Source organism: Candidatus Formimonas warabiya, from assembly GCF_002777255.1.
Classification (GTDB): domain Bacteria; phylum Bacillota; class Dehalobacteriia; order Dehalobacteriales; family Dehalobacteriaceae; genus Formimonas; species Formimonas warabiya.
Window position 1 is genome coordinate 2,941,099 of the sequence record NZ_CP017634.1, and the last position, 57,396, is coordinate 2,998,494.

A 57,396-nucleotide genomic window follows, 5' to 3' on the forward strand; every position below is an offset into this window, starting at 1 on the left:
TTACCCCCGGACCGTTTGGCTCAAAATAAGTCGCCAATCTTTGGGGCGATAGGTTTTTTAAGACATCTCCCATGTATTCCCCGGCCTTTGCCTTTTGCAGCATTTCATCATCAATGTCGGTAGCATCAATATGAAAAGGTTTACTGGGAAAACTGCTTTGCATGATGATGGACATAGAATAAGGCTCGGCACCATTGGAACAGGCGGCACTCCATATTTTTACCGTACCAGTCTTTTGCACCATTCCGGGCAGAATGTTGGTTTCTAAATACCGAAAAAGATCCGGATTCCGTAAAAATTCTGTCACATTAATGGTGAGATACTTGATAAACTGATCTTTCACAGCCGTATTTTGCTTTAATAATTGGAGAAATTGTTCATGCCCGGAGCACTTGCACCGTTCAATAAAATGTTCGATTCTGCGCTGCATTTGCGTGGTTTTATAGCCGCCCAAATCAATCCCCACAGATGTTTTCAGCCTTTGGGTGAAGGCGTGATAAGCCATGGGGTCTCCTTTGCCGGAAGACGAAAATGAACTTTCCGACTTGTTCTCACATCCAAAACTGTTCTTGTCCAACGTCTTAATCACCACACTCTCCTCTACCCTAAATAATTTCCTCTTGTTTCAGATGTCCCCTCAGATTAAGTATTAGCTCTATTTCACCCGTAGTTTTACCAAAGCTTCGCGCCATATCGGTGATGGATTGTCCTGCGTCAAAAGCCTGGTAAATATCGCTATATTTAGGGGAATCCTGATCCAAATTTTTTTCTGCGTCCCGCATCTCCCGTAACTCCAATTGACGGTATATCTCATCCAGCTCTTGTTCGAAATGAGTTCCCTCTTCAGTCTCGTATTCTTCGCTAATCTCCCCTTTTTTTTCCTTTTGATGGGATATCTCTACTGGATCCGGGGTTGCCCCCGAATCAGGCTGAGACCAAGGAAATTTACTTAAGCAATAAATCAACCCGATAAACAATAAAGCCATCATTACCGATAAACCGAATAAAAGATGAATTAAATTAGGCATAGCCCATTTCCTCCAACAATGATCGCACCCGCAGGATAGCTCTTCCATGGAGCTGGCAAACACGGGATTCAGAAATATTGAGCACCTTTCCAATTTCCTTTAAAGTCAATTTTTCATGATAATAAAGAGATAATACCAATTTATCTTTTTCGTTCAGCCTTTCCAAGGCGTTCCTTAGCACTGTTTTCAGTTCACAATCCTCCATTATTTTAACCGGATCTGGGGAATCAGAGGAGACGATCACTTCATCCAAAGACACACAGGCAATATTGCTGATATCAACGAGTGCTTCATGATATTCCTCTAAAGACATCCCCGCGGCAGAGGCGACCGCCTGTTCCGTTAGTGTCTCTCCGAATTGCTCCAGCTTCTGACAGGTATCCATGAGGGCCTGGATTTTTCGGAACACGGATCGAGGCAGCCAATTCGCTTTTCTGACCTGATCCAATACCGCTCCTTTAATCCGGTAAGTGGCATAGGTTTCGAATTTGGCCCCATTTTCCGGATTGTATTTGTCCACGGCTTCCATGAGGCCAATCAGGCCACAGCTTAATAAATCTTCCTCATCTAAAGAGCGGGGAATTTTCACATTAATCCGCTGCACAATATATTTCACCAAAGGGATATAGTGAAGAATCAACTCTTGTCTTAAGTTTTCATCCCGATTCTGCAAAAACCTCTCCCATAAGTCCGAAACCATGCGATTACTCTCCTGCTTTTTCAATTAATCTTCTGCGCGCTTGTATTTTAAAGAGATAACTAATCAGGTTGTCTTGAGCTTTACGGGAAATATTGACGAATTTCAGGCCGGAATAATAAATATACGTATCATCATAGCGCTGTTCTCTGTTCGTCCACATCACTTTTGTGAGAAATTTCTGGGGCTCCGCGCCCTCAAATTTAATCAATAATGTCAATTGCTGGCCATTTTTTAACGGTTCAAAGCTACTGATCTTCACACCGCTGCCACTGATATTCACGGTTTTCGCCTTAACCTTCTTTGGGAGGGTTTTTTCCTTACTCGTGGGGGATGGAGAAGGCATTTCCTCCCAACATTCCGCATCCAGGATGATACCCAGTCGAAACAAACTCCTGCGCTGGCCCACCCGGATATCCTTGGGCAGGGATATTTCGTAGAAGGGTATGGTTCCTGGGTGAGAACCCACCACTTGCGCATCGAATTCAAACTGTCCTTCTCCTGAGGCAAACCGGACATTGACTAAGGTACCCGGTGCAAGGACCAAAGGGCGACGGGCCAGGAGCGGAACATCAATATATAGACTGTTGTTATTTAATTGTTGCACGGCTGAAACGTAGAACTCCCGGTCCCCGTTCTTTTTTATTTCTATTTTCTGCTTCACACCAAGGCACTCATTTAGCTGCATCTTTCGGCCTCCTAGCCAAATAAATGAATTAATTTCTTAATCAATTTACTAACACCATCAACCTTTTCTTCCTTCACATTCAAAAGGGAAGAGGCAATCTCCCGAATATTTTGGGCGGCAGTGCTGTTGGGATAGGACAGCACAAAGGGTTGTTGATTTTTTACTGCTTTTGCCACGTATTGATCCTCATAAATACACCCTAAATGATTAATATTCACCTGAAGAAATTTTCCCGTCACCATATCCATTTTTCTTCTCGTCTGGTTGGCTTCTGAACTGCTTACCGCTCTATTCACAATCAAATGCACGGAGGAATGGATCTTAAAAACCGCCAGAATTTTAATCATACTGTACGCATCCGTTAAAGAAGTCGGTTCAGGAGTAGCCACCACGATCACTTCCTGGGCGGCAGCAATAAAGCCTAATACGCTTTTGGAAATACCGGCCCCCGTATCAATAAAGAAATAATCATATCCCTCCACATATTTGTTCAGGCTGTCGCTGATTCTTTCGATTTGATTTTGCTCCAGATGAGCGATATCTCGAAAGCCCGTGCCGCCGGGAATCAGCTTCACGTCAAAGGGTCCGTCTACCGCGATTTGGGCAATGGTTTTTTCGCCGGTGAAAACATCGTAGATACTGGAATCCGGGACCATGCCCAGCAAGACCTCTGTGTTTGCTAATCCAATATCCGCATCAAGGATGACTACTTTTTTACCCATTTTTCCTAACTGTACGGCCAGATTAACGACCACATTGGTCTTCCCCACCCCGCCTTTACCTGAGGTAACGGCAATCGTCCGCGGTCCTTTAATCACAGACTCAGATGTCTTGTAATGATACTGAGCCATGTCTCTTAATCTTTCTGCCTGGTCCATCACTCATCTCCCCCCCCAACACCATTCCTGCTAATTTTCCCGGGTGCATCAATTCAATATCATCAGGCACGTTTTGCCCGCTGGTAATATAATCAACCGGTATTTTCAGTTTTATCGTCAAATTCAAGATGCTCCCTAAACTGCTTGTTTCGTCGGTTTTGGTAAAAATGAAACGGGAGAATCTGAGCCGTGCGAAGTTCTCTACATTTTTGATCAAATCGCTCTCTTTTGTGGTACAGCTCAGGACCAAGAATACTTCTGCCTCAGGAATCTTGTCTAAAAAGCCTTTCAATACATTTAACTGCATGGCGTTCTTGTATGAACGCCCGGAGGTATCAATCAGAATCACATCTTTATCGCTATTCCGGTCTACTGCCTCCCTAAGTTCTGCCGGCGTCATCACTACCTCCACCGGAACCTCAATAATATCCCCATAGATCTTCAGCTGTTCCACTGCGCCAATACGATAGGTATCAATAGTAATAATGCCGATTTTTTTGTGGTGAAACAAAGCAAATTGGGCGCCCAGTTTGGCAATGGTCGTCGTCTTGCCTACTCCCGTCGGTCCAATAAAAGCAAAGATTCTTTTCCGGGGCCCGTCACGATAAATCTCGGTTAACAAAGAGTAAATCCTGGTGCGGATTTCCTCATAAATGGAGCTATCAATTTTCTCCTGGTCCTGAGACGAATCAACCTTGATCTCATGAAGCAATGCCGTAATTAGTTTGGCGTCAATCCCTGCTTCCAGAAGGCATTCCTCCCAGCGGGCCAAGTGGGCATCACTAAAACTGGTTTTCGCTCTGCCTTGTCCCAGGGAGAATTGTTTCAAGATCGTCTTGATTTCCGCCATTTCCCGTTTGATATCATCTTGTTTGGAGAAAATATCACTGGGACTGCGCTCGATTGCTCCCGTTCCTTTTTCCTTATCGATGGCTGCCGTAACCTCCCAGATCCTGGGTTTCATAAATCCGAGCCATCCTTTTTGCCTCACCTTTCTGGAACTGACAATCACCGCTTCCAAGCCTAAATCCTGTTTGATGATCCGGATGGCTTCGCTCATACTATCGACCAAATATTTCTTTATTTTCAACCCATCTTCACCACCCCAACAGATTCAATTTCTGTATCGGACACCAATTCACTGATGGACATAATATTCAGTTGCGGCAGATACTTCTCCACTAAACGCCTGAAAGGCAGTCTCACCTTAGCGGAGCATAAAAGCACCGGCTGCATACCTTGAAAGGATAATTGATCCCATATCGTGGTCAGCTGCCCAATGATGTTTTGGGCTTTTCCCGGTTCCAACACGGGATATCCCCCTTCTTGAACCATTTGGATGGAATCGGCAATTAATTGCTCCAGCTTTGGCTCCAAGGTAATCACAGAGATCTTGCCGTCCTGGTTGGCAAATAATTGGCAGATCGTCCTTCCTAAAGCAATTCTCACGTATTGGGTCAGGTAATCCGCATCCCGGCTGTTTCTTACCCCATCCGACAATGCTTCCAGGATCGTCACCAGGTCCCGGATAGGGATCCGCTCCCGCAACAAATTCTGCAGCACCCTTTGGATCTCTCCCAGAGACAAGGTATCCGGAATCAACTCTTCCACCACTGCCGGGTCGTTTTCCTTCACCATATCCAGTAATTCTTTTACATCCTGCCGCCCCAACAACTCATAGGCATGGGCTTTAATAAACTCCGTGAGATGCGTAATCATCACGGTGGCAGCATCTACCACGGTAAAGCCCTGAATTTCGGCGGGAATTTTTTGCTCGCTTTTGATCCAAAGGGCAGGCAAGCCAAAGGTAGGTTCCTTGGTGGGAATTCCTTCCATGCGGCGCCCGGTATTTTCGGCATCCATAGCCAAATAATAATTGGGCATAATCTCCCCCTGGGCCAGCCCCACTCCTTTGATCTTAAACACATACTTACTTGGATCCAATTGCAGATTGTCCCTGATGCGAATGGGACGGACATAAATTCCTAACTCCGAGGCACACTGCCGGCGTACGGTGGCCAGTCGTTGCAGCAAGTCTCCTCCCTGGCTGGTGTCCGTTAAAGCGACCAGCTTATAGCCAATTTCAATTTCCAGGGGATCCACTTTAAAAAGCTTTTGCACATTTTCCGGCTGTCTTTGTTCTTCCTGACTGGTTTGGATTTTTTCTCTCTCCATTCTCTTTTGGTCCTTCTGTTCTTCTTGACGGAGCACCCAAAAGAGAAAGAAGGTGCCTGCGGCCATACTTAAAAACAAGAACCTGGGTAAAGCCGGCACTAAACTGAGAATGAAAAGGATCCCGGATGCCAAAGCGATCACCTTGGGAAAGGTGAGGATTTGGCCGGAAAAATCACGTCCGAAACTCTGACCCGACTTGCTTCGGGTCACCATGATACCGGTTCCCGTCGAAATCAAAAGAGCGGGTATTTGGCTAACCAAACCGTCTCCAATCGTTAATATGGTATAAGTTTGGGCGGCCTCGGTGAGACTCATGCCCATGCTGGTCTGGCCGATGATTAAGCCGCCGATAATATTAATAAATGTAATAATTACGCCTGCAATGGCATCCCCTTTGATAAATTTGGTTGCCCCATCCATAGAGCCAAAAAAATCGGCTTCCTTTTGCAATTTGGCCCGCCGTTCTCTTGCCTGGTCTTCCGTGATTAACCCGGCATTAAAATCAGCGTCAATGGCCATTTGTTTCCCTGGCATAGCGTCCAGGGTAAACCTGGCCGCCACCTCCGCAACCCGGCTGGATCCGTTGGTGATTACCACAAATTGCACCACCATAATAATGATAAAAACAACCAGACCAACCACATAATTTCCGCCCACCACAAAATCTCCAAAAGCAGAGATCACTTTACCTGCGTAAGCCTGGGACAAAACGGCCCGGGTAGAAGAAATGTTTAAGGCTAAACGGTACAGGGTGGTGATCAGCAGCAAGGAAGGAAACACCGAAAACTGCAAAGGTTCCTCTGTAAACAGCGTGATCAGAAAAATAATCATGGCCGACGTCATGCTGAAAACTAATAAAATATCCAGCATAAAGGTGGGAAGAGGAATAATAATCATTAAAACAATGCCGATAATGAAACCAGCCACTAATAAATCATAATTCCCTTTTACGATTTCCAAGGTTGATGCTCTTGACGCCAATTTCTCCCCTCCCAAACATGAGTCAAAGGCCGAAAGTCTAAAGTCCAAAGTCAGAAATTATTTCACACTCCGGAACGATTCTGTCTAAGTTCCGAAAGCCAAAGATCTTTAGCGGCCTTTAAGACACTTAACTAACTTTCGACTTTAGACTTTTGACTCATCGTTCAAAAACGTTTTTTATGCTTATGATAAACAACAGCTAAAATTTCTGCCACAGCCTGGTAAAGTTCATCCGGAATCGAATCTCCGATCTCCGTATGACGGTAAAGGAATTGCGCTACAGGCTTATTTTCCATCACAGGTACTTGATTTTCCCGGGCAACCTGCTTTATTTTTTCCGCCAAAAGGTCCGCTCCCTTGGCCACAACTACCGGCGCCGGCATTTCCTTCCGCACGTATTTAATCGCTACGGCAAAGTGGGTCGGATTTGTGACCACCACGGTAGCTTTTGGTACTTCCTGCATCATGCGCCGCATAGCCAGCTGTCTCTGTCTTGCCTTCAATTTTGATTTGATTTCCGGATTCCCCTCGGTCTGCTTGTACTCTTCTTTTATTTCCTCCTTCGTCATGCGCAGGTTTTTACGAAATTCATAACGCTGGTACAGCAAGTCAAAGATGCCAATGATCAGATAGGCAATCACTACGGCCACTGCTATGGAAAATAAAATTTGTCTGCCTTCCTGGACAATGGTCGGTATCTCCAGATTACTAAGCCCGAAAACGGTGATGATCTTCCTTTTTACTACTATAATCACCACAAAAGAAATAACAGCAATTTTCGCCAGGCTTTTTGCCAAATCCACCAATGTCCGTCTGGAAAATATCCTCTGCAGACCCTGAATAAAATTCAACTTGTCCCAAGACGGTTTCAAAGGTTCAACGGTAAACATAAAACCAACCTGGGCTAGATTTGTAGCCAAAGCAATGACCACAGCGGTAAGAAAAACCGGCCACATCATTTGGAAATACAAGATTACGGCATGGAATAAAACGTTCGGCAATTCTTCGGTCTTTGTCAATAATTGGTGACCAAAAAACTCTCCGCTGTACGAATAAAAATTTTGGAAAAACTGATCCTGAAAGATATATATCATTAGAACCATGGCGAAAAGATTGAAAGCGCCATTAAAATCAATACTTTTCGCCGTCTGTCCTTTTTTTCTCGCTTCTTCCCGCCTGCGTGGAGTAGCCTCTTCAGTCCTTTCTCCAGCGGCGGACGATCGTTCGGGAGCCATTTAACCTCCCCCCAGCAGCAGCAGAATCTGGTTGTCCATGGTCTGAAACAAATTGCCGATGATCGTAGCTAATACCGGAAGCAGCAGGACCAATGTCAAAATTCCCACACCTATTTTGAGGGGAAAGCCGATCATCAAAACATTGAATTGGGGCACGGTTTTAGAAATCAGCCCTAAGGAAATATCACTGATAATTAAAACAACGACTACCGGTAAAGCCATACGCACCGCATAGGTAAACATAAGAAAATATGTTTTCATGAGATTTAAGATAACCTGTCCCGTGATTAAAAGGCCTCCGGGTGCCAGCAGGTCAAAACTTTTCGCCAATGCGGAAATCAATAAATGGTGAATATCAAGAGAAAAAAACAACAACACGCCTATCAGGTATAAAAACTGACCGACCAAAGTGTTTTGCGTCCCGTTTGCCGGATCCACAATCATGGCCATGGCGAAACCGATTTGGATATCCATCAATTGCCCGGCCATGCGCACAGCGGCAAAAATGGAACTGGCCGCCATCCCCAGGACCAATCCAGTCAGTGTTTCACTAACTACATAGCCGGCAAACTGCACCGCATTATCCGGGACGAGCACATTCCCGGTTTGAATTTGAGGAAGCAAAACCAGGGCAAGAATCAGGGCGGCACCTATTTTTACGTTATTGGGTATGTTCCTCAGAGAAAAAACCGGTGAGGCAACAAGAAATGAGGCAACCCTGATTAAGACTAAGATAAAGACAAGCCAAAGCGTTAAGTCGATCAAAAACCTTTCTCCTTACCATACATAATTGGCCAGCTGACTAAAAATGTTCCCCGTAAATGAAACCAGCATGTCCATCATCCAGGACGCCGTGATTAATAACGTAATAATTATAGCCACTATTTTGGGCACAAACGTCAAAGTTTGCTCTTGAATCTGCGTGGCCGCCTGCACCACACTTATCGCCACGCCCACCAAAAGGCCCACCAGCAAAGCCGGGGCGGAAAGCAATAAAATAAGCAACAAAGCTTCCCGGGCTATTTTTAATATCATTAACTGCTCCATTTTAACTTCCATCCCTTTTTCATGGTCTACCGAACAGTGCCAATTTTCTTTAAAAGCTCTCCACCAATGACTTCACCACTAGGTACCACCCGTCCACCATCACAAAAAGCAAAATTTTAAAGGGAAGAGAAATCATTACCGGCGGCAGCATAAACATACCCATGGACATCAAAATACTGGCCACAACCATATCAATGATCAAAAAGGGAACGAAAAGCAAGAACCCCATCTGAAAGGCTGTTTTTAGTTCACTAATGACAAATGCCGGCAGCACGACACGAAAAGGAACAGCGTCTTGATTCTGCGGCCTTTCCTCTTTGGCAATGCTCAAAAACAAAGCCAAGTCTTTTTCTCTGGTTTCTTTGAGCATAAATTTTTTAATGGGAAGAGAACCAGCTTCCACAGCCTCTTCCTGACTGATTTGTTCCGCCAGGTAAGGCTTGACGGCCTGATCGTTTACCTGCTGTAATACCGGATTCATAATAAATACCGTTAAAATTAAGGCCAATCCAATAATAATTTGGTTGGGCGGTATTTGCTGGGTGCCCAGAGCAGACCGCACAAAAGAGAGTACAATCACAATTCTGGTAAAACAGGTCATCATGATTAAGAAACCAGGAGCCAGGGACAAGAGCGTCAAAATGACCAGGAGCTTCACACTGTCCATTACTTCTTGGGGTTGATCGGCCTGCTGAATGTTTAAATCAACGTTCGGAAAGGGGATCGGTTCTCCATAAGCCGGTACCACCAAAGCAAAGAATACTAAAATGATCAGTAAAATTATTTTTGCCCTATTTGTCATTTTCCTTTTTACCTTTCCCCCCATGAAGCTTCTCCGTTACGGTTCGGGAAAAGCCGGACAATTTTGCGGTCAATAAAGATTCAAAATCCCCCATTCTTTCTGTGCAGGGCTCCTGAACAGGATCAAAATGGTCCAGCCTGTCGAGTAAAACCAGATGATTCTGCTGGCTTCCCATTAAATAAAAGTTCCCCTGTACTTCCACAATATAGACCGCAGTATTTTTATCCAAGGCCAGCCTGTCTACCAACCGGATGATCCGGTTTTGTCCACAACGTTGCTGAAAAGACCTCAAATTATAGCGCAGCATCAGTGAGACTAAAATTAAAACAATGGGAAGCGCGATCAGCATCTTTAAAAATGTCCACCAAATCTGGTCCATTTAACCTTCCTCTCTCAAATTGGCCTTTTTAATACAGTTTATAAAATTTAATCTCACCCCAAAAACGTCATTGATCACCAATACTTCTCCCTGGGCAATTTTATGTTCATTCACATAAATGTCTGTCATTTCCCCGGCCAGCTTGTCTAGTTCCAGCACCGCTCCTTCTTTTAATGCCAAAAGATCCCGTATCGTGATCGTTGTTCTTCCCATTTCAGCGGAAATAGTAAGTTTTAAATCCCTGAGCTTGGAAAGGGAACTGCTTTTCTCTGCTACGGCCACCTTCTGTAAAGGAGAAAACTGCACCTTCTTTACCTTTTTCACGGCGTCTTTTTTTCCCAAAAAGAACGAGGATAAATCTTCTTCCGTGCTTAATAAGTCATCCATAGCTCCTCCCCTATTGGATCAGAAATTCTTCAAAATAGACGGATTTGGCTTTTCCCGTGGTCAACTCACCATTAATTCTGTTCAGTAATTGCTCTTTTAACTTGGCCGTACCTTCCTCGGTATCCAAATCATCCACTGATTTACTGCGTAATACTTCAATAATGGCATCCTTTAATTTGTAGTTTTTATCGGTGATTTCCTTGATAATTTTCTTGTTCTCAGGATATTCAATCACAACCGTAGTACTTAGATAATGGTCCCGATCGGCCAAATTCACCTGCACTTCATCAAAACTAAGGCTGGTTGTTTTTTCCTCCTTCGCTTGATGGGGTATTTTTCCCGCTAACCCTAAAACATTGAATTTTAATACGCCGAAAGCGCCTACTCCCACGGCAAGCAGGAAAACAATCAATGCGATGATCACCAGTTTTTTCTTGCTCTTTTTCTTTTGGGGCTCCTCAGCATTGTTTTCATTGTCCACGATCATATTTCGGTTATCTCTCCTTAAAGAATCCTTGGTCTTCCGCATCCGGCAGCTCAGGGCCCCCGGCTATTAGTCTCTTATAGGTCAGGAACTTCCCAATAACTTCAGACATGGTTTCACAAACCAAAATCTTATTCCCATTCGTAAGCGTCAATACTGTTTCAGGTATCGTCTCTACGCGTTCCAAAAGGTCAGGATTGAGAGCCACCTTTCTTTTATCCATAGTGGTTATTTGAATCATTCTTCCTTCCTCCTCCCTAAACCTTTTTGTCAAACAAATTGATTATCGTTTCAAGTTGATGAGCTCTTCCAGCATGGTATCCGATGTGGTAATTACCCGGGCATTGGCCTGGTAGGCCCGCTGGGTGACAATCATATCGGAGAATTCTGTGGTTAAATCCACATTGGATGCTTCCAGCCTATGAGATAGCACGGTACCCCGGCCACCGTTTCCTGCAATATCAATTCCAAAGTCCGTATCGGATGCGTCCGGATCAACCCTTGTACTCGCAGACTTTGAGTACAGGTTTCCCCCTTCCCGGATCAGACTTTCCGGATTTAAAATATAGGCAACCCCTAAATTTACCCCTGAACCGGAAACTGCATTCCCCTCCTCATCTAATGCAGTAAGCAGGCCCGAACTATCCACCGTAACACTGGAAATGGTGTCGGTAATCTGAATGGTCGAGCCGTCATTGCTGAGGACCCGATAACCATTTCTATTTACCAAATACCCGTCGCTATCAAATTCAAAAGCGCCGTCCCGGGTATAGTACACACGACCATTAATATCTTGCACCACAAAAAAACCATTACCATTTATCGCCAAATCCAAATCCCGTTCCGTCGTTTGGGAAATCCCTTGAGAAAAATTCGAGGCAATTCCTGAGACAGTGCTGCCCACACCGACTTGGGAGGCATTTGCCCCTAAGCTGGTGTCGCTGCTTGTTGTGGCATTGCTGATGGTCTGACTCATCAAATCTTCAAAAGCCACTTTTTGAGATTTGAAACCTGGCGTATTGACATTGGCAATATTGTTGGCAATGACGTCCAATGCCGTCTGATTATTTTTCATGCCACTGACTCCAGAATACAAAGATCTAATCATAATAAAAACCCTCCTTAATTGATTAATCTTGGCTTTCACTCAATTTAATTTCCTGCACCTGACCTAACGCATATTCCACATTATTAATTTTAACCATGGGTCCCTCAGAAGAAAATCTTAAAGACTGGACTGTTCCCTCGATGGTATTTCCATCAGGATCCGTGACCGCTACTTCTTTCCCCAACATTTGGATTGCTTGAAATTGTTTTTCGGCATCATAAAAATAAGATAAACTGGTGCTTATTCCCTGTAATTGTTCCAAAATGGCAAAACTGGTCATTTGCCCGATCCACTCGCTGCTGTCCTGGGGATTGGAAGGATCTTGATACTGTAGTTGGGCAGCCAACAATTGCAAAAAAGCATTTTTATCTAACGCTGAACTGTTTACCATACTCGAATTTGATGAATCAATGGAAGACAAGCCCGTAATATACATTATGACACCCCCTTTCTCAAACTAAATAATTGATCGATAAATCAATAGATTTCTTTTCTTCGCCGGACCCTTGCCCCTGGATTTGCTGAACAGAACCGCCGCTCAGATTCCCCTTGCCCCTTTTGGGTGTCTGAAATCCGTTGTTTCCCCGGTCTGTTCCTCCGGTCTGGTTGGAAACAGCCACACTTAAAGCAGCAACATCAATATTCCTCTGGTACAAATTCTGCCTCAATGCTTCTACGCACTGTTCCAATGCCTTCGCTGCTTGAACGGTTTCTGCAAAAAACTCGGCGGATATTTTCCCTTTGGACCAATTGATCATAATTTTCAACTTTCCCAATGTCTCCGGTTCCAACTGCAATTCCAGCGTCCGGGACTTTTGGTTTGGAGACGTTCGCTCCAACATATGGATGATTTTATCGGGAAGTTTTTCTAAAGCGATCTTTTCCGGGGCCTGTGACGCAACAGGCATCACCTTTTCGGACGCAGGTCCCACCGTGTGATTACCGTCAATTTGGGCGATTTCTTTTGTTACGTTTTTACCTCCCTCCGGATCATGAAGGAGCCCCTGCTGCCTTTGACCGGACCCCAAGCCTGTTTCAACCGGCTCGAGCAGACTTTTTTCTTGTTGCGGACTGGTCAAAACCGGATCTGCTGTATCAGGCAGAATAGCATTAACTGGGGTATTCAGCCCCTGAAATTGCTCATTTCCTTCTTTTGATGGATTGATGTTCCCAGTCATCTTTTGGGTGGCTCCCGGGTCTTTCACTACCATTTGTTCCGCTCCATCCGGCAAAATAATATTTAATAGGGTGTTTGGCCCCTGAAATTGCTCATTTCCTTCTTTTGATGGATTGATGTTCCCAGTCATCTTTTGGGTGGCTCCCGGGTCTTTCACTACCATTTGTTCCGCTCCATCCGGCAAAATAATATTTAATAGGGTGTTTGGCCCCTGAAATTGCCGCTCCCCTTCTTTTGATGGATGGATGTTACCGGTCATCTCTTGGATGACTCCCGGGTCTTTCACAGCCACTTCCTCCGGTCCATCCGGCAAAATGGTATTTACTGGGGTATTCAGCCCCTGAAATTGCCGCTCCCCTTCTTTTGATGGATGGATGTTACCGGTCATCTCTTGGATGGCTCCCGGATCTTTTACAACCACTTGCTCCGGTCCATCCGGCAGAATGGTATTTACTGGGGTATTCGGCCCCTGAAATTGCCGCTCCCCTTCTTTTGATGGATGGATGTTACCGGTCATCTCTTGGATGGCTCCCGGATCTTTCACCGCCACTTGTTCCGGTCCATCCGGCAAAATGGCATTTAATTGCGTACTTTGTCCCTGAAATTGCTGATCCCCTTCTTTTGATGGATGGATGTTACCGGTCATCTCTTGGATGACTCCCGGGTCTTTCACAGCCACTTGCTCCGGTCCATCCGGCAAAATGGCATTTAATTGCCCATTTGACCTCTGAAAGAAGTCACTCCCTTGGGTTGGCTCAGTAATTTCCGGTGCCATTTCTTGGGTTACGCCATGATCGATAAGGACAATTTGTTCTCTACTTGTATTTCCCCAGAAAACCGGCATGCTTTCCTTTGCCTGAAGTCCTTGCCCAGGATCCCATCCAGTTTTTATAGGTTCCACCGGCTTTTGTTCCGGTTGCACATTCCATACGTCCTGAAATTTTGTCTCAGGCAGATTCCCCATTACCGCACCGATTCCCGGTGCTGTCTCTTTGGCTACATCAGAACCAGTTGAGAGCATTGGTGCCGTATCAATATTCTCCTGAATCACCAGAGTACTTTCCTGATTGATATTCTCCTGAATTGCCAAGGTATTTTCCTGGGATAATGGGGGCAGTTGCACTTCAGCAGGATGCTCCCCACTTAAAGGCATCTTAAGTAAAGACTCGGACATTCCTCCTCCAACTTCCGGCAGTACCCCATTGCCCCCAGTAAAATTGTTGGTATTTTCCCTTGCCGATAAAATTTGCCCTTGCCATCCCAGGGTTTCAGATAGCGGTGCTGCCGGAACAGAATCGTTATCCAAGGGGGAACTTGTTCCTTCGGATCCTTGTGCGGCTACTGTTTGGGCTAACATGACTGCATCAAACAAGGCAAAAAAATCTTCTGCATCAGGTTTTTCCGATTGTTTGGCGGTGCTGCTTTTTAATTTAATGCCCTCAGACGATCTGGAGCTCTGAATTGAACATTCACTTAGACCCATCTTGTCTCACCCCGTGTTCTATTTGTTGATGCCATTTCGGGCAAACCTTAATACGGCAACTTCATCAATAAATCTTTGTTCCTCAGCCGAAACCTGTTTTTGATACTCTTTTACCTGCCCGTCTTTCAGCTTTTCCAATACTTTTCTCTCTCTTTCCGCATGCAGGGCTTTTTTCCGCACCTGGTTAACAACCTCTTGTTTCTGAATGACCGCTTGATTTTGAACTTCAATGCTGTTCATCACCGAGTCCCGATAATACTGCTGGTGCATCACATTGAAGGTATCTCTGAAAGGGAGGGCACAAACTGCCTCCCATTCCTCCCGTAGAACTACTAGTTTTTTCTTTTCATCCTCTAATTGTTGCAGCGTCTTTGCCAGCTCCTGCTTGGCCAGATCTTCTGCAATCATGCGCACATTTAATACGGTCTGCAGCGAAAAAGAAAATTTCTTCACTAGTGTTTAGCCTCCAGTATTTTTCTCAGCATGTCAAGAGCCGTGTCCCGGGGAAAGTGCTCTTCTGAATTCTGCTGGAGAAAATCTTCTAACGGGGCAAAATATTTGATGGCCTCATCAGTAAGCTTATTTGACCCCGGTACATAAGCACCGATCTTAATCAGATCTTCCGCTTTTTTATAATTCGTGAGGATATTTCTCACTCTAGCCGCCAGGTCCCTATCCTCAGGGGGTACAATTTGCGTCATCAACCTGCTCACACTCTGCAACACGTCAACAGCAGGAAAGTGATTGGCGTTGGCTAGTTCCCGGGTCAAAACAATGTGCCCGTCCAAAATCCCCCGTACAGAGTCGGCAACAGGTTCATTTAAATCATCACCCTCCACCAGTACGGTATATAAAGCCGTAATGGATCCCTTTTCACTGTTTCCTGCCCTTTCCAACAGAGAAGGCAGCAAGGCAAAAACCGAAGGGGTGTATCCCCGTGTCGTAGGCGGCTCACCGACAGCCAGTCCGATTTCCCGCTGGGCCATCGCAAACCGGGTTACCGAGTCCATCATGAGCAGCACCGATTTACCTAGATCCCGGTAATATTCCGCGATCGCCGTAGCGACAAAGGCAGCTTTCACCCGCAGTAAAGCCGGTTGGTCTGAAGTAGCTACCACCACAATAGATTTTTTTAACCCTTCCGGTCCTAAATCATAATCAATAAATTCTTTTACCTCCCGTCCCCTTTCTCCCACCAAAGCAATCACATTCACATCGGCCCCTCCGGAGCGGGCAATCATGCCTAAAAGAGTGCTTTTCCCTACCCCGCTTCCGGAAAATATGCCGATTCTCTGTCCTTCCCCGCAGGTGAGAAAACAATCGATAACTTTCACTCCTGTTTCAAATAACCGCGTGATCGGTTTTCTTAGCAGAGGGTTGGGCGGACGATTATCCACATTTATTTCCCGGCCGGAAATTTCTGATCCATCCAGGGAATCACCCAAACCATTCAGCACCTGACCCAAAAAATCATCACTTATTTTGATCGTCAAGGGTTTTCCTGTCGGGCCTACTTTACTGCCCGGCCGGACTCCTTTTAATTCTCCTAAGGGCATCAAAATCGTCGTATCATTACGGAACCCCAAAACTTCAGCTAAGGTTCTGCTCCCTCCTTCTTGAGAGAACAATTCACAAACATCACCGATGGCAGGTTGAATCCCCGCCGCTTCAATGGTTAATCCTATTACTTTCGTTACTTTTCCTACAGGCTTAAGGAGATTAGCCTGTTGAACCGTTTCAAAAATTGCGGTTAAATCCAAACTTTTTTCTGCATTTTCCACAGGTGTGTCCCCTTTCCTGGGAGGATCACTAAGCAATTTCCAGAGTTTTTCTTAATTCCAGAATCTGAGCATTTACGGATGCATCCAGTGTTCCTTTATCTGTTTCCACCCAACAGCTTCCGGGAGGCAAATCAGGGTTTTTGACAATTTTTAAGGGTATGTTTTCCTTTAGTTCTTCCGACAATTTCTTTTTCGTTGTCATCAAACAGTCCCCATCTTTCGGATTCACATAGACATTGATAAATTTAGGGTTAACCAACGCATCCAGCGCTGTTTTTGCAATTTGGATAATCACATGATCATCCAGCGTCAGTTGGGTATGAATAATTTTTTCTGATATGGAAACTGCTAATCTCTTAATTTCCGTCTCTATTTCAAAAATTCGTTCTTTCCGCCATTTTTCCGTGTGATAGAGTACTTCCAGGGCCTGGCGGAAGGACTCTTCCGTTTTTTTCAGCCCTTCTTCTTCGCCTTTCCGAAAGCCCTCCGCATAACCTTCCTGATGCCCCTTTTTTTGGCCTTGTTGATAGCCATCCCGATAGGCACTGTCCAGAATACTTTGTGCTTCTAATTTCGCCTTCGCAAGGATGTCACTAACCTCTTGCTCCAATAGTCCCTCCGGATTGTGCTCAAAAGCTGGTTGTTCCGCAGCTAGAACAAAGTGGCCGGCATCTTCTTCAATGGTCCAACTTTTGACAACCGTTGGACTAGACGAAAAGTTCTTCTCCTTCTCCACCTCGTGCAATGACAATTTCCCCAGCCTCCTCAAGGTTTCTTATAATCTTGACGATCTTCTGTTGTGCCTCTTCAACTTCTTTTACCCGTACAGGACCCATAAACTCAATTTCCGCTTTAATCATTTCTCTAATCCGTTGAGACAGGTTGTTATAAATGCGTTTTGCCACTGAATCATTGGCTGCTTTCAACGCCAGGGCCAAATCTTTATAATCCACATCTTTCAGTACCCGTTGGATCGACAGGTCATCCAAGGTAATAATATCTTCAAAGACGATTAAGCGCTGCCGGATTTCCTCCACCAGATCGCTATCCTGATTCTCCAACTCATTCAATATGTATCTTTCGGTGCCCCGGTCTACCCGGTTTAGAATATCTACCAAAGCAGTAATACCGCCTGCTTTTTTGTAATCAGATTGGTAAATATTGGATAATTTTCTTTCTATAACCGTTTCCACCTCATCTACTACTTCTGGAGAAACCTGTTCTAAAAGAGCAATCCGTTTGGCAATGTCTGCTTTCATATCATCAGGCAAAGCAGACATTACCACCGACGCCTGAGTAGGATCTAAATAGCCCAGAATCAAAGCTACTGTTTGAGGGTGTTCATCAGATATTAAGCTCACTAACCGCTTGGGGTCAACTTTTTTCAAGGCACCAAAGGGCACTTTTTTATTGACTTCCATCAACCGGTTCAGAATTTCCTTGGCCCTTTGGCCTCCCACCGTTTTTTCCAGCAATTCCCGGGCATACTTAATCCCTCCGTTCAACATAAAACGCTGGGCTTCTGCCAATTCTAAAAATTCATTCATAATCTGATGGCGCATATTTTCGGACACATTGGCAATTCGAGAAATTTCAAAAGTAATTTTTTCGATTTCATCTTCGTTAAAATATTGTTTCAGCAAACGAGAAGACGCTTCGGCGCCCATCGCCATTAGTACCACGGCAATTTTCCTGACTCCTGCAACTTTCGTGACACCCATGTCTACTCACCTACTCATCATATGTTAGCCAAGTTTTTAAAATATTGGCCGCCTGTTCCGGTTGTTCATCCAGATATTTTTTCGCTTTGTCCTGTTGTCTCTTTCTTTCTAAAACATCCACCGTCAAGGTTGTTTCTTGATCAATCTGGCTGACAGAAACCGGCTGATCAAGCACCACTTCCAAAGGCTGTCGTTTCCGGGATCTTCTCATGCGGAAGATCACCCCGGCGGAGACTAATAAGACCAGCACGGCAAGACCGATTCCCGCCCAAAGTCTTTGGACATTCCTAAGTCTTTCCGCCTCCTGCTGCTGCTGGGCCTCTTCCGCAAAGCTCTTTTCCAGCTCATCCTTTTGCGTCGTATCAAAGGCCATGCTGGAAACGGTGACCTGGTCCCCCCGATCCGGTTGTAGGCCTACTGCAGCGCTTACCAGGTTTTGCACTTCTGTGATCTTATCGGGAGTAAGTTGTCCATCAACAACTACTGCCACAGATAACTTATTTATTTCACCGGGAGCAAAAACAATGGTATCTTCTGTGGTATCTACTTCATAGGTCCTGGAGTATTCCTCTGAACGACTTCCCGCATTGGGATTCTCCTCATCGGTATTTTGTTCGTCAACGGCATCGTATGTAGGAATATTACTTTCTACACCCGCTTCACCGCTTGCCGCGTCTCTATTGATGCCGTCGGCGGAATCACCGCCGCTTGTTTCAGAAGCCCCGGATTCATTTTTAATCACCTGATTCCCATGGGTTACAGAACGTCTTTCATGTTGGCTAAAATCCAAATCTGCGTTAATAACTGAAATGGCCTTATCAGGTCCAAAAATTTTGTCCAACAAATCCTGCAACTGGCTTTCCATTTGCTGCTGAAAGGCTTGTGTCAACTGGTGTTGGGTAAGGGCCGTTCCCGTTAAACTAGTGCCGCTTTCTTCTTCCATGTTGTTTGAGAGAATGTTTCCTTTCATGTCAATCACATTCACGTTTTCCGGCTTCAAACCTTCCACACTGTTGGCGATCAAAAGCACAATGCCGCGTACCTGTTCCTCAGTTAATGTTTTTCCCGGTTTCAACTTCAGAGCTACGGAAGCCGAAGAGGGAACCTCTTCGTTGACAAAGACACTTTTTTCCGGTAACACCAAATGCACCCTTGCTTGATCAACTTCGTCAAGTCCCACTATCGTTCTGCGCAACTCCTCCTGTAATGCTCTTTGAAAATTTAACTGTCTGTCAAAATCCGTTATTCCCAGTTTGCTCTCGTCAAAAAGTTCCCATCCCATATCTCCACTTGTGACAATACCACTGGCGGCCATTTGCAAACGCAAATCATATAAATCCTTTTTAGGAACAAGGACTGTTGTCCCCTGGTCTGCCAACGCATACTGGATTTTAGATTCCTTCAGCTGTTCCACCACAGCCGCGGCATCTTTTGCATCCAGATTCGAATAAAGAGGAGCCATATCTACTTTTGTGGCCCAATTCAGTGCCAAGCCTAGAGAAGTGAGAAGGAAAATAACGGTTAACGCCGACAATACTTTTTGCCTGTTTGTTAGGCCTTGCCATCTTTTCTTTAACCGTTCCCAAACATCTTTTAATCCCATTGGGAATTTCCTCCATCCAAAAACTTATACCTGCATCCGCATGATCTCCTGGTATCCATCAACCAGTTTATTTCGAACCTCTACGGCCATCTCTAAAGAAAGTCTTGCCTGCTCCATGGCAAAGGTGACTTGATGGATATCCTCCACAGATCCGGTTAAAAGCTTTCTCGATAATTGATCTGCATTTACTTGGTCCTGTTCCACTTGATTCAACATCCGGGATAACGCATCAGCAAAACTCTCGGTGACAGAAGGGGTTTTCTTTTCTTCCGTTTTTATGCCGAACAAGGGTTGGGAGGCAACTCCACTGATTTCCATTTCTTATCTCCTCCTTAACTGCGATTTATTTCCAAAGCCTTTTCAGCCATTGCTCGAGTTGTGTTAAGTACGGCCACATTAGATTGATAGGCCCTTAGAGAGGTGAGCATATCGATCATTTCTGTACTCAAATCCACATTGGGATAAAGGACGTTGCCATTTTGATCCGCATCAGGATGAGCCGGGTCCTTGACAAGTTTAAAAGGTGTTTTATCATCCGCCACAATCTCTTTTACCCGGACCCCCTGGCCGACTTCCTTTCCTATTCCCTCTGGTGATTGCTTTTCCAACATTTCTTCAAAGACCACTATTTTTCGTTGGAAAGGCCCTCCTTCGCGTGTTCTCGTGGTATTGATATTTGCAATATTGTTTGCAATGGTATCCAGCCTCAGTTTTTCTGCCGTTAAAGCGGAAGCGCTGATGGCCATAATCTGATATATTTTCATAAGCTATCACCTCCCATCATTCATCGCAGTTCTCAAATTGGCCATTTGGGAACTCAGCTGTTGGGTTAAAGTATTGTATAAAACTGTATTAATTAACATTTGGGTCATCTCAACTTCCAAATTGACGTTGTTGCCATCCTGCCGTTGAGTGGTGCCCTTCGTTTGAACAACTTCCGGTTCCAAGTCTTCGATATCAGCATCAGTCAATTTCCCCTCATCAAGCTTTTTCAAAACTTGTGCCAGCTTGTCTTCAAAACGTATTTCCAATCTCTTATAGCCCGGAGTATTGACATTAGCCACATTCTGAGCAATTGTCTTTTGCCGCAAAGCGATTGCATCAAGCTCTTTCAAGGTAAGGCTTATCACGTCATTATTAAAAAATCCACTCATACGATCATTTATCCCCCCCATAATTAACGTATACCTAAAAAAAAGAAAAACAAACTATCTTTGCCGAGATAGTTTGTTTCGTACCGCAAGGAGTATGGTATCATCAAAGGTTGACTCAAACACAATAAATACCCCCCAAAGCACTTTAACTCCTCATCAGCGGCATGGCAGTCATAGCATTGCCTTAGACCCATTGCTTTGCGCCCCAATGTTTCCATCGGTTTGCCTTTGTTGATAGGTTAGGAAAGTCCTACTAGCGTATTTATTATATTATATGTCAATCTTATCCATGTTTCAACACATAAATCGTTAATAATACAAAAAGTTTGTTAATTTTATATTATTCGCTTTCAGAGGTAGTTTTATGGGGGTATCCATCAAATTCTGTTTAATTTTCCAAAATGTGATCTGCCCGGCTTAGGCATTTTTTGAATATCACTTTGCCTGATATTCCACCTTTCGTTTCCCTTGGATATTATAATATTCGGTCGTTTTTTGTCGAACTTTAGGGGAAAAAGAAGAATTTTATAAATTTTTTTAATTTAAAGTACCTAATACAAAAAAATTATCTTCCGACAAAAAGTGACCTATCAAATAATTACCCCGTATTTTCCATACGGGGTAATTATTTGATATTTATTGAGTATTATTCCCATCTCACTTAATAATAGACAAAACCCACTTATATACTTCTTGAGCAAGAGAAACGGCCTGCTTGTATTCATCCTCGTTGATAGGTTCCCAATCTCCTGGATAGCGTGTTGTTACAGCATAATCGGTAAGAATAGCGGCTTCTTTAAGGATTTCGGGAACATGGACTTTTCCTGATTCGTCAATCAACTTTAGAATATACCCGATAGAATGCGTTCTAGGGACTTCGACATTGAAATATATCATTAAGGCTTTAAGGGATTTTTCACATGCTTGCTGGGCATCAAAGCAAAGGTCTTCATATAGAATATCCGGTGCTGGCCTACCAAATTCTGCTCTTGCAAGATTGCTTTTTGCTCTTTGTAACCACAGACACCACAATTCATCGCTCATAGACCACCCGCCCCCTTGCAGCTTCAGCATACACGAGCCCAGGTGTATTCTTGTACCGCTCTATTTTTTCAGGTGTATCTACCAGTATGTCTACTGCAACAGGAATATCGGCTAGAGTCCTGTATAGTTGATGTGTCAAAGATCGGCGGTTTTTCACCCCAATCTTGAGTACCAAAAGATCATAATCACTTTTTGGTCCTTCCAGCCCCTTACTTCGAGAACCAAAAAGAATAATTTTATCGGGGTTTGCAGTCCGTACTATCCTATCTACTAGTGTATTAAGTACCTCTTCCAAAAGAACCCCTCCCTTTCAGGTATGTACTTATAATGGGCAGCTTTTATCCAAACAATTACTAAAGTTTGGCTTTCTTTTTCTTAATTACTATTATGTAAAATTATACCACATAAATCCTCAAAACTCAATTTGAACATTTTGGGTATTTAAGGTGGCAATCAATTCAGACACTGAATCCCAGCTTTAGGTAATTTGTGTGTCTCCTCTGCGGCGTTTTATAATTTATATGGAATTCACATCTTCCTGACATAAAGACAAATTTCTCAACCCGTCTTCTAATGTCACCTTACTTTTCCACGAAGGCAACACATTATTCGGTACAGCACCCTTCATAATTTCGTTATCTCTATAAGGTAAAGCGCCCCACTCGATGTTTACCGAAACCCCATTAACCGCCTCATATAATTCCACAATCTTGCGCAGGCGCATCGGATTCCTTGAGCTTAGGGAGTAGATACTACACTTCTCGCTCGTGGTCTGCAGCAATTCAGCCCCCTTGATAAAACCGTTCAAGACATCATCGATGTAAAGCAAGTCCATTTCTTGTTCCCCGGCAGACATCTTGAGTGGTTCTCCGCTCTGAGCCGCCCTATGAACCAAGTTCAATATTTTAGAACGACTATCATCAGGTCCGTAAGTGTCCGGCAATCGTAAAGATATTGACTTGATACCGTACACATTGGAATAGAACTGAAGAATGTCCTCAAATGCCTGTTTTGTAGCTGCATATAATGAGAACGGTTTATAATCACACCCTCCTGCTGTCTGCCATGCGGTGGACGCATTGACTATCTTATCTACTCCAGATAAGTGCATAGCCTCTAAAAGCAGCGTTCCAAATAAGACATTGGAATTGATCAAGTTCTCTATTTGTTCGGTCTTATGTCTGGCTATCACGCAAGAAGCCAAATGGAAGATAATATCCGGCCGGAACACATCCATTGCCTGTTTCAAACTCTCAGTTGAGCAGTTATAATCAAAGAATTCTACATTGCCTTTATACCTCTCCAGCTTCCCTATACTGCTGCTTGGTCTCTTGATTACAGCGACTTGCCAACCCAACTGCAACAGTCGTCTGGTCAGATGGAAGCCTATATATCCGGTAGCCCCGGTTATGATGGCTTTTTTTATCGGTTCGTTTGGATGCATTTCTTTTTCCGCCATTATTTCTCCCTCACACACAAAAGACTTACCAATCATGTATCCCTGCCAAATATCACCCGATTAGGCTTTATACCTGTTTGCATACGTTAGCAATCATCTTAGACATATAGTCAATCATTTCATCAGTCATGCCGGGATATACACCTACCCAGAATGCATCATTCATAATGCGATTTGTGTTAGACAAATCACCGACCACTCGGTAGTCCTCTCCGCTCTTCCGCATTTCATCGAAACAGGGATGCTTCACGAGATTACCGGCAAAAAGCATTCTGGTCTGCACGCCCTTGCACTCCAGATACTGTACCACCTTGTTGCGGTCAATCCCTTTCCTACAGGTGATAAGGAACCCGAACCAGCTCGGTTTGGAGTTTACACAAGGCTCTGGTAATATCAGCCTATCTCTTAATCCCTCGAGTCCAGCTCTTAATCTGTCAAAGTTATGCCGGCGCCGTTCCACAAATGACGGGAGCTTCCCCAGCTGGGCACAGCCGATGGCTGCCTGCATCTCTGTAGCTTTCAAGTTATAACCAAAATGGGAGTACACATATTTATGGTCATACCCGAAGGGTAGCTCCCCGTGCTGCCTATCAAAACGATGACCGCACATATTATCTTGACCTGACGGGCAGATGCAATCCCGCCCCCAATCCCTCAAAGAACGGATGATTTTATTTAGCAGAGGATTGTCCGTATATACTGCGCCTCCCTCACCCATCGTCATATGGTGCGGCGGATAGAAGCTCGAAGTACCGATATCGCCGATGGTACCCGTTAGTTTCTCTACACCGTTGATAGTATATCTTGATCCCAGAGCATCGCAATTGTCCTCCACCAACCACAGGTTGTGTTTGTCACAAAAAGCTTTTACTGCTCCTAAATCAAATGGATTGCCGAGCGTATGGGCTATCATTACAGCCTTTGTTTTCTCTGATATGGCCGCTTCCAGCATGGACACATCAATATTGTATTGAGGAATTGTCACGTCTACCAATACCGGCACTGCCCCGTATTGAATTACTGGCGCCACTGTAGTCGGAAATCCCGCGGCGACCGTAATCACCTCATCACCACGCTGAACTCTCCTGTTGCCTAACAAAGGCGAAGTCAACGCCATAAAAGCGATTAGGTTAGCAGATGAGCCGGAATTCACCAGGCTGCAAAACCTTATGCCAAGATACTCTGCAAATTCCTTTTCAAATTGGTCTGCATATCGCCCAGCCGTTAACCAAAACTCCAAAGCGGCATCCACTAGCTGGATCATTTCACTATGATTATATACCCTTGAGGCATAAGGAATTCTGTCACTTTCCTTGTATTTTTTTTGATTGTGATATGTATCGCAATACTCACCCACCAAAGCCAATATCATTTCTTTTGCTTGCTGTTCCGTCATGTTGTCAAACATGAACACTCATTCCTTTTCTATCTATTTTTCCCATCGTTCTTTTCTGTATAAAAACTCTTCTATCTGCCTATCCATTATCATCGGCACATTACCCCCATCAAAATATACTCTTGTCCATTCAATTGTCTTTTCTATAGCCTCTTCAATATGCCAGCTGGCCTGCCATCCAAACATGCTCTTTATCTTCGAACAATCCAGCTTTAAGAAGTTGGCCTCATGAGGACCGCCATCGTATTTGTTAATCCAGGTCAACCCATCACCCCAGATCTTGCAAAACAAGTCTGTTAATCTACCTGTCGTTACACAGTCGCACTCATCCGGTCCCACATTGTAATAGCCGGCATATTTACCGTTTTCATATTGCCGCTGCAAAATCAGCAGATACACATAGAGCGGCTCCAGCACATGCTGATAGGGTCTTGTGGAGTGGGGGTTGCGCACAATGATATGCGTCTTCTTTTCAACAGCTTTCACACAGTCTGGGATTATTCTATCGTTGGCAAAATCACCGCCACCGATGACATTGCCCGCTCTCGCTGTAGAGATAGCCACCTTGCCGTTCGCAAAGAAAGCATTTTTATAGCAGTGGGTAACCAGCTCTGAACAGGATTTGCTATTGGAATACGGATCATAACCATCCAGGGTTTCATTCTCTCTGTAGCCCCATTCCCACTCGTTGTTCTGGTACACCTTATCTGTCGTTACGTTGAGGAAAGATTTCACGCTGTCACTCTTTCGCACACACTCCAAAATATTTACCGTACCCATCACATTGGTCTCATAGGTATAATGAGGTTCTTTGTAGGAATCCCTGACGAGAGGCTGTGCAGCCAGATGGATGACAATCTCAGGCTTAGCCTCCCCGAAAGCTTTCTCTAATGAAGCCAAATCTCTAATATCCCCGATTACCGAGTTTATCTGAGTTCCAATGCCACTAATTTCAAACAGGCTGGGATTGGTGGATGGATTAAGAGCGTATCCTGTTACATTTGCTTCTGCGTTTATGAGCATTTTGCAAAGCCACGTGCCTTTGAATCCAGTGTGCCCTGTAACAAATATTCTCTTGTCTTTAAAAAATGTCATGTCCAGCATAGGCAATTTCCTTCCCCGGTGACCGGTCTTTATTCCCAGACCTTCCATGGGGCCTCCCCGCTTTTCCAAAGTTCGTCAAGAAGATTTTTATCTCTTAATGTATCCATGCATTGCCAGAATCCCGCATGCTTATAGGCTTTTAACTGTCCCATTCGGGCAATTGTTTCCATGGGTTCTTTTTCAAGGACGGTAGCATCACCCTCTATGTAGTCCATAATTTCAGGTTGACATACCATAAATCCACCATTGATCCAACCACTGTCCTCTTTAATTTTTTCCTTAAATCTGTCGATAGAATTCTCATCGCTAATATGAAGCATACCGAAGCGGCCTTCCGGCTGAATGGCCGTCAGCGTCACCATTTTGCCATGAGCTTTATGGAATTCAACCAATTCATTTACATTCACATTGCAAACACCGTCTCCGTAGGTCAATAAAAATGATTCATCAGAAACATAATCTTTAATGCGTTTGAGCCTGCCTCCCGTCATAGTATCCAAACCCGTATCAACAAGAGTTACCGTCCAGGGTTCCGAATGATTGCAGTGAATCTTCATAATATTATTTTTTAGGTCAAAGGTAACATCCGACATATGAAGGAAGTAGTCCGCAAAGAATTCTTTAATAATGTATCCTTTATATCCTACGCAAATAATAAAATCATTATATCCATAGTGTGAATATAGCTTCATAATATGCCACAGGATCGGTCTATCTCCGATTTCAATCATAGGTTTCGGTTTTAAATAACTTTCTTCAGAAATGCGTGTTCCAAAGCCGCCTGCCAATAATACCACTTTCATCCGTATAAAACCTCCCCTATTCTTCTCTGTACTTATTCACTAATGCTTTAATTCTAAGCTTATCTCGTTCCTTTTCCGCATAATCGATTTTATCAAAAAGCTTTTTAAAGTTTCTGATGAATTCTATATGGCACTTTTCGCAGATTTCATTGAAATCAAAGCCTTTGCTGATATATTTTTGTTTTACAAGAGAAATGAGAAATATTGTTTTCCAGCATAGCTTAAAATACATTATGCGCATTAAACTATTGTCTCCTGCTGATACGTCTCTGAAGATTTCCGCCCATGCAGCATGCTGCTGCAATCTGCTTTCGTATGTAGCATAATTTAATAAATTCAATTTCTCATTTTCATTCTTATCCTCATCGGTAATACCCCCATGAGGATCTGCCGTCCCTTCACTAATAAGAAGCCTGTCATCTTCTATGACTTTTCCGTGGAACGAAATCAATAGATCAAAAACCATGTGCACATAGTATCTATACGCAATATTGTCTTTGTATTTTTCTGCCTTTTCAAATATCTTGTATTGATTCATCATTTCAGTGTTATAAATAATCCCCGATATATAATTATTGCTCAGCATAAAACCTGAAACAGCCTCTTTCCCGGCGGCAAATACCTCCGGTTGGAGCCCTCTGTACTGAAAAGTAGTAGCACTTCTGATGATTGCTAAGTCATCTGCGTCTTTCAACTTCTTCAAATAATATGCCAGATGTTTTAAAACAACCGTATCTTCATCACTTACTATCAGCACAAATTTTCCTTTACTTTTTTTTAAGACATAAGGTATATTGCCAATATATCCAATATTTCTTTCCTGCCTGACATATGTGATGCGGGAATCCTCAATTTTTGATATAGTTTGATATTCTTCCTTTCCTCTGTCCGAACAATTGTCAGAAACCAAGATTTCTATTTCAGCATCATATTATTTCATATTCTGTAGGCTGTAAACGCTCTCTAATGCCCGGTGTCCTCTGTTATACGAGGGTATGCAGATACTCAGCAAAACATTGCTATCGGTCCTGCCTTCCGGCGTTAGCCGGTATTGATGTATTTTGTCTATCAGTTCATTTATTTCTGCCCGTCTGGATTGATCTAGCCCTGCAATATTTCGCGGCAAATATACCTCTTTACGATTATAAAAATAATGATACAATTTTTCATCTGAACCAAACACAATCATGTCCGAAAAAAAGCTTATAATACTGGGTATTTTCAGAAATGCCAGCATTTTTCCCGGGTAATTCATGAGACAATAGATCCCATAACCTTGAAGCGACTGCTTATATTGATTTAATTTCCTAACATCCCATATATCCACAAATAAAAAATCTGAGAATTCATCCTGTAAGTTTTCAACTACATATTGTTTTGTTCCTTCTTTTATATCTGTTATATCTAACAGGCCTTTAAAAGAATTTTCTTCTTTATCAAAGACAAAATATCGATTATCCGTGACAGGAATGAAATCCAGCAGTAAATCCTTAAATACAATTTTTTCACCAAAATAGTTTGAATCAAATGCCTGCAAATTTATTTTATAAGTGTCTTCAAATTCTTCTTTATTGGGATCAATAAAGCAATCATAAATCATCTCCAATATTTGATCCTTCATATAATCCAGATCATAGGCAGCAATAAGCATCTTTACGCTTTCTTCATATGATTTATTGTGGAACAATAAGATTGCATACTCATAATAAAAGATAGCCAAATGCTCTTTATCTTTTTCTGTGTCTGCAATCTTTATTAGATTTTGGAATTCTGCACATGCTTCATATATTTTACCATTCTGAATAAAATCATTAATTCGATCAAACCCTTTATCAATATCAATATTCATCATACTTTTCTTTCCTCACAAAATTTGTTTCTGTTTGCATGTCCTCCACCCTATTTAGGGGCTACTGAGCTGCCGCTGTTACCGTTTGATAATCCTAATTTCTCTTTGATAATAGAACGTATTATTGATCGCTAGATTGTGCTACAATTTCTTTAATTTCCCTTAAAACTTTGATATAATATTCCAAAATACTTTGCTTGCTTAATCTCTTAGCAGAGCAAGAACTTGTATATTTTGTTTAAAAGGAGGACTTAAAGTGGATACCCATAAAGAGGAATGGGAGAAATCGTATTTAAATCATGATAATTTTGTTTTTTATCCCCACGAAGAGGTAATCCGTTTTGTTTCAAGATATATCGTTAAACGAACAGGACTAAATCAATTTCAAACTATACATACTCACAACACGATTCCAAAAATATTAGATGTTGGATGTGGAATTGGTAGACATATTATTTATTGTTTTCAAATAGGGTTGGATCCTTATGGAATTGACCTTTCTCATGAGGCTATAAAAACTGCTCACAAATGGACTTCCGATCTAGATCTTCCGAACTATGAAAATCACATCCGTCGAGGAGATATCCAAAATATTCCTTGGGAAAGTGAGTATTTTCACTATGCCATTAGTCACGGTGTACTTGACAGTATGTATTTCGATGTGGCAAAAAGGGCCATCAAGGAAATTGCTCGTATCTTAAAAGAAAATAGTTTGTTTTATCTGGACCTTGTTTCGGGCGATGATTCAAATCATGCAAGAGAATTCGCAGGAGAAGAAATTGTAAAAACACAACATGAAAAAGGTACTGTTCAAATGTACTATAACTACAGTAAAATATTAGAACTAATAGATAACTGTTTTTCCATTGTTGAAATGAATTTGATTCGAAATGAAAACGTGCTAACGGGAAACTATCACTCCAGGTACCATCTGGTTCTCAAAAAAGTATAAAATACAGTTTTTTCCTTCCAAGGAGCATTATACTTATTAAATGTCTCTGACACTATACCCTCCCTTAATACTGCAAAGTATTTTGAAATATACTTTCAACTAATCTTAAATCAAACTTCGTATCAATATCAAAGGAACGTTCACGTGGCATAATAAATGCCGTTGTTTCCTCTGAAAGGAAACTCTTTTTTCCCAATAACCATTCAATTCTTGCCACATAGACTGCCCCATTTAAAGCAAACACCCGAGGTAAATCCTGTCTCCGGGTAAATGGTTTTTCCATCTTGATTATGGGTTTTAAGCAACAATTAGCATCAATTTCATACATCCAATATGGACTCTTTTCAACTTCCGACACCGACACACAAGCGTTGGCATTATGAAATACACAGTTCTCTAAACAACCGTCTATATCCAGTACACTTCTTAAGGGAGATGTTGGTTGAAGTAAAACAATATAATCATACCCAGGCAAGAATTTCAATGCGTGCAATACAGGATCAATTCCCGGGGTTTCGTCCCGGGCAAGTTCCGCTGGTCGCACAAAGGGAACTTCACACCCCAAAGTTTTAGCTACTTTAATAATCTCCTCGTCTTCTGATGATAGGATTAATCGATCTATATACTTTGATTTTTTCGCTTCTTCAATGGTCCAAGCGATAAGCGGCTTTCCCGCAACATGACGGATATTCTTTCGTGGAACTCCCTTTGACCCCCCCCGCGCCGGAATAAGCCCTAAAATTTTTTGGTTATTAATCAATTTTTCACCTACTTAAAAAAATATTTTTCTGTTCAACAGATCTCTTTTAATAGCATAAAAGCCTCTGCAGCCATACATCCCGCCGCTGCACCACGAATATATGCTAAGGAGCGAATCGCTAAATCACTGCGTGGGAAAGGAAACTCTCCAACTTCACCGATATAAGTCTTCATAATTTCTACCTTTAAATCTACATAATCGGCAATATCAATAAACACGTTAGGACAAAAACCTTTGGCCTCAAGATTTGATCCAAATTCAGTCTCAGAAAGAGTTTCATAAATTAGTACTTTTTTAATAGAGTTAAAACGGAACCATTTAGTTGCCGCCATTACCCCATCAAAAACAATCCTATGATCAGTATGTACATCTCCTCTGAAAGGAACATATACAATCTCAGGCAATACTTGCTTAAAGATACAGCCTATTTTTTCAATTATCACGCTTAAGGGAATGGTATCAAGCTTTGTCGTAGGTAACTGCAAACTATGCACCGTATCAAACCCATATTTTTCTGCGACTTGTTGAATTTCTATATCACGCTGTTTCATTTGTACCATAGACACTTCATTTTCAGGTAAAATTCCCGTCACAATTAACCAATGAATGACATCCAACTTGCTTTTATGCTTTAATAAGGTACCTCCACAGCCCAAGGTTTCATCATCGGGATGGGGAGCGACAACTATGACATTTTTACCCATTAATAGACCATATCCTTTATCAATAATTTTTCATCAATCGGAATATTTGCCAGGATATCAGATATCCTTTCAGAAGAATGACCGTCTCCATAGGGATTTGTACACTTTGCAACCTTTTCACGGTATGATTGGTCAAACAGTGCTTTTTCCACCGCAGAACAAATGGCATTTACTTCATGAGGAACAAATTGAACATTTTCTGCATGCAAACGTCCTTTTTGGCGATTTCCCACATTTACCACCGGTAGGTTTAAGAGAGGTGCCTCCAATATTCCAGCACTGGAATTTCCTAACATGCAGCTGGTTCTCCGCATAATATTAATAAACTCAATTCGCGGAATATTTTTTGCTGTAAATAAAAAAGGCAGATCCTCAAATTCACTAATGGCCCTAATCATCTGTTGACTTCCGGCATCTGAATTTGGATAACTGAGAATCGTTTTGATACCCAATTTCTTCACTGCTTCTAATGTTTGTTTCATCTGAAAATAAGCAGAGTCAATTTCTGTAGAAATTACATGCTGAATCAATAAAACAAAGGGTTCTCCTTCGAAAATTTCAAATTCTAATCGTTCTGAGAGCTCCACAGCTGTTAATTGAGGAACTGAGATAATCCTATCTAGGCCCGGATTTCCTACATTATATATGCGAAATGGTTGCTCCCCCAGCCTTACTACCCGGTCGAAACTTTCTTGATTCGTTACAAAATGTACATGAGCTAATTTTGTAACCGCATGCCTCACCTGATCATCTACATTTCCTACAACTCTATCCCCACCCCCGATATGAACCACGGGAATATTCATATACGCCCCAATTAAAGCAGTGGACATAGCTTCTTCCCTGTCCCCCAAAACTAATAAAAAGTCAGGGTTTACCCTTCGGACCGTTTGGACCATCCCTTGCAATTGAATCGCCATTCCTTTTACACGTGTCGAAGCAATATCTCCATTAATTAAACTTTCTACTTCATCTGCAATCTTAAAACCATCCTGCTTGATTTCTTGAATAGTGAATCCATAAGCAGGAGCAAGGTGGGCTCCCGTTACAATTAACTCTAATTCTAGTAAAGGATGATGATGAATCGCACCGAACACTGAAGACATAATATCATACTCTGAACGGATTCCTGTCACACCTAGAACCTTACGTTTTTTCATTTACTCGTCTCCCCCGCATATAAGAGCTTCACCTTGACAAACTGGTAACCCGCATTTATGGAAAATTCCCGGTCAACATCCCGATCTCCAAAGAAAACTACATCTTGAGGGTGTAAACCTGAACAAAGCAAGTTGATTTTTTGGGTTATTAATGTAGCCGGTTTTTCATAGCATTTGCCATAAGCTCCCGATATCCCCACATTCTTGTTTTTAAACCATCTTTCCAGACCTAGCGCCCGGAACTTAGCCTTTTGTAAGTGAGGCGAACCGTCAGTAATTAAAAACAATTCAAACTGCTCAGAAAAAATATCCAGCAAAATCCGCACTCGCTCAGCCAAACATAATTTGGGATCAAACTCCCGGAAAACTTCCAGGCACTCTGCAATTGTTTGTTGTTGAGGATCATCTTTAATCCCATAACTAGCAAGTACTTCCTCAAAAATATGATGATAAGAACTCCCCTTTTCCAACCACCGTTTAATCATCCATGAATAAACCTCTTTATTGTCGGCCAGGCATGTTTCTGCCAACAACCGGGAAATGGGTTTGTAAACCTGCAAAATGAACTCCAATTCTTCATAAAGAGTTCCATCCAGATCAAATCCCACAGCTTTAATATTATCCCATTTTATTTTAGGATACAAAAACTTCAGCATAGTACCTCATCATTTTCATGCCAAATTTTATTGGTTTGGGTTTAATATCTTTATCATAGAAAAAATGGTCTACTATGAGATTAATCCAATTTTCCGTTGCTGCGAAGCCTAACGCCATTCCTCCGGCCACACGAGGATTGATTTCAGTAAATTTAATAGTTTCGTCTTTACATACAAAACACTGCAAATTTATCGGACCAATAAACGAAATGGACTTGCAAATTTTTTCCACCCAGCTAATGATTTCAACCTGCTTTACCACAATTCCTCCCGTAGATTTGCCATCCTTTACTCCTTGCCTTTTTCGAGGAACAATATAAATTGGATTTGAAATTTTATCACAAAAAACATCGATGGTATATTCTTCTCCCTCAATCACTTCTTGAGAAATCATGCCTTCCATATTAACAGAATCTGAAGTCACCACGACGCCAACCGCTCCTCGACCCTGTCTTGGTTTAACTAAAGGGTATTGTTGCTCCAAGCTCGTTTTTGGCGTGGGAATGCCCTTCTCTAAAAAAAATCGGTATGTTAACCACTTATCCTGAAATATTTTAACAGTAGATTCCTCTGATATTACCACATGAATTCCTAATTTTTTTAATTCTTTTTTTCTTTCAGCCCAGCCTAACATAGTTTCATCTAAAGAGGGAATTACAAGATTCACCTTACGTTGAGCTAAAGCAGGTACTACCTTTTCCCATAAATTAATGTCATTCTTTGAAGGCATTAAAATGAAATCGTCAGCCAAGTAACGACCGGCACAATCCGGATTGATATCGGATGCTACTGCTCGATAACCTGCTTCTTGTACTGCTTTAATCAGATATGCTGATGTGAGGCTTCCGGAAGCTTCAGTTAATATGTTTAACGTCATATCCCCACCTCTTTATTAATTCATAAAATAAATAAATAATATTAACCATTATTCCCCATTTTTATATCTTAATCAGTTCGTCCTCTTCAAAATCTTTCAAGGCAATTTGCCCCAATACTTCGTACCATCTCATCGGCGAGATCCCGTTACCCGGACGCTTAACAATCAGGTTCTCTGTGGTAAACAACTCACCTTTTCTTATGGCCCGGGCTGCCACAATGCTTTTGCGGGCAATAGAAATGTTTGGCTGTTCAGATTGGGATGGCCTCTTGATACCGTCACCAAGAGCAGACTCCACATGACGTATCGCCTGCACCATGGCTGACAACTCCTGTGGCTCTAAGCTAGCCTTATGATCCGGGCCTTCCATATTACGGTCTAAAGTAAAATGTTTTTCTATCACACAAGCACCCATTGTTACGGCGGCAATAGGAATCTCAATCCCAGGTGTGTGATCGGAATATCCTACCCGCACCTTTAAGGCATCGCGAATGGTTAGCATCGCATTGAGGTTGACATCCTCGTAAGGGGTAGGGTACTGAGTATTGCAATGAAGTACAATAATATTCTCTCTTTTTGTTCCGCAGCGTTCCAATACAGTTACTGCTGCTTCAATCTCCCCAAGAGTCGCCATTCCTACGGACATGATCACTCTTTTTCCCAAACGCCCAATTTTTTCAAGGTAGGTCAGATTGGTAATTTCCCCCGAGGGAATTTTGAATGTAGCCAACCCTATTTCTTCTAAAACATCTATAGAAACCAGATCAAAGGGAGAGGAAAGAAATTCTATGCCTGCTTTTTTGGCATAGCTCTTCAATTCTTTGTAACTATCAATCGGCAAGTGGATTCTTTTGCACATTTCGAGCTGGCTCTCTTGATCACCGGTTAATTTAACTTGGTATTCGGCTTTACCCGCAGAACGAGTCATGACCAGTTCCGGAACAGCCGTTTGGAATTTCACAATATCGGCCCCTGCTTCCTTCGCCTTTATAATCATTTCTTTAGCGAGCTCCATACTTCCATTATGGTTGACGCCGGCTTCTGCAATAACAATCACCTTACTAATGTTCATCACCTCAATTTCTATCTATTTTAACAAGCATTCCAGCATATGTGTATCAAATACCGGAATCCCCTTATTTTCAAAAACTTTTCGACGTTCATTGTACGAATCGTCAATAAAAATCGCATCCCTCTCCTGAATACGCACATACTTTTCCTCGGAACGCTGAAGATGGATTATTTCGTCAAACAAATGGGTCAACCGTTTTTGTTCCAGTTCAGCCTGAATATCTTTCTCATGCTTGGTAATCAAATGAACGGGTATCTGTTCATTAAGACACTGGAAGATAAACGCTATCATCAAGGGATTTACCTGTCCATCAATCACTACTGTGTCATCGTAGTCAAGGTACACATGGGAGTATTTTAAGTCAATGCGAAACCTGTTATATAGGGCACGATCCAGTTCCAGATCGTATTTATTTTCTAAGACATCATCGATCTGCTGACCGTTAAAAGTAAACATGGTAAGCAAGGGAAGATTAATGCCTTTGCCCCGGAAGAAAGTAGAGGTTCCCGCAATCCTTGCTGCCACCTCCAAAAGGGAAAGTTCACCCCGGGCATTTTCTTTTAGCTGAAAAAACCATCCGCCTTTTTGATGCAACAAGCTGTTTATTTTTTCTGCAACAAAGAAGAACTGGTCGTGATAAGCTTGCGTTGCGTTAATACTGATACCGCTTTTAATCCGTTTTCGGTCCCGTCCTCCCACGAAGACCAACCGCCCGGCTCGATTAGTAAAACAATCTACAGTATATTCCTTACCCGGCAAATACTCCAGGATCATGAGGGAGGGATTTTGTTTGAGATAAAACTTCAATTGGTCCATATCACGGGCCACCTGGGTACCTGCGGAACCTTGTCCGACATCCGGTTTTAAAAAAACGGGGAAGGACTCCACTTCGTCGGGTGACATGTATTCTTTGGGAACAACAAGAATGTGCTTAAAAAGGTCATAAGTCTTTCTTTTGGACCGGCAAACCGATGTGGTGAAAAAATCAGGAGCAATCAGGGTAGCAGCAAGCCGCTGGGAAAATTCCGCCAATTTGTAGACAACTCCATCCATCGACGGATAAATATAATCAATATGATAATGCTCCAAGATGGCATTAAAATCATTAATAAAAGAATCATCACTGCTGTCCGTAATAAACGGGATCCCATCAATATGGTTTTTATAAACAAACCGCCCATGGTCATAAGTACTGGAACCACCGATAAGACGAAAATGGATGGAATTGCAGGCTGCCCGGTAAATTTCCAGTCCAATTTCTGTACCGCAAGGATAAACGAGGACGTTTTTCTTCACTTAATTCGCACCTTTCTGTGCATCATTCGATGCCAAGCCGTCGTTTCATTTTTTCAAGTTCATCAAATTGGCCCATGTCCAAAAATGACTCGGAACTTACCGGGTAAACGCCAACCTTTTCCCCTTTGGCGGTAAGTTGGCTGATCAGATCAGTTAAGTGGAAAATTGTATCTCCCGGTACCTGGGCAAGGATATCCGGCTCCAGTACATACAGCCCTGTATTGACAAGATAATGCAGTTCCGGTTTTTCCTCCATACTGCTGATAAATCCCTCCCCATTTAAATGGATTACCCCATAAGGAATAACTACATTTTTCAGGGAAGTTACGATAGTCATTTTATTGCCATTCTTCACATGGTGGTTGTAGATATCGCCATAATCAGCATCTACTAATATATCGCAATTCGAGACAAAAAATGGGCAATCTATTAATCCTTTAAGCAGGGAGAGACTGCCTCCCGTTCCCAACGGAGTCTCCTCCTCCACATATTCAACAACATAATCTTTTTCAATTTCAGAAAAATAGGATTTGATCATGTTTTTTTTACAGTTGACAGTAAGAAAAAATCTCTGGGCACCATAGTTATAGAACCGATTCACAATGTGCTCGATGATCGGCGTATCACCAATGGGAATTAAAGGCTTTGGCAAGATTTTGGTATAAGGAAATAGTCTGGTTCCCTTACCCCCTGCCATAATGATTATCGGTACCCCTTCGAGAACATTTGTCCGGTTCCATTTACCGTCCAATTCATGCCAAAACAACACATCGATCAGGCAGCCGGCTTCGTTCAAAACAGGTAGTGAATCCAACCCATACTGTCTCAATACTTTTAATGCCTTATGCTCCTCCCCCTTCTTAATGAAACGGGGTTTTAAATGCATTGCCCGGCTTACGCAGGCATTTAAATCCCCGGAAGCAAGAATCCAGCGCCGGATATCCCCATCGGTAAGGCTTGCCTTCAGTCCGTTATTTTCATCTGTAATAAACAGCACCTTTTTCCCGGTTTGATCCAATTTTTTGAGCGCCTCAACAATTGTCACCTGCTCTGAAATAACAAGATCCGCTACATTAAACATATAATCCCCTCATCACCTTCCAGCAAATTCCAGAACAGTATAGGCTACCTTTTCCACATCCTTTTCAGAAAGGCTGGTGCTGCACGGCAGGTTCACCACCCTTTCGAAGTAATGAAAAGCCCTTTCGATGTGATATGCAAAGGAACCACGGTAGGGTTTCTGCTCATGAATCAGCCCCCAAATGGGACGGCCTTGGATACCCCTTTGCTCCAACTCCTGAATCAGCGCGTCCCTATCCAGGCCGATTTCCTCCAAGTCCAGATAAAGAGAATAAAACCAGTGGTTAGATCTGGTATCTTCCCGAAAGGGCAGCATCCGTAACGGACCATCTGTACCAATGATTTCACAATATAGTGCAAAGTTTCGTTCTTTAACCCTAATAAAACTTTCTAACTGTTCCAGTTGGGCAACACCGATCGCTGCCTGCACATTGGTCATGCGATAGTTGTACCCAACTTCCTCGTGGATATAATAAAGTTCATCATCCTTGGCCTGAGTGGACAAATACTTCGCCTTTCTAAGGGTATTTTCGTCTCCACTGACCAGCATTCCGCCTCCACCGGTGGTAATAATTTTGTTTCCGTTAAAGGAAAACACTCCTACATGCCCCAGGGAACCCGCCATCCGACCAGCCAATCTTCCCCCGGTATAATATGTCCCCAACGCTTCTGTGGCGTCTTCAATAATCAACAATCCATATTTTACCGCAATATCTACGATGGCTTCCATACCCGCCATGTTTCCAAAAACATGAACCACCACCACAGCACGCACTCTTCGACCGGTGGCCCTGTGGATCAGTATCCCATCATCAAAACGGCATTCTTCATGGCAGAAGGACTTTAACTTTTCAGGATCCAAACACAAGCTTTGATCGCAATCCATGAACACCGGTTCCGCACCAACATACCGAATTGGGTTTACCGCAGCAATAAAAGTCAGGGTAGGAGCGATAACCAGATCACCCGTTCGTACCCCGCACAACAACATCGCCAAATGCAAACCCGCCGTGCCAGTTTGACACGCGACAGCACCAGGCATTTTTGTGTAAGCTGCTACTTGCTTCTCAAAACGGGAAACATATTCACCGCCGCTGGAGACCCACCCCTGACTTACCGCATCGGTAACATAGGCAAGTTCCCGCCCCTGGAAATTGGGCACGGAAAGGGGAATAAAATGACCCATCGTGAATCACCAACTTTTTATACGTTATAAACTTCCGATTTGTATTTATCAAGGTTATCCCTAAACCAGTCAATGGTTTCGCCAAGTCCTTTTTCCAGGGTAAAAACCGGCGTCCAAGATGTCATACGCCTAATCTTTTCGTTAGACCCTACCAAACGCTGTACCTCACTTTTTTCAGGACGTAAGCGTTGCTCGTCACAGGCAATCTGAGCTTCGGGATTGATCTGTCGAATTAATTCACGAGCTAGATCTCCGATAGAAATTTCTTTTTGGGTAGCAATATTGATCTCTTCACCACAGACGCGGTCACTCTTTAAAATCTCCAAAAAACCACGTACCGTATCGGTGACATAATTGAAATCCCTGGTAGGTTCCAGGGAACCCATTTTGATTTCTTTGACCCCGGAAAGAAGTTGAGTAATAATTGTAGGAATCACAGCCCGGGCCGACTGCCTGGGGCCATAAGTATTGAAAGGACGGACAATGGTTACAGGCAGGTCAAAGCTGCGAAAAAAAGACTCAGCCAATCGATCAGCCCCGATCTTCGAAGCGGAATAAGGAGACTGTCCCTGGAAAGGATGCTTTTCATCAATAGGAACGTACTGAGCGGTACCGTATACCTCTGAGGTAGATGTGACCAGCACCCGTGATATTCCATAGTCCCGTGCAGCTTGAAGCACGTTGAGTGTTCCCTTGATGTTGGTATCCACATAGGTATCTGGGGCCAAATAACTAAAAGGGATAGCAATCAAAGCAGCCAAGTGAATCACTGCCTCTACACCTTTGACCGCATTTCGTACTGCATTGGGATCACGAATGTCTCCCGGGAATACCTCAATATCATTCAGTATTTTTCTAGGAAAGGTGTCCAACCAGCCCCAGGAGTTGAAAGAATTATAAAATACAAATGCTTTAACCTGGTAGCCTTCCTTAAGTATTTCTTCGACCAGATTACTGCCAATAAAACCATCTGCCCCAGTAACAAGTATTTTCATAACAAAAAACACTGCCACCTCTCTTTAATTCGTGGATTCAGGGTTTAGAATTATTTCTTGGACATCCCGGAAATAAGGTTCAATTAACTGTAAGTCTTTCCTGCAATCATTAATAAATGGGCCAAAACTCTTTCCTACTTTTCCGGCTTTCTCTATGATGTTTTTTTCCAAACGCATTTCTGAAATATTGTTTACCAGGAGATCATGACGTACTCGATTCATAGGAAGCAAAAAAAACAGGAAAAATATGTTGTTCGCCAGTTGTTTGAAGCCTTTATCCAACTTAGGGAAAAGATGACTGATACGATTTGAATAGTTTTTGGCCGCTTGTTTTTCCAAATCAAGAAGAATTTGATTTACTTTATCCAATAGTTGAAGACACTCTTGGTAAGATTCATCCATGATTTTTGCTTGTTCCAATTTATGTTTTGTAGAATACTGGGCACTCTCCTGTCCCGTCAACCAATTTGTCACAACCCTTTTCGTTAAACAATCTTTCATCACTGCTTCCAGCGGCACAAAATCAGCACCGTCGATCTTTGCACCACCTTTTGTGGTATTGATAACCCGGCATGGAGAAAATATGTAGAGATACTGTTCCATTTGAAGCCTCATCCGATTCAATGAATCTTCTGTACGAACTTTACCGCCATAAACATCTTCTACTTCCAGGGAAGCTTTTTTTACCCGCTCAGTCTGTTTTTCTAAATCTTCTTCATAAATTCCTTTAGCATACCACCGGTCGTTTCTGAAGGCTAAGTTTTGTCCTACCAGTATGATAGGATTACAACCCAATTTAATCAGGAGTTCTAAAGTCACCACGGCGATACTGGGAGCATCTATCAGCTTATGCAGGTTTCCCTGGGGATGAGACAAATAAAAGGGAGCCACCGTGTCCTGGCTAATAACCATATGAACTTTGGGCCCAGGATAGGTTCCTAACGTTTCGCAATACACACTGCTGCCAAAAATCAATGGTATATGGGTAATCTTCAGTTGTTTGACTTCTGCATACATATTCCTGTTCGAAGGTGTTGGATCATAGGAGCATACCGCATCCGGACTAATTCCCTTCCCAACCAAGGCTTTTACGGCCGACCCCACAGCAAATATATAGGCCAAGCCCTTTTCCTTAATATACTTTAAATTGTCCAGTTCTTCTTCCAAAGAAGGTCCGGCAGAAACCAGCACAGCTGGCTTGTCCTTAAAGTGACTTTTATCTATATCATGCAGGATGTTGGGTGTTTTGGCAACCTCAGCAAAATTCATGAGACTGTTGATCGTCCACAGTTTTTCAAAGGCCAAATTTATATTCAGAGCAACTTTTCTATTTTTTAACCGTTGCACAAACTCACTGTTAAATCTCCGGTAATGTTCAGAAAAACAACGCTCATAACCGGGCATTGCTACCAGCAATGTTTCTTTATTCATGCTGCCGACAAAACTGTTGAGATAACTGTCTAGATCATCTGGTTGAAACTCAATGAATAAGTTTTTTAGATGTTTTAGGGGCAACTCCTTGAGAATGGTTACGGAAAGAGCATGAAAAAAAACCTCCTTGCTCGGTTCATAAATAGAAAAATCTTTTTCAGGAAACTTTTTCATACATTCCGCCACATGATAGCCTAAGCCAAAACCGTAAAAGAAAATATGCTCATATTTCTCCAAATCTTCTTCCTTATACTGGGAAATAAACCGTGCCGCTTCATTTTGCGGGTCATATTTACTGTGTAAATATACTTCTCCCGCCTCATCAATGGTAATGGTAGACAAGCCGCTTTTTGATAAGACCACCTTGATCAAGGATTGAGCCATTTCTCCTTCCAGGCCTTTTATTTTTTCCCAAATATCAGGATTCAATTGTTTTAAAACGATAATATTATCAGTTAAGATCATGTCCAATGCCCTCTTTGTCAATGATCATCAGAATCTCATTTTTTGCTGATTCCAGGATAAGAATCACTTCAAAGTGAAGAATATCCCCCATCAAAGTAGCATCCTGGGACTTAAGGGCTTCCTCAAATTGATGCAATTGATTCTGCAGATTTGCCGATATTTCTCTGAATTTATCCCCGTTCGCATACAATTCCTTGTGACAAACCAGGTGATTCATATACTCCAACAGCCATTGAATCCCCTCCAGCAATTGGAGCAGGCTTTTCCATGTCTCCTCTGACGGGCCTTGATAAAACCCGTCCGCCAAAACTTTAATTTCCGGTAGAGCCCGGTCCAGATATTGATTGGCACTGATCGTCATTTGGTCCAGCATCTCTTTCCGGGATGGCATATTTTGATCTTTCAATTTTTTTTCTGGCATACAGTTCCCTCCTCGGTCATGCCTGCAATCACGAAAAAGCGCCGACAGCGCTTTTTCTAAACACTTTTATCAATAATTTTCGGCTGTTTGCCTCCCCGGTTCAAGTATGTGCCGATTTGATTGACCACATTTACCTCAGCCCTGATTTGTTTCATAGATTCCTGCAGCGTTCGGATGCTGGCTTTACTGCCCTGGGCAGCCTTCTCAAGCAAATCCTGGATCGTTTTGCGGGTTTCCTTGGATTCTTTCCAACTTCCATCATGGTTGCGCAGCCAACCCTGTTCCCTAATAATATTCTCCTTTAAGCGGTTAAAATCCTTTATCGTCTCGTTAACTTTCTCAAAATCCTGTTGTTGAACCGCTTCACCCTGTTCTTGGATCAACCGATTTAATTCTTCACAGTACGCCATGAGCAAATTCATGGAATGCACTTTGGGGGACCGGTCTCCCTCTGTATTAGGCACCGATGCTCCCCTCTCTTTCTTCATGCCCGGGGGACTTACTGAAAACAACGGCCCAGGCGGCGCGAAGTTTCTCCAGCATTTTACAGACACGTCCTGCCAATACCGGATCCTTTTGCATATTGGCCCGTACCAAAAAATATTTCATACTCCGGTACACCCGATGCAAGTTTTCCGCTACCTCGCCCACACTTAGATCCAAGGTTTGATCCAGTTCTTCCACGATATCTTGAGCCCGAACAAAATAATTGCACGAGTTTTCCCAATTTTTTTCCTCCAGGGCAGCGGCAGCTTGTTTTGTAAAGCGGATCGCCCCATCATAAAGCATTAAGACTAAGTCTCCTTGGGATGCTGTTTTAATCTGAGTCTGCCGGTAAACTTGATAGGGGTTGTTGATATTCGCCATGGATGGGGTTCCTCCTTAGTCGTTATCAGAATTCATGGATTCAATCATTTGTAATACATAATTCAGTTGGCTTTCCAGGGCACTTACCGCGGTATCCATTGCATTAAATTTCTTATATAACCGTTCCTGTTTTCTTTCTAGCCTTTCGGTCTCGGTTTCGATATCCGTGTCCAGATTATCCATGAGCTTATTCAGGGAAGTTTCCTGGGAGGGAATAATCCCTGTAGAATCTTTGAGCCAAGTATCCAGTTCATTGGACAAGCGGGTGGCAATGCCGTCCGTGCTGTTGAAAAGGTCATAAACCGCACCGGAATTTTCGGCCATCGCTTCCTTAAACGCACTTTCATCAAGGGTCATGGTTCCATCTTTATCAATGGAGATCCCCATTTCCGAGGCTAAGTTTAAGTCCCCGGAAACACTGCCTACCACATTCATAGTATACTGGCGCAAATTATTCTTCAAGCGATTGGCGACTGAATCTCCTTGGAGAAGTCCATCTTTTCCGGTGGCTGTGGCTATGGCGCTGACCGCGTTATTATACTGCGTGACAAACTCTTTCATGGCACTGAGCGCATCTTCCGTATCGTTTGTCACCGTAATTGTGGCATCGCCTTCCTCCGCCAAGGTGAAAGATACACCGGTTATAACACCGCTGATCTCATTGGAACTGTTATACAGGGTGCTGCCCCCGTTGATTTCGTCAATGGAATAGGCGGCGTTTTCCCCCAGTATTTGGGTGGTACCGGACAGGCCGGCCGCCGCTAAAAAATTCCCGCTGAGATCCTGCATTTGGATGGTCTTGCTGCCGGTATACTGGGCCGTTAATACCAGCTTGTCTTCCGTAGCATCATAGTTGGCCGTCACCTGGGCATCAGAATTGTTAATTCTGTCAATTATGTCGGATAAACTATCGGTTGATGCGTCATAAGAGATTGTAATCCCGTTAATTTCAAACTCGCCTGAAGCAGCCAGACTGTCGTAATTCAAATTGGCAGAGCTCAAAACTTTGGTTGTACTGACGCTTCCCAGAGATGTGCTGCTGATAATTTCCGCCCCGGTCTGCCCATCTACCCCGATAGCTTGAAAAAAGTTGCTGCTGTCTGCCCCGCTTCCCAATTGCACCGTCCCGTCCGGATCCGAACCTATGTACGCAAAAGTAACCTTCCCACTCCCGCTGTCAAAAGAGGCATACACATCGGTAACGGCTGCATTAATTTTCGTGAGAACATTATTAAGTGTATCCGATGTGGGATCAATATCAATACTAGTCCCGTTGACACTGATGCTCCCCGCCGTAACAGTTAGGGCAAGTCCCGCATCTTTTAAGGCGGCATCGGCAGCTACCGTCTTGCCCATGCGGGCGGCACTTCCCACCTGGGTGGATGTAGCCAGGGAAGTAACATGCAGGTGGTATTTTCCTGTCGCAGCGCCGCTACCGGCTGAAACTGTGACTATATCTTCATTGCTGCTTTTTGCCGCTTTACCCTGAAAAACATCCTTAGATTGAAGCTTCTCTATGGCACTCTGGAAACTGGTTAATTTGGTCTTGATATTGCTCCAGGTAGAAAGCTGGTTTGCATATGTGCTTTGCTGCGCTTTCATCTTGGTCAGTTTTCCTGACGCAGCCGTCATCAGACTTTCCACAAGACTATCAATATCCATTCCGGTGCCCAGACCTGTGATTTGCATCTTGTTCACCCCCTTTGTTGAGATTCATCATTTAGACATAGCAATCGATGATCGCTCCCAACGATTCTCGAAGTCTTCCCAGCATTTCAAAAGCTTTTTCCGGGGGAATCTCCCGGATTACTTTCCCTTCGTCATTGATCACCTTCACCTTTAGATCTTCTATCCTGCCCTGAATCTCAAATTCCAGATGGGTATTGCTTAAGGCGGAAAACTTATTCAAATCATTCACGGTTTGGACAACTTTATCCCACGGGGCGGTGACATTTAACCCTTCATCACTCTTCGCCGCCAACCGCTCCGGGTGTTGTTCAATCACTTTTGGTTCCGCCGCTTTCCGGTTGCCCAGATTAAATTCCTCCACCGTCTGGACCTGGGGTCCGCCGGCACCAATTTTCATTTCTGATCACCTACTTATCTTTAATCAAGTAAAAAGCTAAAGATAAAAAGCGGCCAGTGGCGGGGTACGACACTGGCCGCGAAGGAAGATCTTATCCCTGCAGGAGAGTAAGAATGCTCTGAGATTTTTGGTTTGCCTGAGACAGCATGGACATACTGACCTGTTCCAAAATCTGGTTGGTGCTCATATCCACATATTCATCCGCCATATCCACGTCGGTAACTAATGACTTGGATGCATCCAAATTTTCTTTGGAAACTTCCAGGTTGCTGACGGTATAATCCAGACGGTTAATGGTTGCTCCCAAGGTAGCCCGGTTTTCGGAAAGATCCTTAAGGGCAAGGTCTAATGTTGCTATCAAGCCGGACATGGCACCGGTGCTTTTTCCAACAGTACCGGACATGATTGTAAAACCGCTAAGCCCAGCTGTGCCAGACCCTAAATCTTTTAACCTTGAGGCTTTAACGTCTACCTTCAATGTCTCACCAGCATTAGCTCCCACCTGGAAGGTAAGGGATAGTTTTGCTCCACTAGCGCCGGAAACATTCAACAATTTCTTGGTATTGTAAGCGGTATTAGTGGCAATATCTGTAATCTGGCTGAGCAATTCGTCAATTTCGTCCTGGGTAGTTTGCTTGTTTTCATCGGTCATATTACCCGTGTTGGCTCCCACAACCAGTTCCCGGATACGGGAAACAATGTTTTCTTGCTGGCCCAGGGCGCCTTCTGCCGTATTCAGCATGGCGCTTGCCTGCTCCGCGTTTTTGATCGCCTGGTCGAAACCTGTAATCTGGTTTTTCATCTGTTCGGAAATAACCAACCCGGTAGCATCGTCAGCAGCATTGGTGATGCGCAGACCGCTGGATAATTTCGACATATTTTTGGTGATGCTGTTGGTGGCGTTGTTTAAGTACCGTGTTGCCGTTGCCGCACTCGTATTGGTATTAATTCTCATTGTTATTCCTCCTTGATTATCATCCTTTTCGTATATTAAACCCTAGCTTAATCGGCCGCTTAAGCACAGGTCCAATATCCTTTCCTGTCTAGTAATAATATCGGTATGTTTCCTCTGTACTTTAGAGCTTTATAACAAATTTTTTCTATTTTTCGATCTTATTCTGCATCGTTTCTTCATCTTTCTTGTTTTCCGCCCCGGCCCGGTTTTTAAACAACTTACCCAGTTCATTCAGCACCGTTTTATTAAGGGTAATGGGATCATGCTGGCCTGCCTTATTCTCTTTCACAATTGTATCAAAGACTTCCAGCCGGTGAATGCTGACGCTTTTGGGGGCTTCCACGCCAATTTTCACATATTCCCCGTCTATAATATCGATCACCTTGATTACAATATTATCGCCAATGACTATCACCTGGTTTTTCTTCCTGGTTACTACCAACATTTAATCATTTCCCCCTTTCAGCGGATGATCGGCAAAAACCGCATGCTTTGTAGTATACCGGGAATCATTCAAAACCACCTGGATGCCTTGATGATTTTTTTTGTTGATCACCAACGGTCCCAATAAATTGGCCGTTGCCCGGGAAATGTCTTTGGACATGGTGAGCAAGGTAAAAATCCAGGCATCGGAAATATCCATCAGGCCAATGCTCTCCGCGGCAAAATCCTCCAGATCAAAGGAATAATCGGGGAAAAAAATAAAAGGATTAATGGCTAAAAAAGCCACATCCGTGTTTTTTTCTCCTCTGATACTGAAAAGAATGCCCTGCTCATCCGAGTCTAAAATATAACCGTCTACTTGTTCAAAGCCTAGAATCCCTTTGGGAAAAGTCACTTTTACCGGTAATTCACTCATGTCACGGCGCCTCCTCAAGTCTATAAATATGAACAACAGAGTAAATACAACAAAGAAGTTCACCCTCCGGTCAACTTCTTTGTTCTGCAATTTCCGTGTAATTTCCTTTTTGTTATTTTAGATAATCTAATAGACTGACATTCATGATTTGCGCTCCCACCGCCAAAACCGCCGCATAGGTGGTTTGCTCCGACTTGAGGTCGGTGATCGCCTGCACGATATCAACATCTTCGATACTGGTGATCAGGGTTTCCAAGTAATCAATCTGATCCGTATGCATCTCTTCCATACTTTCAAACTGATTGATTCTGATCCCCATACTCCCCTGGAATTCGACCGCCTTGGTAAAGGAATTATCCAAGTCACCAATAGCCTCCTGAAGAAGGTCCGTATTTTGCGTGGCAAGGCCTTCTTTCAGTTTAAACAAGGAAGCAAATACACCGCTGTCCTCAAATAACTCGTCGCCCCGGTAGGTCACGGCAACAGATTGGTCCTCCTGAATCTGGCGTTTCAAGGCGCCATTTCCTCCGGCGTAAGGTTCTACCGCAGTGCCGCCGCTATTTAGTTTGAAGGGCATAATATCCGTTGTGTCCCCGGAAAAAATATATTGCCCCCCATAGGTGGTATTGGCCAAACTCACGACATACTCAATCAGCTCATCCGCCTGAATGATCATTAAGGAATAGCTTTCCTGGCTGGTAATGGTACCGTTTACTGCGGTAAGCGCCAGCTCCTTGGCATCAGCCAAAGCGTCGCTCACCGAGTCCATGGTTAATTCCTCCATTTTCAGCCAGCCCAGCCCATCCTGAATCGCCGTATTAAAGTTATTTTGCTTGCGCACTTGTTGATTTAAATTGATCACCCGGCTCATACCCGCAGGGTTGTCCGAAGGAACCTGAAGTGCCTTTTCCGACATCACGGACAGTTCTGCCCGGTTCAAACGCTCCAATACTTTACGTTGACTCTTTAACCAATTTTGCATATGCGCGTAATTAGTAACCCTCATTTTTGCCATCCTCCATAATTACAGCATATTACACCATATTTATTATCGTCTCCAACATTTCATCTATCACGGCTAATAACTTGGCCGAGGATTCATAAGAGCGCTGATACATAATCATATAAGCCGTTTCTTCATCCAGGGAAACCCCGGATACATCCGCCCGGAGATTCTCCAATTCCGACATCATATCCTCTTCGTAAGAGTTCTGGGTTTCCGCTACTTTAACGGCAGTGCCCACTCTCTCAAAAAAAGACGAAACATCTTTCGCAAAGGCCGTGCCCAAATTATAAATATTTGTCGCTAGGGTTGCTTTTTCTTCTACAGAAGTGGTGTTCGCACCAATATTGTTGTAATCCGCCTTCACCTCATCGCTTAAGGCCAAGTCGGCTACCCCGGTCACCGGCTCCTTAAAGAAATTAATTCCTGTGTCTGTGGGGTTATGCAGGTCATTGACTTTCTCTACCAAAGACTTCGCCAAGTCGTCAAGATCCTTTTTGTAATCCTGCAATTCATTATCCCTGACCTTCTGTAATCCATATAAACTGCCGCTGGTTGAGTCCACAGCCGCCCCGTCGGGAATTGCCGTAACGTTGCTGCCGTCAATCAGGCTTAATTGTTGGGATGTGCCTGAAGAATCCGTAATGTCTAGGGTTACCGATACCGTGTTGTCCTGATTATAGGTGACAGCAGCTCCCGTGATGCCCACCAATTCTCTGAGCAGAACATCACGCTGATCCAGGAAGGTATTAGGTTCTTGTCCCTTTTTGATACTGCTACTGATCTCGGCATTCAGTTTGGCAATCTGTTCACCGAGTGAATTGGCTTGAGTGATCTGGTCCGTAATCGTTTCATTAATCTCGTTTTCCGCATCTGTTAATAATTGTCCTGCCGACTGCAGCGCACCGATCAATGCATCGGCCCGTTCCTTGATCTCATAGGCGGGACTTTCCATGGTGGGATTGATCGACAGATTATGCCAGGCATCCCAAAAGTCACCCAGCCGGGAAGATAAATCCAGACTATTCAGGCCTAGTTCGATTTTATCCAGAAGTTCTAACTGGGTGGACCAAGAATCAGCATTCGCCTGTTCTCTTTGGATTCTCCCCTCCAGGTACCGATTGCTCACCCGGCTTACGCCTTCAATCGTGACTCCGCTTCCCAACCGGCCGTTAAAATACGCCGCTTCATAGGATGCACTTGCGCTCAAGTCAACTCTTTGTCGGGAATAACCCTCTGTATTTACATTTGCCACGTTGTTGCCAATCACGCTTAATGCTGTCTGGCTCGCCTTCAGACCGCTCACGGAGGTTGATAATATCGAAAATAGAGACATTTCTCACCCAACCTTTTAGTTTAATTTGATCCGGATCAGAATCACATCAGATACTTAGAAATGAACCTCCCCGCAAGACCCTGCGGGGAATTCGTGATTAACCCTTAAACAGTTTTGTTGAGAGTAACCGTTGTATGCGCCTCTGTCTTAATATTCCCGTTTTGTTGATACAACAAATGATTACCAGTTTGATAAAACTTTAACACTTGTCCAATTGTATAATGAAGATTTTTTATGAGCATTAAATTGGAAGTATTGTCCCGGTGAAATTTCTTAATCGTCGTACTCAATTCCTCCACCAGCTCAGAAAGACGTCTTTTCATTTCACCGGAAAGGCTGTTTACCAGCGTAGTTAAGGTAACATCGGGAGCCAATCCCATAGCGTTTAAGCATTCTGCGTAGCAACCCTGCATCTCCGTCTGAGCAGCAGAAAAATTTTTGTATGTAGCTTCTAAACTGGCAGTAACTTCCTCAAGTCCTTTCAGATCCCGGTTTTTAATGAAAGTGCGCTGTTCCAGCACCAGTTTATGCAAGTCCCGGCAAAAGCCCATCTGTTCCCGCAGCTTTGTTTCCAGAACCACTAAATGCTCTGTCATCTGCTTCACTGTCCTTTAATAATTTTACTTTCCACCATCTCTTGCACAATATGGTCCGCCAACTGGTCCAAGTCAATTTCGTATGATTCCAGCCGTTCCCGAATGGCAGTCACCTTTTCGGTACGGATATCGGGCATATCCATGGCGTGGTTGATCAACGCTTGCATATCCTGTGCCTCTTTGGATATGACCGCAGAATCCTCTCGAGGAGTATCCTGTTTTTGGGCAGTTCCCTCTGAACGTTTATTTGAAGTATATGTTTTTAGAATCTGGGCCGGTACATATCCGTTAATCTTCATCCAAAACCACCACTTTTATTTTCTTTTGTCTTTTATATCGGCTTTCAGGCAGAAAACTTTAGTTATCTTAAGACATTTTTTACAATCGTCTCTCCCATGATGCTTAAATCCACCACCTGATCCACAATCCCCGCCTCTATGGCCGCCTTCGGCATGCCGAAAACCACACAGGAACTCTCCGCTTCCGCTACCACCCTTCCCCCTTTTCTTTTTAGGGCAGAGAGCCCTTTCAGTCCATCATTGCCCATCCCGGTTAGGATCACGCCCAAAGCTTGCTCTCCATAGACATCCGCTACAGAAGAGATCATGTCGTCTACCGAGGGTTTAAAAGCCGATCGGGTGGTAAGGGCATCCAATTCGGCTCTTATTTCCTCCCCCGTTTTTTTCACTGTAAAAACGCTTCCCGCAGGAGCTATGTATACCTGTCCCGCTTTGATCACAGTCCCCCGTTCGGCTTCCACAACCGTGATGTGGCTGATCTTATCCAGCCTCTCCGCCATGGGACGGGTAAAACCTTTGGGAATATGCTGCACCACGATCACAGCAACAGGAAAATTTTTCGGTAAAACAGGAATAATCTGCTGCAAAGCAGCAGGTCCCCCCGTGGAACATCCAATCGCCACCATTTTCAGAGGAGAGCTTTTTTTGCCCAGGACCGGGATCGAGCCCGCGGGCTTGGGCAGAGGCCTTTTTCCATGGACGGTGGATGTGGCTGCCGTTTTGATTTTCTCCGGCAGTTCTTTCTCAAACTTTTCCAGAGCCCGGGCATCCATGAAGCCCGGTTTCTGGATAAAGTCAACGGCGCCCAGTTCCAAAGCCCTCAAGGTCTCGACAGTGCCCTGGGCCGTCAAAGCGCTCAACATGACCACCGGAACCGGGTAATCCTCCATGATCCGTTTCAACGCTTCCAAACCGTCTACTCCCGGCATTTCCACGTCCATCGTCACCACATGGGGCTGCAGAGCGGCAATCTTACGCAGGGCGTCCTCCCCATTCCTTGCCGCATCCGTGACGATAATTTCCGGGTCCTGCTCCAGTATTTTTTTAAGGCGCAGCCTGATCACCGCAGAATCATCAACAATGAGGACTTTTATTTTTTGCACATTGCTTCCCGCCTTATCCTTTTTTGCTAGCTTGCCGCTTCCAACACGTTAATTAAACTCCTCACATCAATAATGAGGGCCACTTTTCCATCACCCAGAATGGTGGCGCCGGCAAATCCCGGAACCTTGCCCAAGTAATCACCTAAACCCTTGATGACAATTTCCTGTTCTCCCACCAAGTCGTCCACAATAATGCCGATCTTTTCTCCGTCCATACTGACCACTACCACGTAAAGATATTCCGCATCCCCGTCCACCTCGTCGTCGAAGAGACGTCTCAGGCGGACCAAGGGAAGTACATGACCCCGCAGCATAATGACTTCACAGCTTTTTATGGATTGAATGTCTTTTTTATGTATTCTTAAGGTCTCCAGGACATTGGACAGAGGGAAGGCATAAATCTCATCAAGATTCCCCACCAGCAAGGACTGGATAATTGCCAGCGTTAAGGGAAGTTTTACCGTAAACTTGGTTCCTTTGCCCAGGACGGTATGAATTTCCACAAATCCGTTCACTTGTTCGATCAGCTTGCGCACAACATCCATGCCTACGCCTCGTCCCGAGACATCGTCAATCTCTTTAGCCGTAGAAAATCCGGGCAGAAAAATCAGGTTTAAAGCCTCACGGGTGGACATGGTGTTAGCTCTCTCTTGAGAAAGCAAGCCTTTTTCCACAGCGTGACGCTTCAGTTTTTCCTCATCCATGCCCCGGCCGTCGTCTTCCACTTCAATGACGATATGATTTTCCTGCTGCCTAGCCCGCAAGCATACTTTCCCTGTGAGAGGCTTCCCTGCTTTCTTTCTTTCTTCGGGAAGCTCCAGACCATGATCCACCGCATTGCGGATCAGGTGAATCAAAGGATCGGCAATAGCTTCAATTAAAGTACGGTCCAGCTCCGTTTCTTTTCCTTCAATAATTAATTGGATATCCTTTCCAAATCTTTGGGACAAATCCCGCACCATGCGGGGGAACCTGTTAAAGACCTGGGCAATGGGCAGCATCCTGGTTTTCATGATTTCTTCCTGCAGTTCATTGGTGACCCTGGCCAAATGAGATGAAATCTGGCGTAAGGAAACAATATCACCGTCTCCCCCGTACCTGTTTTCAAAAACATTATTCAGCTGGGTCAAGCGGGTGCGGTCAATGACCAGCTCACCGATGAGATTCATTAAGGTATCCAGTTTCCGAATATCCACCCGAACGGTGTGGGAAACATTTTTTTCTCCCTCCTTCTTGTCCGAAGGATCTTTCTCCCTTTTTACCTCCTCTTCCTGCTCTTCACCGGAAGACTGAAGATTTTGTTCCTCCTCCTGCTCCCAGGATAATACCTTCACATCAAAAGAGGCGATGTCAGCCACCGTATTGATTAATTGTTGAATGGTATTAAAATTCCGGTCGGTAAGAATAATGACATCGATTTCATCCTCTTCTATATCGTCCCCCAGGGCTTCCCTGGTGGGATGAGACCGGAGCACCTGACCCACCCCGGATAAATTCTCCAGGAGAATCATGGCCCGAACAGTTTTCATCATGCATTGAGCGTCAAAAATTGCTCTCACACCATAAGGCTGGAGCCCTTTTGCCGCGTTTTCCCTGATCAGTCTGGTTTCCTCTTCGGTTAAAAGCCAAAAATCCTTCTTCTCCGGCACAGTGCTTTGATGTTCTGCCATTTCTTGTTGGGAATAGGTGTGAAGCTTCTCTACCAGTACCTTAATATCAGACTTCTCTTCTCCGTCATGAATTTCATTTTGCAGAATTTTTAAGCAATCAAGACACTCGAACAATAAAGAAACCAGTTCGGAACTTACTTCCATATCGTTATGACGAAACCGGTCCAAAACATTTTCAATCTCATGGGTCAGGTGGGACATCTTTTCAAAACCCATGATCCCGGAAGAGCCTTTTACCGTATGGGCGGCGCGAAAAATCTCATCAATGGTCTCTCCATCTACTCCATTCTTCTCCAAGAGTAAAAGTCCATTACTCATGACTTCCAGCTTTTCATTCAATTCATCGAAAAATACGTCTATTTCTTCTTGCGAGAACATCTGCTCACCCCCGTTAATCATAGATGATAAAATCGCTTAGGCAATTTCGTTTTTGCCAATTTGACTGAACACATCGCTCACTTCCAGCAGCATCACCAGCTTGTCCTCCACTTTACCCACCGCCCGGATAAACTTGGCGTCAAAACCGGCGGCTGTAGCAGGCAGCGGTTCCAAATCTTCCTGGGTCAAGCGCAATACTTCCGTAACCGCATCTACAATCATGCCCACAATGGCTGTTCCGGCTTCCACAATAATAATTCGTGTATCTTCCGTAACTTCGGTAGTCCAATCTACGGAAAAACGTTTCCGCATATCCACAACCGGTATTATTTTTCCCCGTAAGTTAATAACTCCTTTCAAAAAAGGAGGTGTTCTGGGTACACGGGTAATATGCTCCATGAGAATAATTTCGTGTACCGAGGCAATATCAATGGCATAATGCTGATCCCATAGTTTAAATACTACCAATTGTTCATAGGCCGACTCATTGTTGTTTATTGTTGTTTCCCGGGTCATTATTAAACCTCCTTATCCCTTAAAAAAGGGTATTATCCTCCATTTACTTATTATCGACAGGAAAAAACAAACCTTTAGACTTTTCAGGTTTTTTTATCAAAAAAAAGAGAAAAATATGAAAGCGAAAAAATATATTTTGCGGAATGAATAAATTGATTCCAAAGGAGGTTATGTTCATGAAAAGAGATAGACTGCGTACCAAAGGCGAATTGGTCAACCACCAGCAGGACCCGAAAGAATACCATGAATTAAATTCGTTTGCCCGGACCCAAAGAGAAAATCCCGTGAAAACAGCGCCGAATAATATGACCACCAAAAGCAGAGTTCCCAACGAAAAAGACTAAATAACCAATGGCTCCTGCCCGGTCTACCGTCCACTGACAATCCAAGCTCCTGCAGACGACGGTAGACCGGTTTTTCCCTTCTTAAGGCAATCGTGATTCCTTTATTCCCTTGTTCCGTGCAGAAAGCGCATCACGTTTTCGGCAGCGTTCATGCCGTCGTTAATACAATCCGGCACTCCGATCCCCCTGTAGCAACCCCCCGCCAGATAAAATCCCGGCAGAGACTTTAAGCGCTGTTCCACCCTGTGCAATCTTTCCAAATGGCCCATGGTGTACTGAGGCCGGGCGTGAATCCAGCGATGGATCCGAGACATCACGGGATTGGAGGAAATGCCCAGAATAGATTTGAGGTCCTGTTTTACCCAGTGGAGAATTTCTTCTTCCCCGGCACAGGCAAGATGAGAATTCTTCGCCCCCCCGACAAAAGTCCGCAGCAAAACAGAATCCTCGTCCGGCATCCGGTAATTCCATTTAATGGAGCTGAAGGTAACCGCATTGATTTTTCTCTGCTCCACATGGGGTATGAGAAAACCAAAAGAGGCAGGGGAAAAAGGCAGTTGCTCCCTCCGGAAGGCCAAAGATACCGTGGCGGAAGAAGCCATGGGAGTTTCCTCCAGGATATCGGCACTGGCAGCATCCCAGCCCCGGATTAACGCGGCGGCTTCAGGAGCGGGAAGGGCGAAAATAACGGCATCAGCGGTGATCTCCCCAAATCCGTCCCCAAGTATCTGGTAATGGGTTCCTGATCGTCCTACTTTGACGACCTCTTTTCCTTTCAGAATCCTTCCCCCCAGCTTTTTTTCCAAAGCGTCCGTTAATTCACCCATGCCATTTTTAAAGGACATAAAATAGGTTCCGGGTTTGCCGCCGGATCCCTCTGGCCTTTTGGCCGGAGACCGCCTTCGGGCGGCTAACATCGCCCTGATTAAGCTGCCGTAATTTCTTTCCATATCGAGAAACCGGGGAAAACTGGCCTTTAAGCTCATGGTTTCCGGATTTCCTCCATGAATCCCGCCAATGAGAGGCTCGGCAATTTTATCCAGCGCCTCCCGCCCTAAACGGCGCACTACAAAGTTGTGCAAAGTTTCATCATCGTCATCCTTCTTTCGGGGCAGCACAAAATCCAAGGCCATGCGCATTTTCCCCGGCCAGGATATTAAAGGACTCAAAGCAAAAGGAACAATTTTGGTGGGAACCATCAGCATCAGTCCTTCGGGAAGGGCGTGCACCCTGCCGCCGGAATAGACATAGGTTCCTTTAAATTCATCATTCGTGCCGATTAGACTGTCTGCCAGGCCGATTTTTTCTGCCAGTTTAATCACCGAAGGCTTTTCCGAGAGAAAACAATCAGGGCCTCCTTCCACCAGAAACCCGTCATGAGTTTCCGTAAGGATTTTCCCGCCTAATCTAGCATCCTTTTCGATCAACGTATATTCTATATTTTCCCCTTTTTCTTCCAGCGCATAAGCTGCCGCCAGGCCGGCAATACCTCCGCCGATGATAGCTACTTTTTTCATATCCACCACTCCGTAATTTCATTGCTGATTATTATGTATTTTTTCTTCATCATCTTTCACAGGGTTGCCGCCAAAGCTTTTATCAAAAAGGGAGAATCGTTTAGGGCCGGGCAGCGTTGGAACCCCATCCCTAAAGAAACCGCTTTGTTTTTAGCCTCAATATCCAGGTCATATAGTGTCTCCATGTGGTCGGACACAAACCCAATGGGAACGGCGAGAACCTGCTTTTCTCCCTGGGAGGCCAGCATCTCGATGATTTCTCCCACCTGGGGTCCTAACCATTTTCCCGGCTTCATCCCCTTGCTTTGAAAAGCTGAAAAAACATGTCCGTGCTTCACCCTGGCCATAACGGCAGCTACGGAATCTTGAAACTGTTTTTGATAGCATCCTGCATCTTCAGGATCATCCTCAGAAAGGCTATGGGCCGAAAAAATCACAGTAACTTCCTCAGGAGCGGAAAAATGTTTCAGGCCGGCAGTCACTTTTTCTCCCACTGCTTCAATAAAAAAAGGATGGGTGTGCCACTGTTTACCGAAAGAAACTCCTATCCCCTGCTGCTCTGCCTCTACTGCCTCCCGCACCGCTTGGAAGTATGCCCCGGTACTTGTTTTTGAGAAAAAAGGAGCCAGGCTTACAGCCACCACATGGTCTATCCCTTCTTCCGCCATCTGCCGCACACTGTCCTTGATAAAAGGCTTGCCATGAAGCATGCCCATATAGACAGGGTAGTCTTTCCCCTGTCCTTTCAATTCTTCCCTTAACCCGGCTGCCTGAGAGGTGGTGATCGAGAGCAGGGGAGAACTTCCCCCGATAGAGGAATACCTTTCTGTGATCTTGTCCAGCATTTCTCCGGGTACCTTTTTCCCTTTCAGAATATGGGATAAAAAAGGTTCTATTTCTTCAGGAGTATGCGGGCTGCCAAAATTCAGCAGCAGGATACCGGTTGCTCCCTTATTCATGAAGGTTCGCCCTAGCTTTCAGATTGCGCCTGCTGTATTCGTGCACGGCCTCCACCAAGGCCAAAACGTCTTCCGTCCGGGAATCCTTATGAATGCCATGCCCCAGGTTAAAGATGTGGCCGGGCCGGTTTGCCGCCCGGTCTAAGATATCTTTTGCCTTTTGCTCCATGATGCGGCGCGGGGCGAGCAAAACAGCCGGATCCAGATTCCCCTGGATCCCTACTTCAGATCCCAGCCTCTTCCAGGCCTGATCGATATTGATGCGCCAGTCGATACCGATGACATCTCCCCCGGCCTCTTTCACCAGTTCTAAAAGGGTTGCCCCGTTATTGGCAAAATGAATCACGGGAACCTTTAAATCTTTCAGGCCTGTAATTACTTTTTGAGAATAAGGCAGGACATAGTGGCGGTAATCTTCGCTGTTTAAGGTACCGACCCAGGAATCAAAAAGCTGAACGGCCTGGGCTCCGGCAGCAATTTGGGCGCGCAAATAGTTTAAGATCACCTGGGAAACTTTCCTCATCAATTCATGCCAAATTTCCGGAGCGCCCCAGATCATCTTTTTACAGTTTAAGTAATCCCGGGATCCTCCGCCCTCAATGAGATAACTGGCCAGGGTAAAAGGGGCGGCAGAAAAACCGATCAGCGGTACCTTCCCCTCCAAATCCCGTCTGGCCAAACGAATTGCCTCCATCACATAGGGAGTGGCTTCTTCCCCCTCCAGCACTCTAATTTGCGCCACATCTTTGGCGCAGCGGACCGGATGATGAATGAAGGGCCCCTCTCCTTCGGAGAACTCAAAAGCAATGCCCATTCCTTCCAAAGGAAGCAGGATATCGGCAAACAGAATGGCCGCATCAACACCCAGGCGGTCTACCGGCTGTAAGGTAACCTGGGCAGCCAGCTCGGGAGTCTTACACATCTCTAAAAAAGAATACCTTTTCCGGATTTTCATATACTCTTCCATATAGCGGCCCGCCTGCCGCATGAACCATACAGGCGTGTATTCCACCTGCTCCCGGCGGCATGCCCGTAAAAAAATATCATTCATTTTTACCTTCATTCCCTTCCCAGGCTAATTGCCGATTGATGCTAAATTTTCATCGTCCATTGTCCTAGACATCCGGCACCTGGCCGATTAATTTCGGCGTAAAATCTAAGTAATCTGCACTCACGAGAGAAAACCCGATGTGCCATTTTTCCTCAGGAAGCCTGAGGTGGTAGGCCCCCTGGTGCAGGTGGCCGTATACGCAAAGTTTGACCTGATACCGCTCCATCAGCTCGATAAAACCGTTCCATTCATGTCGATCGTTAGACGGCATAAAATGCATCATCACATAAATGCTCTCCATCTTGGGAGGAAGGGAGTTTAAAGACATTTCCAGGCGCT

General features: G+C 44.0%; 66 protein-coding genes and 1 riboswitch (2 of these 67 cut by a window edge). Of the genes, 2 read left to right on the top strand and 64 right to left on the bottom strand.

Going from position 1 to position 57,396, the window contains the following annotated elements; translation table 11 throughout:
* The 34 genes from DCMF_RS13540 to DCMF_RS13705 form a co-directional block, all read right to left on the bottom strand.
* Positions 1–589, bottom strand: the 5' portion of a protein-coding gene (locus tag DCMF_RS13540; RefSeq protein ID WP_148134906.1) for a CheR family methyltransferase. 263 nt of this gene lie to the left of the window's left edge; only the first 589 of its 852 coding nucleotides appear in the window; its start codon is at positions 587–589; its stop codon lies off the left edge, out of view.
* Between the two features lie 16 nt (positions 590–605).
* Positions 606–1,028 (bottom strand): hypothetical protein, encoded by a 423-nt coding sequence (locus tag DCMF_RS13545; protein ID WP_148134907.1) that lies wholly within the window; start codon positions 1,026–1,028, stop codon positions 606–608.
* A complete protein-coding gene (locus DCMF_RS13550; protein ID WP_148134908.1) occupies positions 1,021–1,728 on the bottom strand; it encodes a sigma-70 family RNA polymerase sigma factor in 708 nt (235 codons plus the stop codon). The genes DCMF_RS13545 and DCMF_RS13550 overlap by 8 nt, the downstream gene beginning before the upstream one ends.
* 4 nt (positions 1,729–1,732) lie before the next feature.
* Positions 1,733–2,413 carry a flagellar brake protein gene (locus tag DCMF_RS13555; protein WP_148134909.1) on the bottom strand — a complete coding sequence of 227 codons (681 nt, stop codon included), beginning with the start codon at positions 2,411–2,413 and terminating at the stop codon, positions 1,733–1,735.
* Between the two features lie 11 nt (positions 2,414–2,424).
* Positions 2,425–3,291 carry a MinD/ParA family protein gene (locus DCMF_RS13560; protein WP_214659331.1) on the bottom strand — a complete coding sequence of 289 codons (867 nt, stop codon included), beginning with the start codon at positions 3,289–3,291 and terminating at the stop codon, positions 2,425–2,427.
* Positions 3,236–4,381: a flagellar biosynthesis protein FlhF gene (gene flhF, locus DCMF_RS13565; RefSeq protein ID WP_148134911.1), complete on the bottom strand. Its 1,146-nt coding sequence runs from the start codon at positions 4,379–4,381 to the stop codon at positions 3,236–3,238. Before flhF ends, DCMF_RS13560 begins: the two co-directional genes overlap by 56 nt.
* Positions 4,378–6,447: a flagellar biosynthesis protein FlhA gene (gene flhA / locus DCMF_RS13570; protein WP_257790961.1), complete on the bottom strand. Its 2,070-nt coding sequence runs from the start codon at positions 6,445–6,447 to the stop codon at positions 4,378–4,380. The genes flhF and flhA overlap by 4 nt, the downstream gene beginning before the upstream one ends.
* Positions 6,448–6,611: 164 nt before the next feature.
* Positions 6,612–7,682, bottom strand: coding sequence for a flagellar biosynthesis protein FlhB (gene flhB, locus DCMF_RS13575; protein WP_148134912.1), 1,071 nt, complete (start codon positions 7,680–7,682; stop codon positions 6,612–6,614).
* Positions 7,683–8,447, bottom strand: a complete 765-nt coding sequence (gene fliR, locus DCMF_RS13580) for a flagellar biosynthetic protein FliR (protein ID WP_148134913.1) — start codon at positions 8,445–8,447, stop codon at positions 7,683–7,685.
* A gap of 12 nt (positions 8,448–8,459) precedes the next feature.
* Entirely contained in the window at positions 8,460–8,729 is a 270-nt protein-coding gene (gene fliQ / locus DCMF_RS13585; RefSeq protein ID WP_148134914.1) for a flagellar biosynthesis protein FliQ, read from the bottom strand.
* Positions 8,730–8,778: 49 nt separating this feature from the next.
* Positions 8,779–9,531 (bottom strand): flagellar type III secretion system pore protein FliP, encoded by a 753-nt coding sequence (gene fliP / locus DCMF_RS13590; protein ID WP_236860271.1) that lies wholly within the window; start codon positions 9,529–9,531, stop codon positions 8,779–8,781.
* Positions 9,521–9,910 carry a flagellar biosynthetic protein FliO gene (locus DCMF_RS13595; RefSeq protein WP_148134916.1) on the bottom strand — a complete coding sequence of 130 codons (390 nt, stop codon included), beginning with the start codon at positions 9,908–9,910 and terminating at the stop codon, positions 9,521–9,523. Before DCMF_RS13595 ends, fliP begins: the two co-directional genes overlap by 11 nt.
* Entirely contained in the window at positions 9,911–10,297 is a 387-nt protein-coding gene (gene fliN, locus DCMF_RS13600; protein WP_148134917.1) for a flagellar motor switch protein FliN, read from the bottom strand. It abuts the gene before it with no gap.
* A 10-nt stretch (positions 10,298–10,307) separates the two neighbouring features.
* Complete coding sequence (locus DCMF_RS13605; protein ID WP_214659332.1) at positions 10,308–10,784, bottom strand: flagellar basal body-associated FliL family protein; 477 nt, start codon at positions 10,782–10,784, stop codon at positions 10,308–10,310.
* Between the two features lie 7 nt (positions 10,785–10,791).
* Positions 10,792–11,022: a flagellar FlbD family protein gene (locus DCMF_RS13610; RefSeq protein WP_148134919.1), complete on the bottom strand. Its 231-nt coding sequence runs from the start codon at positions 11,020–11,022 to the stop codon at positions 10,792–10,794.
* A 42-nt stretch (positions 11,023–11,064) separates the two neighbouring features.
* The gene (flgF, locus tag DCMF_RS13615; protein WP_148134920.1) at positions 11,065–11,889 is read right to left on the bottom strand and encodes a flagellar basal-body rod protein FlgF; all 825 of its coding nucleotides are present in this window, start codon (positions 11,887–11,889) and stop codon (positions 11,065–11,067) included.
* A gap of 22 nt (positions 11,890–11,911) precedes the next feature.
* Positions 11,912–12,325, bottom strand: a complete 414-nt coding sequence (locus DCMF_RS13620) for a flagellar hook capping FlgD N-terminal domain-containing protein (RefSeq protein WP_148134921.1) — start codon at positions 12,323–12,325, stop codon at positions 11,912–11,914.
* A 16-nt stretch (positions 12,326–12,341) separates the two neighbouring features.
* Positions 12,342–14,549 carry a flagellar hook-length control protein FliK gene (locus DCMF_RS13625; protein WP_148134922.1) on the bottom strand — a complete coding sequence of 736 codons (2,208 nt, stop codon included), beginning with the start codon at positions 14,547–14,549 and terminating at the stop codon, positions 12,342–12,344.
* An 18-nt stretch (positions 14,550–14,567) separates the two neighbouring features.
* Complete coding sequence (fliJ, locus tag DCMF_RS13630; RefSeq protein ID WP_148134923.1) at positions 14,568–15,002, bottom strand: flagellar export protein FliJ; 435 nt, start codon at positions 15,000–15,002, stop codon at positions 14,568–14,570.
* On the bottom strand, positions 15,002–16,330 hold the full coding sequence (fliI, locus tag DCMF_RS13635; RefSeq protein WP_148134924.1) for a flagellar protein export ATPase FliI: 1,329 nt from the start codon (positions 16,328–16,330) through the stop codon (positions 15,002–15,004). The genes fliJ and fliI overlap by 1 nt, the downstream gene beginning before the upstream one ends.
* A gap of 28 nt (positions 16,331–16,358) precedes the next feature.
* On the bottom strand, positions 16,359–17,081 hold the full coding sequence (locus DCMF_RS13640) for a FliH/SctL family protein (RefSeq protein ID WP_214659333.1): 723 nt from the start codon (positions 17,079–17,081) through the stop codon (positions 16,359–16,361).
* On the bottom strand, positions 17,038–18,051 hold the full coding sequence (gene fliG, locus DCMF_RS13645) for a flagellar motor switch protein FliG (protein WP_148134926.1): 1,014 nt from the start codon (positions 18,049–18,051) through the stop codon (positions 17,038–17,040). Before fliG ends, DCMF_RS13640 begins: the two co-directional genes overlap by 44 nt.
* 10 nt (positions 18,052–18,061) lie before the next feature.
* Complete coding sequence (fliF, locus tag DCMF_RS13650; protein ID WP_148134927.1) at positions 18,062–19,654, bottom strand: flagellar basal-body MS-ring/collar protein FliF; 1,593 nt, start codon at positions 19,652–19,654, stop codon at positions 18,062–18,064.
* Positions 19,655–19,678: 24 nt separating this feature from the next.
* Entirely contained in the window at positions 19,679–19,972 is a 294-nt protein-coding gene (gene fliE / locus DCMF_RS13655) for a flagellar hook-basal body complex protein FliE (protein WP_148134928.1), read from the bottom strand.
* A gap of 14 nt (positions 19,973–19,986) precedes the next feature.
* On the bottom strand, positions 19,987–20,418 hold the full coding sequence (gene flgC, locus DCMF_RS13660; RefSeq protein WP_148134929.1) for a flagellar basal body rod protein FlgC: 432 nt from the start codon (positions 20,416–20,418) through the stop codon (positions 19,987–19,989).
* 6 nt (positions 20,419–20,424) lie between these two features.
* Positions 20,425–20,808 (bottom strand): flagellar basal body rod protein FlgB, encoded by a 384-nt coding sequence (gene flgB, locus DCMF_RS13665; RefSeq protein WP_214659334.1) that lies wholly within the window; start codon positions 20,806–20,808, stop codon positions 20,425–20,427.
* 155 nt (positions 20,809–20,963) lie between these two features.
* Positions 20,964–21,045, bottom strand: a riboswitch (cyclic di-GMP riboswitch).
* Positions 21,046–21,465: 420 nt separating this feature from the next.
* The gene (locus tag DCMF_RS13670) at positions 21,466–21,852 is read right to left on the bottom strand and encodes a HEPN domain-containing protein (RefSeq protein ID WP_148134931.1); all 387 of its coding nucleotides are present in this window, start codon (positions 21,850–21,852) and stop codon (positions 21,466–21,468) included.
* Positions 21,842–22,147 (bottom strand): nucleotidyltransferase domain-containing protein, encoded by a 306-nt coding sequence (locus DCMF_RS13675; protein WP_148134932.1) that lies wholly within the window; start codon positions 22,145–22,147, stop codon positions 21,842–21,844. The genes DCMF_RS13670 and DCMF_RS13675 overlap by 11 nt, the downstream gene beginning before the upstream one ends.
* A gap of 222 nt (positions 22,148–22,369) precedes the next feature.
* Positions 22,370–23,311: an NAD-dependent epimerase/dehydratase family protein gene (locus DCMF_RS13680; RefSeq protein WP_214659335.1), complete on the bottom strand. Its 942-nt coding sequence runs from the start codon at positions 23,309–23,311 to the stop codon at positions 22,370–22,372.
* Between the two features lie 67 nt (positions 23,312–23,378).
* Positions 23,379–24,719 carry a lipopolysaccharide biosynthesis protein RfbH gene (gene rfbH, locus DCMF_RS13685; protein WP_148134934.1) on the bottom strand — a complete coding sequence of 447 codons (1,341 nt, stop codon included), beginning with the start codon at positions 24,717–24,719 and terminating at the stop codon, positions 23,379–23,381.
* Positions 24,720–24,740: 21 nt separating this feature from the next.
* The gene (rfbG, locus tag DCMF_RS13690; protein ID WP_148137903.1) at positions 24,741–25,811 is read right to left on the bottom strand and encodes a CDP-glucose 4,6-dehydratase; all 1,071 of its coding nucleotides are present in this window, start codon (positions 25,809–25,811) and stop codon (positions 24,741–24,743) included.
* Between the two features lie 29 nt (positions 25,812–25,840).
* On the bottom strand, positions 25,841–26,614 hold the full coding sequence (gene rfbF / locus DCMF_RS13695; protein ID WP_148134935.1) for a glucose-1-phosphate cytidylyltransferase: 774 nt from the start codon (positions 26,612–26,614) through the stop codon (positions 25,841–25,843).
* 16 nt (positions 26,615–26,630) lie between these two features.
* The gene (locus DCMF_RS13700) at positions 26,631–27,524 is read right to left on the bottom strand and encodes a glycosyltransferase (protein ID WP_214659336.1); all 894 of its coding nucleotides are present in this window, start codon (positions 27,522–27,524) and stop codon (positions 26,631–26,633) included.
* 21 nt (positions 27,525–27,545) lie between these two features.
* Complete coding sequence (locus tag DCMF_RS13705; protein WP_148134937.1) at positions 27,546–28,466, bottom strand: hypothetical protein; 921 nt, start codon at positions 28,464–28,466, stop codon at positions 27,546–27,548.
* Positions 28,467–28,719: 253 nt separating this feature from the next.
* Between DCMF_RS13705 and DCMF_RS13710 the strand changes: the two genes are divergently transcribed.
* Positions 28,720–29,415 carry a class I SAM-dependent methyltransferase gene (locus tag DCMF_RS13710; protein WP_148134938.1) on the top strand — a complete coding sequence of 232 codons (696 nt, stop codon included), beginning with the start codon at positions 28,720–28,722 and terminating at the stop codon, positions 29,413–29,415.
* Between the two features lie 64 nt (positions 29,416–29,479).
* Here the strand turns inward: DCMF_RS13710 and DCMF_RS13715 are convergent, their stop codons facing one another.
* The 26 genes from DCMF_RS13715 to DCMF_RS13840 form a co-directional block, all read right to left on the bottom strand.
* Positions 29,480–30,175 (bottom strand): acylneuraminate cytidylyltransferase family protein, encoded by a 696-nt coding sequence (locus DCMF_RS13715; RefSeq protein WP_148134939.1) that lies wholly within the window; start codon positions 30,173–30,175, stop codon positions 29,480–29,482.
* A 32-nt stretch (positions 30,176–30,207) separates the two neighbouring features.
* On the bottom strand, positions 30,208–30,879 hold the full coding sequence (locus tag DCMF_RS13720; RefSeq protein WP_148134940.1) for a PIG-L deacetylase family protein: 672 nt from the start codon (positions 30,877–30,879) through the stop codon (positions 30,208–30,210).
* The gene (gene neuC / locus DCMF_RS13725) at positions 30,879–32,039 is read right to left on the bottom strand and encodes a UDP-N-acetylglucosamine 2-epimerase (protein ID WP_148134941.1); all 1,161 of its coding nucleotides are present in this window, start codon (positions 32,037–32,039) and stop codon (positions 30,879–30,881) included. The genes DCMF_RS13720 and neuC overlap by 1 nt, the downstream gene beginning before the upstream one ends.
* Entirely contained in the window at positions 32,036–32,695 is a 660-nt protein-coding gene (locus DCMF_RS13730; RefSeq protein WP_148134942.1) for an HAD family hydrolase, read from the bottom strand. The genes neuC and DCMF_RS13730 overlap by 4 nt, the downstream gene beginning before the upstream one ends.
* Positions 32,673–33,572, bottom strand: a complete 900-nt coding sequence (locus tag DCMF_RS13735) for an ATP-grasp domain-containing protein (protein ID WP_148134943.1) — start codon at positions 33,570–33,572, stop codon at positions 32,673–32,675. The genes DCMF_RS13730 and DCMF_RS13735 overlap by 23 nt, the downstream gene beginning before the upstream one ends.
* Before the next feature lie 61 nt (positions 33,573–33,633).
* On the bottom strand, positions 33,634–34,644 hold the full coding sequence (gene neuB / locus DCMF_RS13740) for an N-acetylneuraminate synthase (protein WP_269467164.1): 1,011 nt from the start codon (positions 34,642–34,644) through the stop codon (positions 33,634–33,636).
* Between the two features lie 15 nt (positions 34,645–34,659).
* Positions 34,660–35,940, bottom strand: coding sequence for an ATP-grasp domain-containing protein (locus DCMF_RS13745; RefSeq protein WP_148134944.1), 1,281 nt, complete (start codon positions 35,938–35,940; stop codon positions 34,660–34,662).
* Between the two features lie 22 nt (positions 35,941–35,962).
* The gene (locus DCMF_RS13750; protein WP_148134945.1) at positions 35,963–37,021 is read right to left on the bottom strand and encodes a nucleotidyltransferase family protein; all 1,059 of its coding nucleotides are present in this window, start codon (positions 37,019–37,021) and stop codon (positions 35,963–35,965) included.
* Positions 37,022–37,033: 12 nt separating this feature from the next.
* Positions 37,034–38,206 (bottom strand): LegC family aminotransferase, encoded by a 1,173-nt coding sequence (locus DCMF_RS13755; protein ID WP_148134946.1) that lies wholly within the window; start codon positions 38,204–38,206, stop codon positions 37,034–37,036.
* A gap of 17 nt (positions 38,207–38,223) precedes the next feature.
* Positions 38,224–39,201 (bottom strand): NAD-dependent 4,6-dehydratase LegB, encoded by a 978-nt coding sequence (locus DCMF_RS13760; protein ID WP_148137905.1) that lies wholly within the window; start codon positions 39,199–39,201, stop codon positions 38,224–38,226.
* A 24-nt stretch (positions 39,202–39,225) separates the two neighbouring features.
* Entirely contained in the window at positions 39,226–41,097 is a 1,872-nt protein-coding gene (locus DCMF_RS13765; RefSeq protein ID WP_148134947.1) for a motility associated factor glycosyltransferase family protein, read from the bottom strand.
* Complete coding sequence (locus tag DCMF_RS13770) at positions 41,084–41,518, bottom strand: hypothetical protein (protein WP_148134948.1); 435 nt, start codon at positions 41,516–41,518, stop codon at positions 41,084–41,086. Before DCMF_RS13770 ends, DCMF_RS13765 begins: the two co-directional genes overlap by 14 nt.
* Before the next feature lie 56 nt (positions 41,519–41,574).
* Positions 41,575–41,982 (bottom strand): hypothetical protein, encoded by a 408-nt coding sequence (locus DCMF_RS13775; protein WP_148134949.1) that lies wholly within the window; start codon positions 41,980–41,982, stop codon positions 41,575–41,577.
* Entirely contained in the window at positions 41,975–42,385 is a 411-nt protein-coding gene (gene fliS / locus DCMF_RS13780) for a flagellar export chaperone FliS (protein ID WP_148134950.1), read from the bottom strand. The genes DCMF_RS13775 and fliS overlap by 8 nt, the downstream gene beginning before the upstream one ends.
* A 15-nt stretch (positions 42,386–42,400) precedes the next feature.
* Positions 42,401–44,074: a flagellar filament capping protein FliD gene (gene fliD / locus DCMF_RS13785; RefSeq protein ID WP_148134951.1), complete on the bottom strand. Its 1,674-nt coding sequence runs from the start codon at positions 44,072–44,074 to the stop codon at positions 42,401–42,403.
* A gap of 31 nt (positions 44,075–44,105) precedes the next feature.
* On the bottom strand, positions 44,106–44,471 hold the full coding sequence (locus DCMF_RS13790; protein ID WP_148134952.1) for a flagellar protein FlaG: 366 nt from the start codon (positions 44,469–44,471) through the stop codon (positions 44,106–44,108).
* A gap of 91 nt (positions 44,472–44,562) precedes the next feature.
* A complete protein-coding gene (locus DCMF_RS13795) occupies positions 44,563–45,426 on the bottom strand; it encodes a flagellin N-terminal helical domain-containing protein (RefSeq protein WP_148134953.1) in 864 nt (287 codons plus the stop codon).
* A gap of 145 nt (positions 45,427–45,571) precedes the next feature.
* Positions 45,572–45,871 (bottom strand): carbon storage regulator, encoded by a 300-nt coding sequence (locus DCMF_RS30340; RefSeq protein ID WP_148134954.1) that lies wholly within the window; start codon positions 45,869–45,871, stop codon positions 45,572–45,574.
* A complete protein-coding gene (locus DCMF_RS13805) occupies positions 45,872–46,285 on the bottom strand; it encodes a flagellar assembly protein FliW (protein WP_148134955.1) in 414 nt (137 codons plus the stop codon).
* Positions 46,286–46,397: 112 nt separating this feature from the next.
* On the bottom strand, positions 46,398–47,291 hold the full coding sequence (gene flgL / locus DCMF_RS13810) for a flagellar hook-associated protein FlgL (RefSeq protein ID WP_214659337.1): 894 nt from the start codon (positions 47,289–47,291) through the stop codon (positions 46,398–46,400).
* A gap of 28 nt (positions 47,292–47,319) precedes the next feature.
* Positions 47,320–48,624 carry a flagellar hook-associated protein FlgK gene (gene flgK / locus DCMF_RS13815; RefSeq protein WP_148134957.1) on the bottom strand — a complete coding sequence of 435 codons (1,305 nt, stop codon included), beginning with the start codon at positions 48,622–48,624 and terminating at the stop codon, positions 47,320–47,322.
* A 104-nt stretch (positions 48,625–48,728) separates the two neighbouring features.
* Complete coding sequence (flgN, locus tag DCMF_RS13820; protein WP_148134958.1) at positions 48,729–49,220, bottom strand: flagellar export chaperone FlgN; 492 nt, start codon at positions 49,218–49,220, stop codon at positions 48,729–48,731.
* A 5-nt stretch (positions 49,221–49,225) separates the two neighbouring features.
* Entirely contained in the window at positions 49,226–49,519 is a 294-nt protein-coding gene (gene flgM, locus DCMF_RS13825) for a flagellar biosynthesis anti-sigma factor FlgM (protein ID WP_148134959.1), read from the bottom strand.
* Between the two features lie 62 nt (positions 49,520–49,581).
* Positions 49,582–50,622 carry a protein-glutamate methylesterase/protein-glutamine glutaminase gene (locus tag DCMF_RS13830; protein ID WP_148134960.1) on the bottom strand — a complete coding sequence of 347 codons (1,041 nt, stop codon included), beginning with the start codon at positions 50,620–50,622 and terminating at the stop codon, positions 49,582–49,584.
* Between the two features lie 26 nt (positions 50,623–50,648).
* Complete coding sequence (locus DCMF_RS13835) at positions 50,649–52,670, bottom strand: chemotaxis protein CheA (RefSeq protein WP_148134961.1); 2,022 nt, start codon at positions 52,668–52,670, stop codon at positions 50,649–50,651.
* Positions 52,671–52,706: 36 nt separating this feature from the next.
* Positions 52,707–53,186, bottom strand: coding sequence for a chemotaxis protein CheW (locus DCMF_RS13840; RefSeq protein WP_148134962.1), 480 nt, complete (start codon positions 53,184–53,186; stop codon positions 52,707–52,709).
* Positions 53,187–53,362: 176 nt separating this feature from the next.
* Between DCMF_RS13840 and DCMF_RS29250 the strand changes: the two genes are divergently transcribed.
* Positions 53,363–53,530, top strand: coding sequence for a hypothetical protein (locus tag DCMF_RS29250; protein WP_214659338.1), 168 nt, complete (start codon positions 53,363–53,365; stop codon positions 53,528–53,530).
* A 101-nt stretch (positions 53,531–53,631) separates the two neighbouring features.
* Here the strand turns inward: DCMF_RS29250 and hemG are convergent, their stop codons facing one another.
* From hemG to DCMF_RS13860, 4 genes are all read right to left on the bottom strand, one after another.
* The gene (gene hemG, locus DCMF_RS13845) at positions 53,632–55,047 is read right to left on the bottom strand and encodes a protoporphyrinogen oxidase (protein WP_148134963.1); all 1,416 of its coding nucleotides are present in this window, start codon (positions 55,045–55,047) and stop codon (positions 53,632–53,634) included.
* 56 nt (positions 55,048–55,103) lie between these two features.
* On the bottom strand, positions 55,104–56,006 hold the full coding sequence (gene hemH / locus DCMF_RS13850) for a ferrochelatase (protein ID WP_148134964.1): 903 nt from the start codon (positions 56,004–56,006) through the stop codon (positions 55,104–55,106).
* On the bottom strand, positions 55,999–57,057 hold the full coding sequence (hemE, locus tag DCMF_RS13855; RefSeq protein WP_148134965.1) for a uroporphyrinogen decarboxylase: 1,059 nt from the start codon (positions 57,055–57,057) through the stop codon (positions 55,999–56,001). The genes hemH and hemE overlap by 8 nt, the downstream gene beginning before the upstream one ends.
* A 64-nt stretch (positions 57,058–57,121) precedes the next feature.
* On the bottom strand, positions 57,122–57,396 hold the final stretch of the coding sequence (locus tag DCMF_RS13860; RefSeq protein ID WP_148137906.1) for a metallophosphoesterase. Its footprint extends 463 nt past the window's final position; the window shows 275 of its 738 coding nt (coding positions 464–738); its start codon lies off the right edge, out of view; its stop codon occupies positions 57,122–57,124.

Excerpts from the sequence above, each read along its gene's own strand:
- DCMF_RS13770 (WP_148134948.1), bottom strand. The coding sequence starts at position 41,518 with ATGCCAGAAAAAAAATTGAAAGATCAAAATATGCCATCCCGGAAAGAG.
- DCMF_RS13620 (WP_148134921.1), bottom strand. The coding sequence starts at position 12,325 with ATGTATATTACGGGCTTGTCTTCCATTGATTCATCAAATTCGAGTATG.
- DCMF_RS13760 (WP_148137905.1), bottom strand. The coding sequence starts at position 39,201 with ATGAAAATACTTGTTACTGGGGCAGATGGTTTTATTGGCAGTAATCTG.
- neuC (WP_148134941.1), bottom strand. The coding sequence starts at position 32,039 with ATGAAAAAACGTAAGGTTCTAGGTGTGACAGGAATCCGTTCAGAGTAT.
- hemH (WP_148134964.1), bottom strand. The coding sequence starts at position 56,006 with ATGAATAAGGGAGCAACCGGTATCCTGCTGCTGAATTTTGGCAGCCCG.
- fliD (WP_148134951.1), bottom strand. The coding sequence starts at position 44,074 with ATGCAAATCACAGGTCTGGGCACCGGAATGGATATTGATAGTCTTGTG.
- DCMF_RS29250 (WP_214659338.1), top strand. The coding sequence starts at position 53,363 with ATGAAAAGAGATAGACTGCGTACCAAAGGCGAATTGGTCAACCACCAG.
- flgN (WP_148134958.1), bottom strand. The coding sequence starts at position 49,220 with ATGACAGAGCATTTAGTGGTTCTGGAAACAAAGCTGCGGGAACAGATG.
- DCMF_RS13560 (WP_214659331.1), bottom strand. The coding sequence starts at position 3,291 with ATGGACCAGGCAGAAAGATTAAGAGACATGGCTCAGTATCATTACAAG.
- rfbG (WP_148137903.1), bottom strand. The coding sequence starts at position 25,811 with ATGCTGGACATGACATTTTTTAAAGACAAGAGAATATTTGTTACAGGG.
- DCMF_RS13795 (WP_148134953.1), bottom strand. The coding sequence starts at position 45,426 with ATGAGAATTAATACCAATACGAGTGCGGCAACGGCAACACGGTACTTA.
- rfbF (WP_148134935.1), bottom strand. The coding sequence starts at position 26,614 with ATGAAAGTGGTATTATTGGCAGGCGGCTTTGGAACACGCATTTCTGAA.
- DCMF_RS13835 (WP_148134961.1), bottom strand. The coding sequence starts at position 52,670 with ATGTTCTCGCAAGAAGAAATAGACGTATTTTTCGATGAATTGAATGAA.
- DCMF_RS13805 (WP_148134955.1), bottom strand. The coding sequence starts at position 46,285 with ATGAGTGAATTACCGGTAAAAGTGACTTTTCCCAAAGGGATTCTAGGC.
- fliG (WP_148134926.1), bottom strand. The coding sequence starts at position 18,051 with ATGGGTGTCACGAAAGTTGCAGGAGTCAGGAAAATTGCCGTGGTACTA.
- DCMF_RS30340 (WP_148134954.1), bottom strand. The coding sequence starts at position 45,871 with ATGTTGGTAGTAACCAGGAAGAAAAACCAGGTGATAGTCATTGGCGAT.
- hemE (WP_148134965.1), bottom strand. The coding sequence starts at position 57,057 with ATGAATGATATTTTTTTACGGGCATGCCGCCGGGAGCAGGTGGAATAC.
- DCMF_RS13730 (WP_148134942.1), bottom strand. The coding sequence starts at position 32,695 with ATGCTGAAGTTTTTGTATCCTAAAATAAAATGGGATAATATTAAAGCT.
- neuB (WP_269467164.1), bottom strand. The coding sequence starts at position 34,644 with ATGAACATTAGTAAGGTGATTGTTATTGCAGAAGCCGGCGTCAACCAT.
- flhB (WP_148134912.1), bottom strand. The coding sequence starts at position 7,682 with ATGGCTCCCGAACGATCGTCCGCCGCTGGAGAAAGGACTGAAGAGGCT.
- DCMF_RS13625 (WP_148134922.1), bottom strand. The coding sequence starts at position 14,549 with ATGGGTCTAAGTGAATGTTCAATTCAGAGCTCCAGATCGTCTGAGGGC.
- fliP (WP_236860271.1), bottom strand. The coding sequence starts at position 9,531 with ATGACAAATAGGGCAAAAATAATTTTACTGATCATTTTAGTATTCTTT.
- hemG (WP_148134963.1), bottom strand. The coding sequence starts at position 55,047 with ATGAAAAAAGTAGCTATCATCGGCGGAGGTATTGCCGGCCTGGCGGCA.
- fliF (WP_148134927.1), bottom strand. The coding sequence starts at position 19,654 with ATGGGATTAAAAGATGTTTGGGAACGGTTAAAGAAAAGATGGCAAGGC.
- flgM (WP_148134959.1), bottom strand. The coding sequence starts at position 49,519 with ATGAAGATTAACGGATATGTACCGGCCCAGATTCTAAAAACATATACT.
- rfbH (WP_148134934.1), bottom strand. The coding sequence starts at position 24,719 with ATGTTTGACAACATGACGGAACAGCAAGCAAAAGAAATGATATTGGCT.
- DCMF_RS13670 (WP_148134931.1), bottom strand. The coding sequence starts at position 21,852 with ATGAGCGATGAATTGTGGTGTCTGTGGTTACAAAGAGCAAAAAGCAAT.
- DCMF_RS13840 (WP_148134962.1), bottom strand. The coding sequence starts at position 53,186 with ATGACCCGGGAAACAACAATAAACAACAATGAGTCGGCCTATGAACAA.
- DCMF_RS13750 (WP_148134945.1), bottom strand. The coding sequence starts at position 37,021 with ATGTTTAATGTAGCGGATCTTGTTATTTCAGAGCAGGTGACAATTGTT.
- flgB (WP_214659334.1), bottom strand. The coding sequence starts at position 20,808 with ATGAGTGGATTTTTTAATAATGACGTGATAAGCCTTACCTTGAAAGAG.
- DCMF_RS13545 (WP_148134907.1), bottom strand. The coding sequence starts at position 1,028 with ATGCCTAATTTAATTCATCTTTTATTCGGTTTATCGGTAATGATGGCT.
- DCMF_RS13550 (WP_148134908.1), bottom strand. The coding sequence starts at position 1,728 with ATGGTTTCGGACTTATGGGAGAGGTTTTTGCAGAATCGGGATGAAAAC.
- DCMF_RS13555 (WP_148134909.1), bottom strand. The coding sequence starts at position 2,413 with ATGCAGCTAAATGAGTGCCTTGGTGTGAAGCAGAAAATAGAAATAAAA.
- DCMF_RS13755 (WP_148134946.1), bottom strand. The coding sequence starts at position 38,206 with ATGGGTCATTTTATTCCCCTTTCCGTGCCCAATTTCCAGGGGCGGGAA.
- DCMF_RS13680 (WP_214659335.1), bottom strand. The coding sequence starts at position 23,311 with ATGGCGGAAAAAGAAATGCATCCAAACGAACCGATAAAAAAAGCCATC.
- flgL (WP_214659337.1), bottom strand. The coding sequence starts at position 47,291 with ATGAGGGTTACTAATTACGCGCATATGCAAAATTGGTTAAAGAGTCAA.
- DCMF_RS13735 (WP_148134943.1), bottom strand. The coding sequence starts at position 33,572 with ATGACGTTAAACATATTAACTGAAGCTTCCGGAAGCCTCACATCAGCA.
- fliS (WP_148134950.1), bottom strand. The coding sequence starts at position 42,385 with ATGGCGAATATCAACAACCCCTATCAAGTTTACCGGCAGACTCAGATT.
- fliE (WP_148134928.1), bottom strand. The coding sequence starts at position 19,972 with ATGGAAATCAGTGGAGTTGCCTCCCAACCCTTGTTCGGCATAAAAACG.
- DCMF_RS13790 (WP_148134952.1), bottom strand. The coding sequence starts at position 44,471 with ATGAAAATTGGTGCCGGCGGACCCCAGGTCCAGACGGTGGAGGAATTT.
- fliN (WP_148134917.1), bottom strand. The coding sequence starts at position 10,297 with ATGGATGACTTATTAAGCACGGAAGAAGATTTATCCTCGTTCTTTTTG.
- DCMF_RS13595 (WP_148134916.1), bottom strand. The coding sequence starts at position 9,910 with ATGGACCAGATTTGGTGGACATTTTTAAAGATGCTGATCGCGCTTCCC.
- DCMF_RS13610 (WP_148134919.1), bottom strand. The coding sequence starts at position 11,022 with ATGATTCAAATAACCACTATGGATAAAAGAAAGGTGGCTCTCAATCCT.
- flgF (WP_148134920.1), bottom strand. The coding sequence starts at position 11,889 with ATGATTAGATCTTTGTATTCTGGAGTCAGTGGCATGAAAAATAATCAG.
- DCMF_RS13765 (WP_148134947.1), bottom strand. The coding sequence starts at position 41,097 with ATGATCTTAACTGATAATATTATCGTTTTAAAACAATTGAATCCTGAT.
- DCMF_RS13705 (WP_148134937.1), bottom strand. The coding sequence starts at position 28,466 with ATGATGAATATTGATATTGATAAAGGGTTTGATCGAATTAATGATTTT.
- fliQ (WP_148134914.1), bottom strand. The coding sequence starts at position 8,729 with ATGGAGCAGTTAATGATATTAAAAATAGCCCGGGAAGCTTTGTTGCTT.
- flgC (WP_148134929.1), bottom strand. The coding sequence starts at position 20,418 with ATGAAAATATATCAGATTATGGCCATCAGCGCTTCCGCTTTAACGGCA.
- DCMF_RS13605 (WP_214659332.1), bottom strand. The coding sequence starts at position 10,784 with ATGATCGTGGACAATGAAAACAATGCTGAGGAGCCCCAAAAGAAAAAG.
- DCMF_RS13720 (WP_148134940.1), bottom strand. The coding sequence starts at position 30,879 with ATGGGTAAAAATGTCATAGTTGTCGCTCCCCATCCCGATGATGAAACC.
- flgK (WP_148134957.1), bottom strand. The coding sequence starts at position 48,624 with ATGTCTCTATTTTCGATATTATCAACCTCCGTGAGCGGTCTGAAGGCG.